56 protein-coding genes, 1 tRNA gene and 1 pseudogene (2 of these 58 cut by a window edge) are annotated in these 55,426 nt (G+C 63.9%); 35 read left to right on the forward strand and 23 right to left on the reverse strand.

What is annotated here, in order from left to right:
* The 5 genes from IVB54_RS03715 to IVB54_RS03735 all read left to right on the forward strand — a co-directional run.
* On the forward strand, positions 1-1,185 hold the 3' portion of the coding sequence (locus IVB54_RS03715; protein WP_026232480.1) for an FAD-binding oxidoreductase. Its footprint begins 126 nt before the window's first position; 1,185 of the gene's 1,311 nt are visible here — the last part of the coding sequence; its start codon lies beyond the left edge, outside the window; it ends in the stop codon at positions 1,183-1,185.
* Between the two features lie 87 nt (positions 1,186-1,272).
* Positions 1,273-2,700, forward strand: coding sequence for a threonine synthase (gene thrC, locus IVB54_RS03720; protein WP_247360895.1), 1,428 nt, complete (start codon positions 1,273-1,275; stop codon positions 2,698-2,700).
* A 408-nt stretch (positions 2,701-3,108) separates the two neighbouring features.
* On the forward strand, positions 3,109-3,936 hold the full coding sequence (locus IVB54_RS03725; RefSeq protein WP_247452354.1) for a GNAT family N-acetyltransferase: 828 nt from the start codon (positions 3,109-3,111) through the stop codon (positions 3,934-3,936).
* A gap of 11 nt (positions 3,937-3,947) precedes the next feature.
* Complete coding sequence (locus IVB54_RS03730; protein ID WP_198293338.1) at positions 3,948-5,141, forward strand: alanine racemase; 1,194 nt, start codon at positions 3,948-3,950, stop codon at positions 5,139-5,141.
* A gap of 83 nt (positions 5,142-5,224) precedes the next feature.
* A complete protein-coding gene (locus IVB54_RS03735; RefSeq protein ID WP_018453200.1) occupies positions 5,225-6,682 on the forward strand; it encodes an aldehyde dehydrogenase family protein in 1,458 nt (485 codons plus the stop codon).
* Between the two features lie 146 nt (positions 6,683-6,828).
* Here IVB54_RS03735 and IVB54_RS03740 read toward each other — a convergent pair whose 3' ends face one another.
* On the reverse strand, positions 6,829-7,701 hold the full coding sequence (locus tag IVB54_RS03740; RefSeq protein WP_026232483.1) for a LysR family transcriptional regulator: 873 nt from the start codon (positions 7,699-7,701) through the stop codon (positions 6,829-6,831).
* 74 nt (positions 7,702-7,775) lie between these two features.
* Between IVB54_RS03740 and IVB54_RS03745 the strand changes: the two genes are divergently transcribed.
* The 5 genes and pseudogenes from IVB54_RS03745 to IVB54_RS03770 all read left to right on the forward strand — a co-directional run bounded on the left by IVB54_RS03745 (position 7,776) and on the right by IVB54_RS03770 (position 12,859).
* Positions 7,776-8,843: a four-carbon acid sugar kinase family protein gene (locus IVB54_RS03745; protein ID WP_026232484.1), complete on the forward strand. Its 1,068-nt coding sequence runs from the start codon at positions 7,776-7,778 to the stop codon at positions 8,841-8,843.
* Entirely contained in the window at positions 8,840-9,844 is a 1,005-nt protein-coding gene (pdxA, locus tag IVB54_RS03750; RefSeq protein WP_247777074.1) for a 4-hydroxythreonine-4-phosphate dehydrogenase PdxA, read from the forward strand. Before IVB54_RS03745 ends, pdxA begins: the two co-directional genes overlap by 4 nt.
* Complete coding sequence (locus IVB54_RS41585) at positions 9,844-10,878, forward strand: cupin domain-containing protein (RefSeq protein WP_345946341.1); 1,035 nt, start codon at positions 9,844-9,846, stop codon at positions 10,876-10,878. The genes pdxA and IVB54_RS41585 overlap by 1 nt, the downstream gene beginning before the upstream one ends.
* Positions 10,879-10,951: 73 nt before the next feature.
* A pseudogene (locus IVB54_RS03765) lies at positions 10,952-11,191 on the forward strand (cupin domain-containing protein); the annotation flags it as partial.
* 345 nt (positions 11,192-11,536) lie between these two features.
* On the forward strand, positions 11,537-12,859 hold the full coding sequence (locus tag IVB54_RS03770) for an FAD-binding oxidoreductase (protein ID WP_018453207.1): 1,323 nt from the start codon (positions 11,537-11,539) through the stop codon (positions 12,857-12,859).
* A 101-nt stretch (positions 12,860-12,960) separates the two neighbouring features.
* Here the strand turns inward: IVB54_RS03770 and IVB54_RS03775 are convergent.
* A tRNA-Leu gene (locus IVB54_RS03775) sits at positions 12,961-13,045 on the reverse strand.
* A gap of 154 nt (positions 13,046-13,199) precedes the next feature.
* On the opposite strand from IVB54_RS03775, the gene IVB54_RS03780 reads away from it, so the two are divergent.
* Positions 13,200-13,739, forward strand: coding sequence for a disulfide bond formation protein B (locus IVB54_RS03780; protein ID WP_247777075.1), 540 nt, complete (start codon positions 13,200-13,202; stop codon positions 13,737-13,739).
* Positions 13,740-13,742: 3 nt separating this feature from the next.
* Here IVB54_RS03780 and IVB54_RS03785 read toward each other — a convergent pair whose 3' ends face one another.
* Both IVB54_RS03785 and IVB54_RS03790 read right to left on the reverse strand, forming a co-directional pair.
* Positions 13,743-14,828, reverse strand: a complete 1,086-nt coding sequence (locus tag IVB54_RS03785) for an AbrB family transcriptional regulator (RefSeq protein ID WP_085350767.1) — start codon at positions 14,826-14,828, stop codon at positions 13,743-13,745.
* A 98-nt stretch (positions 14,829-14,926) separates the two neighbouring features.
* Positions 14,927-15,211: a PsiF family protein gene (locus IVB54_RS03790; RefSeq protein ID WP_018453210.1), complete on the reverse strand. Its 285-nt coding sequence runs from the start codon at positions 15,209-15,211 to the stop codon at positions 14,927-14,929.
* Positions 15,212-15,413: 202 nt separating this feature from the next.
* Here IVB54_RS03790 and IVB54_RS03795 point away from each other — a divergent pair, with 202 nt between their 5' ends.
* Positions 15,414-15,905, forward strand: a complete 492-nt coding sequence (locus tag IVB54_RS03795; protein ID WP_085361101.1) for a hypothetical protein — start codon at positions 15,414-15,416, stop codon at positions 15,903-15,905.
* 47 nt (positions 15,906-15,952) lie between these two features.
* Here IVB54_RS03795 and IVB54_RS03800 read toward each other — a convergent pair whose 3' ends face one another.
* Entirely contained in the window at positions 15,953-16,501 is a 549-nt protein-coding gene (locus IVB54_RS03800) for a TetR/AcrR family transcriptional regulator (protein ID WP_018453212.1), read from the reverse strand.
* A gap of 109 nt (positions 16,502-16,610) precedes the next feature.
* Here IVB54_RS03800 and IVB54_RS03805 point away from each other — a divergent pair, with 109 nt between their 5' ends.
* The 3 genes from IVB54_RS03805 (at position 16,611) to IVB54_RS03815 (ending at position 18,277) form a co-directional block, all read left to right on the forward strand.
* Positions 16,611-17,039: an acyl-CoA thioesterase gene (locus tag IVB54_RS03805; RefSeq protein WP_018453213.1), complete on the forward strand. Its 429-nt coding sequence runs from the start codon at positions 16,611-16,613 to the stop codon at positions 17,037-17,039.
* A 3-nt stretch (positions 17,040-17,042) separates the two neighbouring features.
* The gene (locus IVB54_RS03810) at positions 17,043-17,519 is read left to right on the forward strand and encodes a PaaI family thioesterase (RefSeq protein ID WP_018453214.1); all 477 of its coding nucleotides are present in this window, start codon (positions 17,043-17,045) and stop codon (positions 17,517-17,519) included.
* Positions 17,520-17,617: 98 nt separating this feature from the next.
* Complete coding sequence (locus IVB54_RS03815) at positions 17,618-18,277, forward strand: DsbA family protein (protein WP_026232486.1); 660 nt, start codon at positions 17,618-17,620, stop codon at positions 18,275-18,277.
* A gap of 77 nt (positions 18,278-18,354) precedes the next feature.
* Here IVB54_RS03815 and IVB54_RS03820 read toward each other — a convergent pair whose 3' ends face one another.
* From IVB54_RS03820 to IVB54_RS03830, 3 genes are all read right to left on the reverse strand, one after another.
* The gene (locus IVB54_RS03820; protein WP_018453216.1) at positions 18,355-18,561 is read right to left on the reverse strand and encodes a hypothetical protein; all 207 of its coding nucleotides are present in this window, start codon (positions 18,559-18,561) and stop codon (positions 18,355-18,357) included.
* Positions 18,562-18,643: 82 nt separating this feature from the next.
* The gene (locus IVB54_RS03825) at positions 18,644-19,714 is read right to left on the reverse strand and encodes a phospholipase (protein WP_018453217.1); all 1,071 of its coding nucleotides are present in this window, start codon (positions 19,712-19,714) and stop codon (positions 18,644-18,646) included.
* A gap of 28 nt (positions 19,715-19,742) precedes the next feature.
* Positions 19,743-20,714: a S1C family serine protease gene (locus IVB54_RS03830; protein WP_018453218.1), complete on the reverse strand. Its 972-nt coding sequence runs from the start codon at positions 20,712-20,714 to the stop codon at positions 19,743-19,745.
* Between the two features lie 283 nt (positions 20,715-20,997).
* On the opposite strand from IVB54_RS03830, the gene IVB54_RS03835 reads away from it, so the two are divergent.
* The 6 genes from IVB54_RS03835 (at position 20,998) to IVB54_RS03860 (ending at position 28,299) form a co-directional block, all read left to right on the forward strand.
* Positions 20,998-22,416, forward strand: coding sequence for a M20 family metallopeptidase (locus IVB54_RS03835; RefSeq protein ID WP_018453219.1), 1,419 nt, complete (start codon positions 20,998-21,000; stop codon positions 22,414-22,416).
* A gap of 261 nt (positions 22,417-22,677) precedes the next feature.
* Complete coding sequence (locus IVB54_RS03840; protein WP_026232487.1) at positions 22,678-24,468, forward strand: peptide ABC transporter substrate-binding protein; 1,791 nt, start codon at positions 22,678-22,680, stop codon at positions 24,466-24,468.
* A 28-nt stretch (positions 24,469-24,496) separates the two neighbouring features.
* Complete coding sequence (locus IVB54_RS03845; RefSeq protein WP_007597394.1) at positions 24,497-25,456, forward strand: ABC transporter permease; 960 nt, start codon at positions 24,497-24,499, stop codon at positions 25,454-25,456.
* Complete coding sequence (locus IVB54_RS03850) at positions 25,422-26,339, forward strand: ABC transporter permease subunit (protein WP_007597392.1); 918 nt, start codon at positions 25,422-25,424, stop codon at positions 26,337-26,339. Before IVB54_RS03845 ends, IVB54_RS03850 begins: the two co-directional genes overlap by 35 nt.
* Positions 26,339-27,334, forward strand: a complete 996-nt coding sequence (locus IVB54_RS03855; protein WP_085350758.1) for an ABC transporter ATP-binding protein — start codon at positions 26,339-26,341, stop codon at positions 27,332-27,334. Before IVB54_RS03850 ends, IVB54_RS03855 begins: the two co-directional genes overlap by 1 nt.
* Positions 27,331-28,299 (forward strand): dipeptide ABC transporter ATP-binding protein, encoded by a 969-nt coding sequence (locus IVB54_RS03860; protein ID WP_007597389.1) that lies wholly within the window; start codon positions 27,331-27,333, stop codon positions 28,297-28,299. The genes IVB54_RS03855 and IVB54_RS03860 overlap by 4 nt, the downstream gene beginning before the upstream one ends.
* 24 nt (positions 28,300-28,323) lie before the next feature.
* Here IVB54_RS03860 and IVB54_RS03865 read toward each other — a convergent pair whose 3' ends face one another.
* From IVB54_RS03865 to IVB54_RS03875, 3 genes are all read right to left on the reverse strand, one after another.
* On the reverse strand, positions 28,324-28,971 hold the full coding sequence (locus IVB54_RS03865; protein WP_026232488.1) for an HAD family phosphatase: 648 nt from the start codon (positions 28,969-28,971) through the stop codon (positions 28,324-28,326).
* Between the two features lie 65 nt (positions 28,972-29,036).
* Positions 29,037-30,941 carry a diguanylate cyclase gene (locus IVB54_RS03870; RefSeq protein ID WP_018453223.1) on the reverse strand — a complete coding sequence of 635 codons (1,905 nt, stop codon included), beginning with the start codon at positions 30,939-30,941 and terminating at the stop codon, positions 29,037-29,039.
* Between the two features lie 158 nt (positions 30,942-31,099).
* Complete coding sequence (locus tag IVB54_RS03875) at positions 31,100-31,321, reverse strand: dodecin (RefSeq protein WP_018453224.1); 222 nt, start codon at positions 31,319-31,321, stop codon at positions 31,100-31,102.
* Positions 31,322-31,623: 302 nt separating this feature from the next.
* Here IVB54_RS03875 and IVB54_RS03880 point away from each other — a divergent pair, with 302 nt between their 5' ends.
* Positions 31,624-32,625 carry a glycoside hydrolase family 16 protein gene (locus IVB54_RS03880; protein ID WP_018453225.1) on the forward strand — a complete coding sequence of 334 codons (1,002 nt, stop codon included), beginning with the start codon at positions 31,624-31,626 and terminating at the stop codon, positions 32,623-32,625.
* Positions 32,626-32,697: 72 nt separating this feature from the next.
* Here IVB54_RS03880 and IVB54_RS03885 read toward each other — a convergent pair whose 3' ends face one another.
* The 8 genes from IVB54_RS03885 to IVB54_RS03920 all read right to left on the reverse strand — a co-directional run bounded on the left by IVB54_RS03885 (position 32,698) and on the right by IVB54_RS03920 (position 41,406).
* The gene (locus IVB54_RS03885; RefSeq protein WP_007597381.1) at positions 32,698-33,255 is read right to left on the reverse strand and encodes an HNH endonuclease; all 558 of its coding nucleotides are present in this window, start codon (positions 33,253-33,255) and stop codon (positions 32,698-32,700) included.
* Between the two features lie 214 nt (positions 33,256-33,469).
* Entirely contained in the window at positions 33,470-34,447 is a 978-nt protein-coding gene (locus tag IVB54_RS03890; protein WP_018453226.1) for a peptidyl-alpha-hydroxyglycine alpha-amidating lyase family protein, read from the reverse strand.
* Between the two features lie 52 nt (positions 34,448-34,499).
* Positions 34,500-36,287, reverse strand: a complete 1,788-nt coding sequence (locus IVB54_RS03895) for an NAD(P)/FAD-dependent oxidoreductase (protein WP_247777076.1) — start codon at positions 36,285-36,287, stop codon at positions 34,500-34,502.
* Positions 36,288-36,540: 253 nt separating this feature from the next.
* Positions 36,541-37,170, reverse strand: a complete 630-nt coding sequence (locus IVB54_RS03900) for a general stress protein (protein ID WP_018453227.1) — start codon at positions 37,168-37,170, stop codon at positions 36,541-36,543.
* A gap of 12 nt (positions 37,171-37,182) precedes the next feature.
* The gene (locus IVB54_RS03905) at positions 37,183-37,503 is read right to left on the reverse strand and encodes a hypothetical protein (RefSeq protein ID WP_026232489.1); all 321 of its coding nucleotides are present in this window, start codon (positions 37,501-37,503) and stop codon (positions 37,183-37,185) included.
* A gap of 179 nt (positions 37,504-37,682) precedes the next feature.
* On the reverse strand, positions 37,683-39,191 hold the full coding sequence (locus IVB54_RS03910; protein ID WP_018453229.1) for an acyl-CoA synthetase: 1,509 nt from the start codon (positions 39,189-39,191) through the stop codon (positions 37,683-37,685).
* Between the two features lie 22 nt (positions 39,192-39,213).
* Complete coding sequence (locus tag IVB54_RS03915; RefSeq protein WP_018453230.1) at positions 39,214-40,398, reverse strand: ABC transporter substrate-binding protein; 1,185 nt, start codon at positions 40,396-40,398, stop codon at positions 39,214-39,216.
* Positions 40,399-40,431: 33 nt separating this feature from the next.
* Positions 40,432-41,406, reverse strand: coding sequence for a nitronate monooxygenase family protein (locus IVB54_RS03920; protein ID WP_018453231.1), 975 nt, complete (start codon positions 41,404-41,406; stop codon positions 40,432-40,434).
* A 177-nt stretch (positions 41,407-41,583) separates the two neighbouring features.
* Here IVB54_RS03920 and IVB54_RS03925 point away from each other — a divergent pair, with 177 nt between their 5' ends.
* Entirely contained in the window at positions 41,584-42,471 is an 888-nt protein-coding gene (locus tag IVB54_RS03925; protein ID WP_018453232.1) for a LysR family transcriptional regulator, read from the forward strand.
* 98 nt (positions 42,472-42,569) lie between these two features.
* On the opposite strand, the gene IVB54_RS03930 is transcribed toward IVB54_RS03925, so the two are convergent.
* Complete coding sequence (locus tag IVB54_RS03930) at positions 42,570-43,223, reverse strand: DNA-3-methyladenine glycosylase (protein ID WP_085361089.1); 654 nt, start codon at positions 43,221-43,223, stop codon at positions 42,570-42,572.
* A 223-nt stretch (positions 43,224-43,446) separates the two neighbouring features.
* Between IVB54_RS03930 and gluQRS the strand changes: the two genes are divergently transcribed.
* On the forward strand, positions 43,447-44,319 hold the full coding sequence (gene gluQRS / locus IVB54_RS03935; RefSeq protein WP_026232490.1) for a tRNA glutamyl-Q(34) synthetase GluQRS: 873 nt from the start codon (positions 43,447-43,449) through the stop codon (positions 44,317-44,319).
* 104 nt (positions 44,320-44,423) lie between these two features.
* Positions 44,424-45,725: an ATP-binding protein gene (locus tag IVB54_RS03940; RefSeq protein ID WP_026232491.1), complete on the forward strand. Its 1,302-nt coding sequence runs from the start codon at positions 44,424-44,426 to the stop codon at positions 45,723-45,725.
* Here IVB54_RS03940 and IVB54_RS03945 read toward each other — a convergent pair.
* Entirely contained in the window at positions 45,652-46,545 is an 894-nt protein-coding gene (locus IVB54_RS03945; RefSeq protein ID WP_026232492.1) for a YihY/virulence factor BrkB family protein, read from the reverse strand. The genes IVB54_RS03940 and IVB54_RS03945 overlap by 74 nt on opposite strands.
* A 204-nt stretch (positions 46,546-46,749) precedes the next feature.
* On the opposite strand from IVB54_RS03945, the gene IVB54_RS03950 reads away from it, so the two are divergent.
* From IVB54_RS03950 to IVB54_RS03975, 6 genes are all read left to right on the forward strand, one after another.
* Positions 46,750-46,944 (forward strand): twin transmembrane helix small protein, encoded by a 195-nt coding sequence (locus tag IVB54_RS03950; RefSeq protein ID WP_018453237.1) that lies wholly within the window; start codon positions 46,750-46,752, stop codon positions 46,942-46,944.
* Position 46,945: 1 nt separating this feature from the next.
* Positions 46,946-47,518: a cob(I)yrinic acid a,c-diamide adenosyltransferase gene (locus IVB54_RS03955; protein ID WP_018453238.1), complete on the forward strand. Its 573-nt coding sequence runs from the start codon at positions 46,946-46,948 to the stop codon at positions 47,516-47,518.
* 124 nt (positions 47,519-47,642) lie between these two features.
* Positions 47,643-48,392, forward strand: coding sequence for an electron transfer flavoprotein subunit beta/FixA family protein (locus IVB54_RS03960; protein ID WP_018453239.1), 750 nt, complete (start codon positions 47,643-47,645; stop codon positions 48,390-48,392).
* Positions 48,392-49,336 (forward strand): FAD-binding protein, encoded by a 945-nt coding sequence (locus tag IVB54_RS03965; protein ID WP_018453240.1) that lies wholly within the window; start codon positions 48,392-48,394, stop codon positions 49,334-49,336. The genes IVB54_RS03960 and IVB54_RS03965 overlap by 1 nt, the downstream gene beginning before the upstream one ends.
* A 192-nt stretch (positions 49,337-49,528) precedes the next feature.
* Positions 49,529-50,410 (forward strand): 3-hydroxybutyryl-CoA dehydrogenase, encoded by an 882-nt coding sequence (locus IVB54_RS03970; protein WP_018453241.1) that lies wholly within the window; start codon positions 49,529-49,531, stop codon positions 50,408-50,410.
* Positions 50,411-50,558: 148 nt separating this feature from the next.
* Positions 50,559-50,753, forward strand: a complete 195-nt coding sequence (locus IVB54_RS03975) for a hypothetical protein (protein WP_007615312.1) — start codon at positions 50,559-50,561, stop codon at positions 50,751-50,753.
* A gap of 11 nt (positions 50,754-50,764) precedes the next feature.
* Here the strand turns inward: IVB54_RS03975 and IVB54_RS03980 are convergent, their stop codons facing one another.
* Positions 50,765-51,454 carry a TlpA disulfide reductase family protein gene (locus IVB54_RS03980; RefSeq protein ID WP_026232493.1) on the reverse strand — a complete coding sequence of 230 codons (690 nt, stop codon included), beginning with the start codon at positions 51,452-51,454 and terminating at the stop codon, positions 50,765-50,767.
* Between the two features lie 106 nt (positions 51,455-51,560).
* Between IVB54_RS03980 and argH the strand changes: the two genes are divergently transcribed.
* From argH to lysA, 3 genes are all read left to right on the forward strand, one after another.
* Positions 51,561-52,958 (forward strand): argininosuccinate lyase, encoded by a 1,398-nt coding sequence (gene argH, locus IVB54_RS03985; protein ID WP_018453243.1) that lies wholly within the window; start codon positions 51,561-51,563, stop codon positions 52,956-52,958.
* Between the two features lie 94 nt (positions 52,959-53,052).
* Positions 53,053-53,343 carry a lipoprotein gene (locus IVB54_RS03990; RefSeq protein WP_007615309.1) on the forward strand — a complete coding sequence of 97 codons (291 nt, stop codon included), beginning with the start codon at positions 53,053-53,055 and terminating at the stop codon, positions 53,341-53,343.
* 23 nt (positions 53,344-53,366) lie between these two features.
* Entirely contained in the window at positions 53,367-54,632 is a 1,266-nt protein-coding gene (gene lysA, locus IVB54_RS03995) for a diaminopimelate decarboxylase (RefSeq protein ID WP_247777077.1), read from the forward strand.
* 56 nt (positions 54,633-54,688) lie between these two features.
* Here lysA and IVB54_RS04000 read toward each other — a convergent pair whose 3' ends face one another.
* On the reverse strand, positions 54,689-55,207 hold the full coding sequence (locus tag IVB54_RS04000) for an SRPBCC family protein (protein ID WP_026232494.1): 519 nt from the start codon (positions 55,205-55,207) through the stop codon (positions 54,689-54,691).
* Positions 55,208-55,389: 182 nt separating this feature from the next.
* Here IVB54_RS04000 and IVB54_RS04005 point away from each other — a divergent pair, with 182 nt between their 5' ends.
* Positions 55,390-55,426, forward strand: the 5' portion of a protein-coding gene (locus tag IVB54_RS04005) for a helix-turn-helix domain-containing protein (RefSeq protein WP_018453247.1). Its footprint extends 662 nt past the window's final position; only the first 37 of its 699 coding nucleotides appear in the window; it begins with the start codon at positions 55,390-55,392; the stop codon falls past the right edge of the window.

The raw sequence follows: 55,426 nt of genomic DNA on the forward strand, positions 1-55,426 counted from the left end.
TCTCTTTCGGCCGGGCTGGTGCTGGCGCGCGAGGGACGCTCGGTTGCGGCCTTTGACGCGATGAGTCCGGGCGAGGGAGCCTCGACGCGCAACGGTGGAATAACCAGCGCGAGCATACGGCCGGATTACGCCGCGATCTCCCGACGCTTCGGCGCAGACAAGGCGCTGGCAATCGAGGCGGAAGGCAAGATCGCCCGCGAGTTCCTTTACGATTTCATCAAGACCGAGGGGCTTGCCTGCGATTTCCAGCTGGTCGGGCAGTTCAAGGGCGCGTTCGGATATGAGCAGTACGACACGATGGCGCGTAGCGCGGAAGTATTAGCGAAGAGGCTGCGGATCGAGTCTCACGCCGTACCTTATGCCGAGCAGCACAGCTACATCGGCACCGATGTCTACCGGGGTGGAACAGTCCGGATGGATATCGGAGGGCTACAACCGGCGAAGTTTCACGCTGAACTGCTTCGCGTGGCGCTCGCTTCGGGCGTCGCGGTTCATGCGGATACGCCCGTCATCTCCATCGAGAGAGATGGTTCCGGATTCCGTATCGTGACCTCGGCCGGTTCGGTGCAGGCGCGTCAGGTGCTGGTTTGCACGAATGGCTATACTGATAGCGCCGTTCCCTTCCTGCGCCGCAGGCTGGTCCCGGTTCGCAGCCGGATCATTGCAACCGAGGAGCTCGCACCTGACGTCATGGCGCGGCTGATGCCCAAACGCATGATGATGACCGAGAACCGCCAGGTCGGGTTCTATTACCGCCCATCGCCCGACGGCAAACGTATCCTGTTAGGGGGGCGCGACAGCTCTCGTGTCGGTAACCCGGTGGCTCCAAAGCTCCTGCTGCGCAAGGGGTTGGTGAACCTTTTCCCCGAACTCGAGAATGTTCACCTTTCGCACAGCTGGTTCGGCAATGTGGCGATGAATCGCGACATGCTCCCGCGCATCTTCGAAGAGGACGGTGTGGTTTATGCCACTGGCTTCTGCGGTTCAGGCGTCGTCTGGGCGCCTTGGATCGGGATGCACGCGGCCCACAAGCTGATCGGAAACCACGAACGGGCGCGCACCGCCTTTGACTTCCGTCCGCCGGACTCCATCCCGCTCTATCGTGGCGATCCCTGGTTCATGCCCGCCATGATCTGGGGATATCGGATGCAGGATCGTTTTGCGCTGTGGCGCGACCGCCGCTGACGGCTGGAAACTCCATCGGGCATTCCCAAAGGTACAACTCAGGTCATGGAGCTGGCGGCACTGCCGCCTCTCGAAAGAAGAGCATCGATGCACTACGTATCCACGCGCGGACATTCAGGTCGCAGACAGTTCTGCGAAACATTGCTTGAAGGCCTCGCCGAGGATGGCGGGCTGTACGTACCTGAGACCTACCCGCGTGTGGACGCCGCTACATTGGATGCGTGGCGTGCCTTGTCCTATCCCAGCCTGGCCTTCGAGGTCCTGTCGCTCTACGTCAGCGATATTCCGCCCGCTGACCTGAAGGCAATCTGCGAAAAGACCTACACGCCCGAGATCTTTGGAACCTCGAGCATCGTTCCGCTTCGAAAGCTCGAGACGCGGCTTTACCTCCAGGAATTGTCGAACGGTCCTACGCTGGCGTTCAAGGACGTGGCCATGCAGTTGCTCGGCAATCTGCTCGAGTACGAACTGGCACGGCGGCACGACGAATTGAACATTCTTGGGGCGACCAGTGGCGACACCGGGAGCGCTGCGGAATACGCAATGCGCGGCAAGAAAGGGGTGCGGGTCTTCATGATGTCGCCCCTCGGACGGATGAGCTCCTTTCAGCAAGCTCAGATGTTCAGCCTGCAGGACGACAACATCCACAACATCGCCATAGATGGCGTGTTCGACGACTGCCAAGACATCGTCAAATGTGTGTCCAGCGATCTGGAATTCAAACGACGATATAAGATAGGTGCGGTGAATTCGATCAACTGGGCCCGACTGGTCGCGCAGGTCGTCTATTACTTCTCCGGCTATTTTCAAGTCTCCGAAGGGAGGTCAGCAGGCGTTGACTTTTCCGTGCCTTCAGGAAACTTCGGAAACATCTGCGCTGGTCATGTTGCGCGCATGATGGGACTTCCAATATCCCGTCTCGTCCTTGCGACCAACGAAAACGACGTGCTCGACGAGTTTTTCCGCAGCGGCATTTATCGCGTCAGAAGCCGAGCTGACACGCTTGAAACATCGAGTCCTTCCATGGACATCTCCAAGGCGTCAAATCTCGAGCGTTTCGTGTTCGACTTGCTCGGTCGCGACGCCCGTCGGACGAAATCGCTGTTTGAGAACCAACTTTGGGAATGCGGTTCGTTTGACCTCAGCGGTGATCCCAGCTTCGTAACGGCGGCGGCGCGTTTCGGATTCCGCAGCGGCAGGAGCACTCATGCCGATCGACTGGCGACGATCCGTGACACGTGGGAGCGCTACAACACAATGATCGATCCTCACACTGCGGATGGTGTGACGGTCGGGCGCATGCATGCGAGCCCCGAGACGCCGATGCTTGTGCTCGAAACTGCACAGCCAATCAAATTCGCTACGACGATCAAGGAAGCGTTAGGCCGGCAACCAGATCGTCCGCAACGGTTCGATGGACTAGAAGGGCTGCCGAGGCGAGTCAAAGTCCTTCCCCCGAATGCACAAGCTATAAAGAACTACATTGCGGACATCACGCAGGGTGCAACCTGTTGAAGGGTCGATTCCGGATCGAAGAGTGTTTCAGCCGTGGCTGTATTTACGGTGCTGTCACCCGACGAGGTCGCAGCGTTCGTTCAAGCGCGCTATCGGAGCGATCCGCGGTTGATGCCCGGTATCGTTCCGGGCCATCGGATGCCGGAACGGGATCGCGCTGCGGCGTGGCGAGACGCTGACAGCACATCGTCCCTTCTATCGGATCATCAATGCAATTCCCTGCCGAACTCTGCGTCAGCCTGATCGCGTAATGCTGTCGCAGCCAAGATACGCTGCAATTCGCGGGAACATCGTCAGATGGACCTCGCCGTGTCAGGCACTGACGATTAGTCCGCTAACCCAAGCATGAGACGTCGACGCATCATGGCAACCGAAGCTACCCAAGCCGGAGAACGCGAGATTGAAGACGTGGCCCTAGTCCCTTTCGCGAGAGCGCATCTGAAAGGTGCCTTGAAGCTCTCGCAGGAGATGTCTTGGCCGTATCTGCTCAAGGATTGGGAATTTGCGCTGCAGCTTGGCCGCGGTTTCGTGGTGACGAGTGCGGGTGCTGTGGTGGGGACCGCGCTGTGGTGGCCTTACGGCGACACCCATGCTTCCGCCGGAATGGTCATCGTCTCGAAAGCCGTTCAGGGACGGGGGTACGGGGCCCGGCTGATGGACGCGCTGCTCGCGGCGGCACGACCACGAATCGTCACGCTGAATTCGACCGCCGAAGGCCTTGCGCTTTACGCACGCCGCGGCTTCGCCAGCATCGGCATGCTGCACCAGCATCATGGCGTTCCTGGCCAGGGCCGCGACATGCCGCCGGTCGGAAACGTCAGAGCGATGGTTCCGTCGGACTTCGAGGCCATAGTCGGTCTCGATCACGAGGCCACCGGCTGGATGAGGCGCGAGATGCTGAACCGGCTGATCGAGGTCGGTTGCGGCTATGTCCTGCTGCGTGACGGCATACCCCGCGGCTACGCCATTTCCCGTCTCTTCGGCCGCGGGCATGTCATCGGCCCTGTGATCGCCGAAAGCCCGACCGATGCGCGCGCATTGATCGAGGCCGCGCTCGCGCCCCTCGGGAGTGTTTTCGTCCGGATCGACACCTCCGCCTCCTCGCAACTCGGTGACTGGCTTGGAAACATCGGCCTGCAGAAGGTCAGCGACGCCACCACCATGGTCTTGGGGACGCAGATGCCATGGACCGGGCCGGCGCGCACGTTCGCGGTCGCCAACCAGTCGTTCGGCTAGGAGACCTTGAGATGCAACGCCCCGATATGCGCCGGACGGATAGCCAGAACGCCGCGCCACGCGAGATAACCGCGACGGTCGGCGCACTGGCGACGCCGGCCCTCCTGCTCGACAAAGACCGGCTGGATCGCAATCTCGCCCGTCTGTCCTCTCGTATGGCCGCGGCTGGCGTCGTGCTGCGCCCCCATATGAAAACCGCGAAATCCATCGAGGTTGCCCAGCGCGCCTATCCCTCCGGGCCGGGGCCGATCACGGTCTCCACCTTGGCGGAGGCTGAGTACTTCGCGCAGTACGGTTTCCGTGACGTGACATATGCCGTCGGCGTGGCACCGCACACCGCTGAAAGGGCGATGCGTCTCCGCAAAGCCGGCGTTGACCTTAAGGTGCTGCTCGATTCGCCTGAACAGGCGGCGATGTTGGGCACGGCAGCGCGTGCCGCCGGCGTGACGCCCTCCGCCTTCATCGAGATCGACTGCGACGGCCATCGCGGCGGGCTGACCGCCACCGATCCCAAGCTCATCGCCGTCGCGGCGGCCCTGGCCGAGGCCGGCGTCACGCTCGCCGGCATTCTCACCCATGCCGGCGAATCCTACAGCCTTTGCTCGTCCGATGCCCTCGTCGCGGCCGCAGAGAACGAAAGGGCCGTGGCCGTGGCGGCCGCGGAGACATTGCGGGCGGCGGGGCATGAATGCCCGGTCGTAAGTGTCGGTTCGACGCCGACCGCCCATTTCGCCGAAGGCCTGACCGGCGTCACGGAGATGCGGGCCGGCGTCTACATGTTCTTCGATCTGGTGATGCACGGCGTCGGTGTCTGCACGACCGACGACATCGCGATCTCGGTTCTCGCCACCGTCATCGGCACGAAGCCGGAGAAGGGATGGATTTTGGTCGATGCGGGCTGGATGGCACTGTCACGTGATCGCGGCACCGCGGCGCAGCGGGTCGACCAAGGTTACGGTCTCGTCTGCGATCTGTCCGGCCAACTCTATCCGAATCTGATCGTCGCGCAGGCGAGCCAGGAGCACGGCATCCTCGCCATAAGGTCCAGATCGGCTGCAGCCCTCCCGCATATCCCGATCGGCGCGAAGGTCAGGATTCTGCCCAATCATGCCTGCGCGACGGCGTCACAGCACGAACTTTACAATGTCATCTCGGCGGGAAGTGACGCAATCGAAGCTCAGTGGCCGCGGATGCGCGGCTGGTAGATCTGAAACAGAATCGGGCGGCGATTTGCGCATGCCCAGCTTCCGCTGGTCGGCGTCTATTACCGGATCAAGGATCGCTTCCAATGACCTCGGCCGTTCGACACCTGACGGAAGCCGGCTTCCTCGGCAAATTTTACATCGACGGAGAATGGCGGAAGCCGACAGGGTTGGCGACGGCGATCGTCGTCAATCCGGCGATCGAGCAGCCGGTCGCAGAAATCGCGCTCGGCGATGACGAGGATGTAGACTGCGCGGTCGTAGCCGCGAGAAAAGCCTTTACCGGCTGGTCCCGTAAGCCGGCTGCCGAGCGGGCGGCGCTGCTCGACCGGGTTCACGGTTTGCTTCTCGATAGACTGGAGCTGTTTGCGCAGGCCATCACGTGCGAGATGGGGGCCGCCATCACTTACGCGCGCCGCGCCCAGGTGCCGCTCGCTGCCGAACATATCCGCGTCGCGCGTGACAATCTCGCGACCTATCCGTTCATCGCCACGCGCGGCAGCACCGCGATTATGCGCGAGGCAATCGGCGTCTGTGGTCTTATCACCCCCTGGAATTGGCCCCTCTACCAGATTACGGCCAAGGTCGCTCCGGCGCTGGCAGCTGGCTGCACGGTGGTGTTGAAGCCGAGCGAACTTTCGCCGCTGAGTGCCCTGTTGTTCGCCAAGGTGATGGACGATGCCGGCTGTCCGCCCGGCGTCTTCAACCTCGTCAACGGGACAGGTCCAGTCGTGGGGACCGGTCTGGCGTCGCATCCGCAAGTCGACATGATCTCGATCACCGGCTCGACGCGGGCAGGCGTTCTCGTCGCGCAAGCAGCGGCGCCCACCGTCAAGCGCGTCGCACAGGAGCTCGGCGGCAAGTCACCGAACATCATCTTGCCGGATGCGGATTTGAGCCGGGCTGTTCCGCTCGGTGTCGCCGCCGCCTTCCGCAATCTCGGCCAATCCTGCAGCGCACCGACGCGTATGCTTGTGTCCCGCTCACAGATGGCAAAGGTCGAGATCCTGGCGGCGGCGGCCGCTTCTGAATTGGTGGTCGGCGATCCGCTTGCGGAAAGCACGACCCATGGTCCGATCGCCAACCCGCCGCAGTTCGAGCGTATCCAGGCCATGATCGGCATCGGCCTGGAGGAAGGCGCCAAGCTTGTCATTGGCGGGCCGGGGCGGCCCAACGACCTTCAGGTCGGCCTCTATGCGCGGCCGACCATCTTCTCGAACGTCAATCGCGACATGAGAATTGCGCAGGAGGAGATCTTCGGCCCGGTGCTGTCGATCATTCCCTACGATAGGGTCGACGAGGCGGTCGAGATTGCCAACGATACCGTCTACGGCCTCGGCGCGCATGTGCAGGGCACGGATATTGAAACGATGCAGGCGGTCGCCGGGCAGATCCGGTCTGGTCAAGTTCATCTCAACTATCCCGACTGGGACCCGAACGCACCTTTTGGCGGATACAAGCGTTCCGGAAACGGCAGGGAATACGGCCGCGAGGGCATGGAAGAATATCTCGAGACCAAGGCCGTTCTCGGATTCTATCGATGAAATTCATCTCGGAAAGCGAATCGGCTTCCGCTGACGCGGAAGTGTTTCCGGCGGTGATCGCACACGCGTCGAATCGACGAACACCTTCTCAAGTCGGGTTCAACGCCTGATAGCGCCGAGCCCTTGAGGAGCGCGAAGTTGAATCATTAGATCAGATTGCACTGTTCCTGCAGCCATGAAGCAAGATAGTTCGCTTTCCCAGACAGTTCAGTTTCTCCCGCCCAGATGAGGCCATAGTGGCTTTCGTCCGGATCGAAACCGGCAGGTGCGATGAGCCGCCCTCTATCTACGTCGTCCGTTGCAAGGACCCGCGGGCTGAGGGCAACGCCCAATCCCGCCAATGCTGCTTCGACGATGAGGAAGTGGTGATCGTAGAAGCGTATCTCCGCGGGGCGCCGCACCGACGGGTGGGTGGAAAGCCATCGCGACCAAGCGTCCGCCCGAGTCTTCGAACCTAGGGCGATGTAGTTTCCTGAGGCAAACACCGCTGCGAGCTGAGGGCTCATGACCGGTCCTACCCTTTCAGGAAAAAGGCGCCGGACGTGCCACGCCTCTGGGAGCGCAAAGTCGAGCCGACGTATAGCCAGATCGATCCGATCGCGGCGAAACTCGACGGGGCCGCCGGCGACTGACAGATGTAGAGCGATGTCGGGATGGACGGCCTGAAAGCTTGCAAGCCGTGGAATAAGCCAGCGCATAGCGACTGAAGGCTCGCATGAGAGAACGAGGGAGTTCTGCTGTGCGTTGGCAGCACGCAAGCTCTCAACGGTTGTCGCCAGCTCGGTGAAGAAACGGCCGAGTGTGAGGTTGAGCACTTCTCCAGAGGCAGTGAGACTCAAGCCACGTCCGCTTTTTTCGAAGAGTTTGAAGCCAAGGTCTTCCGACAGTTTGGTGATACGGCGACTCACAGCCCCATGGGTCAAGGCAAGGCTGTTCGCGGCAAGCCGAACCGACCCCAGCCGCGCAGCGGTCTCGAACGCACGCAAGTCGTCCAATGAAGGTATTTCTGATCGCCTCATTGGTGATCTCATATCACCAATGTAGCGCAAAAAATATCGCTTTTTATGTTGAATTTGCTTAGCATAATTGATCCATGCGAACCAATGGCGAATACACAATCGGTATCCTAGCCGACGACCTGACCAGCGCCGCCGATGGGGCCGGTCCGTTTGTCGAGCGCGGTTTGCGAGCCGTTGTCGGCCGACGCCGGCTGCCGCACCAGGAGGCCACGATTGTCGCCGTTGATAGCGGATCTAGATCAGTGCCGGTTTCGCAAGCGGCGCGGCGGCAGTCAGAACTTGCCGAGCAGCTCGCTTCGCGGGTTGTCCTCTACAAGACCGTCGACTCGACTCTTCGCGGGCACGTGACGGCCGAGATGGAAGCGGCCTTCACCGTAAGCGGCCGCAAGATGCTGGTCTTTGCACCTGCGTTCCCTGGCGCTGGGCGTACAACCGTCGACGGCGTTCAGCTTGTGGACGGCATTCCTGTAACGGAGACCGAATACGGTCGCGACCCCGTCCATCCGGCGCGACATTCTCGGCTGGCTGAGCTCGTTCCGGCCTCCATCGGAAGCGTCGTCATCCTTGATGCTGCAACACAGGCCGATCTCGACAAACAAGTTGCCGCCCTGCCGGATCCGGAGTCGATCCTATGGGTGGGCTCTCCGGGCATGGCCCTTGCCCTGGCGAAGCGTCTTGCGCCGCTTGCGGTTGCGTCGGACGTGACCGCCGCGGTTAGTGGCGACATTCTTGTTGCGATCGGCAGCGCCAATCCGCGCAGCCATCGTCAGGCCGACTGCATCGCAATGGAGCCTGGAATCGCTCTGCTGCAGGCTCCGATCGAACGGATGAATGATCCCGGATCCGTCCTGCGCGACATTGCTCAAAATGCGGCTCGACGGCTGGCCGACGAGCGTTTCGATATGGTGATCGCCACAGGCGGGGACACCATGGAGGCGATTCTGGACGGCCTGGACATTTATGAGTTCGAGATCCTGCAAGAGCTCGAGCCAGGCTTTCCGCTTGGCCGCACGTCCCTCGGAGATGGACGAGAGCTGCTGATCGCCATGAAGGCAGGCGGCTTTGGCGACGACGATACGCTGCGTCGTGCGATCACGCGGCTCCGCCTTGGCACCTCGGTATCAGAACTGGTTGTATCATGACCCAATCCGCTCCCCTCGCCGTCACAATGGGCGATGCCTCCGGCATCGGCCCGGAGATCGTGGCGAAGACATTGGCCAAAGCCGGCGAAGGCACGGTCGTATTCGGCAGCTACGTCGTGATGGAGAATATCGTCCATCGTCTGGGTCTCGAGCTGACGGTCAGGCGTATCGCCCGACCTGAAGAGGCGCGCTCTGAGCCGCGGTCCATCGAAGTCGTCGAGGCGACGCAAATCATCGCGCCGCCTCCGCTCGGGAGCGTCAACGCCATGTCCGGCCAAGCTTCCTTCGATGCCATCGTCGCCGCCGTCGCGGCAGCCAAGGCCGGCAAGGTCAGCGGCATCGTCACCGCACCGATCAACAAGGAAGCGATGGCAAGCGCGGGCATTCGCTATCCCGGGCACACCGAAATCCTCGCCGACTATGGTGGTGCGGAGCGCGTTGCGATGATGCTGGCCAACGATGATATCCGGACGGTTCTCGTCACCATCCACATGTCGCTGCGCAAAGCCATCGACCAAGCGGATTTCGATGCCCAGATGTCGGCGATCCGGCTCGCAAATGAGGGCGGCAAGGCCCTCGGGATCGCGGCGCCGCGCATTGCAGTGGCAGGACTCAACCCCCATGCCGGCGAAGGTGGTCTCTTCGGCGACGAAGAAATCCAGATCATCCGGCCTGCGATCGAAGCGGCCCGCGCCGAGGGCATCGACGCCAGTGGCCCCTGGCCCGGGGACACTGTCTACATGCAGGCCCGCAAGGGCCGCTTCGATGTGGTCGTGGCCCAATATCACGATCAGGGCCTAATTCCGGTGAAATATCTCGGCCTCGAAAAGGGTGTGAACATCACGCTCGGCCTGCCGTTCGTCCGTACAAGCCCTGATCACGGCACGGCATTCGACATTGCGGGTCGAGGCATCGCCGACACCGGCAGTCTCGAGACCGCGCTGGCTTACGCGCGAAGGCTCGTCGCCGCGCAAATTAAGACCAAAGAAGGGGTAGTCTAATGGGCCTTCGCTTTATCTTCATGCTCACGCGCAACGATCGCACCGTCGGGGACGCCTCTGAACAACTCAAGACCGCCCTGAGGCTTGGCGTTCGCCACATCGGTTTCAAGGACATCGGCCTGCCGATTGATCGACTCAAAGTTCTCAACCGGGTCATCAAGGCAGACGGCGCCACCTCCTATCTCGAAGTCGTCTCACTCGACCGGCAAAGTGAGATCGTTTCGGCGAAAGCGGCGGTTGAAATCGGCGTCAACGTCTTGCTCGGCGGCACACATGTTGACGACGTGTTGCCGATCCTTGCTGGCACCGGCATTCAATACTGCCCCTTCCCGGGTCGCATCACCGGTCATCCGAGCGTGCTCGAAGGGAGCATCGAGGAGATCGTTGAGAGCGCCCAGGCGCTCGCCGTGCGGGAGGGCGTGTATGGCCTCGACCTGCTCGCCTATCGCTCCAAGGAAGACGTCCCGGCCCTCATCAAGGCGGTGTGCGCGGCGGTGCCCAAGCCCGTCTATGTGGCCGGCTCGATTGATACGCCTGAGCGGATCGCCATCCTGAAGGACGCAGGAGCCGCCGGCTTCACTATCGGCACGGCCGCGTTGGACGGCAAGTATCCGGCCGACGACAAGGACGTCGCTCGCCAGCTTGGGGCCATCATCCGTGACGTGGCCGCTCTGAACCGGCATCTCTCGCCGCTCCACAAGAAGAACCTGGCCAGCTCGTTCGGGCAGCTCAAGGAGACTTGGTCTCCGAAGATCGCGGGTCAGATTAACGACATGCAGATCAAGCTCGCCAAGTTCGCGGGCGAGTTCGCCTGGCGCTTTCACAGGAGCGGTGACGAACTCTTCCTGGTGCACAAAGGCCGCCTGCTGATGAAGTTTCGTGATCGGGACGAGATCATCGAGCAAGGCGAGTTCATCGTGGTCCCGCATGGGGTAGAGCATTGCCCTGTCGCGCTGGACGACGTCTGCGAGGTCGTGCTGCTCGAACCCGGCACATCCATGGATGCCGGCACCGCTCACGACCTCGAAGGCTAGACCGTCTGCCTGCGATCGGAGCAAACGCTTGACGCCGTCGACCGGCCTTCGCCGGTCCGGCCTCGATGACCTCAGGACCTGGGAGCAGGACTCCTCCCGCGCCGACTCGGTGAAGACCGGAGTCTGGGAAGCCACGCCTGGCGAGAACCGCTCGATCAAGGGCGAGACCTTTGAGTACTGCCACATCCTTTCCGGCGTGGTGGAGCTGACCGAGGAAGGCAAGGAGCCTCGCATTTTCCGCGCCGGCGACAGCTTTGTGATGAAACCCGGCTATGTCGGCGTATGGAAGACGATCGAGACAGTGCGGAAGATGACTTCGGGCGCCGAAATGGGCTTTGCCGCCGCGCTGGTGCCTTCTCGACGCTCGTGGTTCAGGACATCACTCGTCCCGGTGTCGCCGAGCCAATCGCGACGGTCTGGGTCCATTTTTCTGGGGCATCGAAAAGCGGTCCAGTCTCCGTGGACAAGCAGGTCGCGCCGCCGTTGCGCCGAACTGGGACGATCGCGCTTGAGCAGCTCGTATCGCTCAAGCGCTCAAAAACCCGAACATCTTGCGAAGTCCTAGATGATTTCAGCACATTCTATCGGGCGCCTGATGCGATGAAGGGTTGATCGGAATTTTGCTTCCGCGTTCTTGGCAGCCGAGGTTCGTTGGAACATGTCGCCCCATGTCGAGCGCATTCACAGCGATGAGCGTCTCCCGGCCGAGGCCGATGTCGTCATAGTCGGCGGCGGTATCCTCGGCGCTACGGCCGCCTATTACCTGGCGAAGCGCGGCCTCTCTGTGGCGCTCCTCGAGAAGGGTCACGTCGCCTGTGAACAATCGAGCCGAAACTGGGGTTGGTGCCGGCAGCAGAACCGCGATCGCCGCGAACTGCCACTCTCGGTGATCTCTATGCGGCTGTGGGACGAGCTCACGCGCGATATCAATCGGGACCTCGGATTTCGGCGCTGCGGACTCGTCTATGCGACCCACGACGAGGCTGTGCTCGCCGGCTGGGAAAGGTGGCGCGAGGTCGCCAGGGAGTACGACGTCGACACCCGCGTGCTGAGCCGGGCGGAGGTGGCCGAGCGCGTCCCCGAAGCGCGCGACAAATGGGTCGGCGGGACCTATTCGGCTCGGGACGGCAAGGCCGAACCTGCGCTCGCCGCGCCGGCTATCGCCGAAGGGGCCAGAATTCTGGGCGCCACGATCCACCAGGGATGCGCCGCGCGGGCGCTCGACTTGGCCAATGGCAAGATTGCAGGCGTGCACACGGAGAAGGGCTATATCAGAACCAGCGCGGTGCTTTGCGCCGCCGGCGCCTGGTCCTCGCGCTTCCTTCGGCCGCTCGGGATCAGTTTTCCCCAAGCGAGCATCCGTCAGACCGCGCTGCGTTCCACCCCGACAATCAACATAGGCGAGGCGGTCTCCACACCCTACTGCACGATCACGCGTCGACTGGACGGCAGCTATACGCTTGCGATCAGCGGCAAGGCGAACCTCGAAATCACGCCCCAGGCTATCCGGTACAGCCGGGAATTCATGCCGCAGTTCTTGCGTCGCCTGAAGAACGTCAGGATTGGCGTCGGCCAATCGTTCGTTTCGGGGCCGGATTCAATGACGGCGCTGCTGACCAACGACGATCGGATCTTCGAACAGAATCGCGTGCTGGATCCTCCGCCCTTGAAATGGCTGGTGAGCCAAGTGGTGGCGAGTGTCCGGAAAACCTTCCCCCAACTCGGCGAAATAAAGCTCGGTAGCGCTTGGGGCGGCTTCGTCGATTGCACGCCGGATGCAGTGCCTGTCGTGTCGAAGGTGGACCGGGTGGAAGGCCTCGTCCTCGCAGCGGGCTGCTCGGGTCACGGCTTCGGTTTGGGCCCGGGCCTTGGCTATCTGGCCGCACAGCTTCTCGTCAACGACACTCCTTGCGTCGATCCCGCACCGTTCCGGCTGTCGCGTCTGACCGATGGCTCGAAGCTGGACATCTCGGCCATCTGAAGATCGAGCCGGAAGTCGGGCCTGACGCGTACCGAGCAACGCCAGGTTTGGAGTACTGCGGATGGTTGCGGACGATTTAGAACGGGCTTGAACAGCCTAGTTGGTGCCCCTGGCCGGAATCGAACCAGCACTCCTTGCGGAACTCGATTTTGAGTCGAGCGCGTCTACCAGTTCCGCCACAGGGGCCCTCGGTCGGCCCTAGGCGGGCGTCGCGAAGCCGGCGGACTATAGCCATGGACCAAGCGGGGTCAACCCGCGCCAAAGTGATCCGGGCCGTTCTCGACAGCCGCATGAGCCGGGGTTACAGCCTTGGAAAGCGACCCATCGAAAGGAGGCTGCCGTGACAACCCAGAGTGCCGCAATACCTGCGTTCAAACCGGCGGCCACGACCCCTGCGCTGGCCGCTTCGCTCGCGGTCGCGCTGACGGCAGCCGCGACCATCGCGGGCGCCTGGTTCTTCCAGCTGGTGCTCGGGATTGTGCCCTGTCCGCTCTGCCTGGAGCAGCGCTACGCCTATTACCTCGTGATCCCGCTCGGCCTGCTCATCGCACTCGCGGCGCGGGGCGGTGCGCCGAGACCGCTGCTGCTCGCGGGCCTGGCGATCCTTGCGCTCGCGAGCATCGCCAATGCCGGGCTCGGCACCTATCATTCCGGCGTCGAATGGGGCTTTTGGAAGGGACCGACCGACTGCTCCGGTCCCGTCGTCAATCTCGGCAGCTCCACCGACCTGCTGTCGCGGCTCGACACCGTGAAGGTGGTCCGCTGCGACGAGGTGCAGTGGCGCTTCCTCGGCCTCTCGCTTGCCGGCTACAACGTGCTGATCTCGCTCTTGATGGCTGCGATCGCCGCGTGGGGATTCGTTGCGACGGTGAAGCGCTGAGGCTCAATCATCCACATCGTCCTGCGTCCGGCCGAACAGGTGCACAATGCCCGGCGTCGCGATCGTCACGAAGACGAAGCGCGAGAGGTGATGTGCGCCGACGAAGATCGGATCGATGTGCAGCGTCAGGGCCAGCGCCAGCATGGCGTCCATCGCGCCCGGTGCGTAGGCGACCACGACGTCGGAGAATTTCACCTGCGTGGTGAGCGCCACGATGCCGACGAAGATCGCGGAAACGGCGATGGCGATGGCAAACGAGCCCAGTGCCGCGTTGATGTGGCCGGCGAGCGTCTTGATCCTCATCCGCGCGAAGCGGCTGCCGATCAGGGCGCCGATGCCGACCAGCGCCACGCCGCGTACCCAGTCCGGCAGGCCGCCCTCGACCCAACCGGCGCCATGCAGCACGCTTGAGCCGATCATCGCACCGAACATCCAGCTCGCCGGAAACCTGATCAGCCGCAGGAGGAGTGCCGCGGCCAGCGAGGCCGCGACCAGCTCGACGAGGTCGAGCGGCGAGGCGATCGTCGTCGTCAGCGATGGCGCGACGGAGGGCGCGACGCCGGCGAACGCCAGCACCATCGGCAGGGCCGCGGTGAGGATGATGACGCGCATGGTCTGCACCACCGCGATGCCCGGCAGGTCGGCGCCGCGCTCGACCGCCAAAATCGTGATCTGCGACAGCGCGCCGGGGCTGCCGGCGAGGAAGGCCGAGGTGCGGTCCCAGCCGTGAATGCGCTGGAGATAATAACTGGAGCCGAAGGTCGAGCAGAAGGTCGCGAGCGCGAGCAGCCCGATGGTGAGCGGATAGGCACTGACCTGTTGAAGCAGGTGGCGAGAGACGACTGATCCTAACGAAATGCCGAGCAGCACCAGCACCGTCTGGGTCAGGATCGGCGGCAGCGTCAGCTGGCGACCGGCGATCGCGGCGATCCCTACCGCGATCATGGAGCCCGAGATCAATCCCCCCGGAAGGCCCGCGAGCAGAAACACGAGGCCCCCGGCGGTGCCAATGACGAGCGTTTCCACCGTGCTCAACATCTTGGCACGGCTCGGCCATTCGAACGGCAGGGAGGCGGTGATTTGCTTCACACCACCTTATCGCAAATCAACAAGAGGCGCACAATTGCGGCCACGTCATACCGCAATGCGCGCGCCTCTCGCCGAAGCCGCGAGCAGGGGGGAAGGATTTACTTCTTCTCCGCAGCCGGCGCGGCCATGCCGGCCTTGGCGGTCTTGATGCATTCGGAGCGGAATTTCTTGCGCTCCTTGCCGTGCAGGCCCTTGGCGTCGGCCTGCTTGGAGCATTCGAGCGACTCGGCCGAGTGCTCCTTCGGTGCCTTCTTGTCCATGGGGGCGGCGGTTGTGGTTTTGGTGTCGGTCTTTGCTGCCGGCGCGGCGGTCTGCGCGAAGGCGGTGCCGGTGGCGAGCAGGGAGGCGAGAGCGACGACGGCGAGGCGAGATGTGAGGGTCATGGTGCTGCACTCTTCTTGCGGGAATTGCGAAGGGCGCGAAAGTCGGCTGGCGTTGCTGAACGCGACATGAATAATTGGAACGTGGAGGATCACTATATTTTGGCGGCAGCAGCCATCGCTTCCTTGTCGCGGGCGGGCGGCACGCTAGGATAGCAATCCTCGGTTCACTTCCCTCGGGGGAAGATCAAGGAGGAGACCAAGGATGACCATTCAATCAAAGTTGCTATGTGCAGTTGCGCTGTCGGGCTTTGCCGCGCTGGTGGCAAGTGCGCCGGCGCAGGCGCTGACCTCGCAGGAGTGCAGCGCGAAATACCAGGCCGCCAAGAAGGACGGGTCGCTCGGCACCACGAAGTGGAATGACTTCCGCAAGGCCCAGTGCGGCGCGGACGCGACGCCAGCGGCTGCGCCGACCGCGGCCGCTCCTGCTGCGCCCGCCGCTCCCGCCGAGCCGAAGCAGGCGAAGAAGGAGGCCGCCCCGGCTGCTGCCCCGACCCTGCCGGCCGGCCCCGCGATCTATCCGAACGCGGTCGATCCGAAATACGCCAAGGAGACCCCCGGCAAGGGGCGCCTGCACACCTGCGTCGACCAGTACAACGCCAACAAGGCCACCAACGGCAATGGCGGCATGAAGTGGATCGAGAAGGGCGGCGGCTATTACAGCGAATGCAACAAGAAGCTGAAGGGCGCCGCCTGACGCTTCAAGACGACGCAGAGGCCGGAGCCAAGCTCCGGCCTCTTGCTTTAATCCAGGAGCTTCTCGGCCGATTTTGCCACGAGCTGCGATCGCTTGCGCGGGCCGCGCTCGACGAACAGCAGGCTCTGGCCGAAGATGAAGCAGTAGAACAGGAAGGCCTGCGCTTCGGCTGCCTCGGTATCGAGGCCGGTCGCGCGATAGAGTTCGGCGACGTGCTTCAGCCGCGCGGCGTCCACGTTCGCCACCGCTGCCGCGGCGCCCTCGTCCGAGCGAGCCCATTGCCGGATCGCAAGCTCGATTGCCATCCCGTCCGGATTGAGCCGCTCCGAATAGAGCTGGATCACCGCCCGCAGCCGTTCACGGGGCTCTTGGCCATCGAGACTCGTTTGCTGCGCGATCGCCGTTGAGCGCCCCTCGCGCCAGCGTTCCAGCATGGCACCGAGCAGTGCGGCACGGTCGGCGAAGCGGCGGTAGAAGCCGCCCTTGGTGACGCCCAGATTCTTGGCGAGCACCTCGACCCGAACCCCCTCGACTCCCGATCGGGCGAGCTCGGTGAGCCCTGCCTCGACCCAGACATCGCCTTTGCCGTCACTCATGCAGGCAGCCTCGCCGATTCTTGATACGGTGCCGTATTGCTAACGCGGGAGGAGGTTGATACGCTACCGTATCGACAATCAAAGGCAGAAAAGGCCAGGGAGAATTGCGATGGAGCAGGAGGCGACCTATCGCGGCACGGTCTATCCATGGCAGTGCGATCACGTCGGCCATATGAACATCATGTGGTATGTCGGCAAATTCGACGAGGCCAACTGGAATCTGTTCGCTCGCCTCGGGCTGACGCCGAGCTATCTGCGCGGCTCCGGCCGCGGCATGGCCGCCGTGCAGCAGAACATCACCTATAAGCGCGAGCTGCGCGCCGGCGACATCGTCGAGATCCGCAGCCATCTGCTTGAGATCCGCGACAAATCGATCCGCTTCCGGCACGACATGACCAATGCCGAGACCGGCGAGATCGCCGCGTTCTGCGAGATCACGGGCGTGCACATGGACCGGAGCCAGCGCAAATCGGTGCCGTTCACGGATGCCATCCGCGAGGTGGCCTTGAGGCACCTCGCCGAGAAGGCGGAGGCCTGAGCCATGGCTGCATATGAGCCGAAGAACCCGGGCTATCGCGCGGCTGGCATCGCCATGTTCGACGGCCAGCCGGCGATGCACACGCTCGGTATCGTGATCGTCCGCCTTGCGCCGGGCGAGGCTGAATTAGCCATGCTGCATTCGCCGGCCCTCACACAGCAGAACGGCTTTGTCCACGCCGGCATCATTACCGCAGGCCTCGACAATGCCTGTGGTGTCGCCGCCTTCACCCTGATGCCGCGCGAGGCCGATATCCTCACCGTCGAGTTCAAGACTACGCTGCTCGCGCCGGCACGGGGCGAGCGTTTCGTCTTCAAGGCAGAGGTGGTCAAGCCCGGCCGCACGCTGACCTTTTGCGAGGCCAGGGCGTTTGCCGAGCACGAGGGCAAGGTCACGTTGATCGCCACGATGACCGGCACGCTGATGGCAATGCTGCCCCGCGTTGCCGCTTCCCAAGCGCCGGCCCCGATACCGGCATAGCGTGGCGATGACATCGGCGCCGCGACACTCTATATGACCTGTAACAATTCCCAGTCTCGGACCGTATCCACGGAAATGGGACCGAAATGGAACGAGATATGGCTGGATTCAGGAATAAGAGCCTTGTGCCGACGCGGCGCGCGGCGCTGACGCTGATTGGAGCGGGCGCCCTTGTCGCCGGTGGGATCACCGCGGCGCGGGCGGCAACCGACGAAGACGAGGTGCTGACCGAAGCCAAGGTGCTGCGCGATCCCGACGTTCCCGTGGCCGGCAATCCCGACGGGAATATCAGCATCATCGAATGGTCCGACTATAACTGCCCCTATTGCCGCAAGCTCGAGCCCGAGTTGCGTCAGGTCATCCAGGACGACGGCAAGGTCCGGCTGGTGATGAAGGACTGGCCGATTCTCGGTCCGGTTTCGGTCACGGCCGCGCGGACCGCGCTGGCGGCGAAATTCCAGGACAAATACCACCAGGCCCATGACGCCATGATGGGCGTCAGCTCGCGCCTGACGGAGCCGCGCATCAACGAACTGCTCGCGGCGGCCGGCGTCGACATGGATCGGTTGAAGCGCGATCTCGCCGATCACGCCAAGGACATCGACGCCGTGCTCAAGCGCAACAACGAGCAGGCCGAAGCCTTCGGTTTCCGCGGCACGCCGTCCTTCATCGTCGGCAAATACCGCGTGCCCGGCGTGCTCAGCATGAACGAGTTCGAGCAGGTCATCGCCGACGCCCGCAAGGCCAAGATGAACTGAGCCGAGCGATATTCACCGCGCAATACGAAGGCGCCGCCGCGGACCCGCGACGGCGCCTCATTCATGATACCACATCGTTACTTGGAGGAGATGCGGACCCAGTCCTTGTGCGCGCGATCGCGCAGCGCGTCCCAATCGGCTTTGGCGACATCCCAGTTTACGATGGTGCGATTGGTCGTCGCGACCTCGCCATGAGCAACCGACGACGTCTGCATGGAGTCATAGACATACACGCCGCAGGCAAGCAGCAGCGCGCCCAAAATCATTCCAAGAAACATCCGCATGGCGAAACCTCCGATGACGGGCGATAACGTCGGCCCGGATCGATTGTTCCGCGGCAGTAGGGCGCAGGGAAGGAGAGGTTGTTCATTCTCCATTCAGCCACTGCACCAGCTCCGCGTTGATCTCGCGAGGATAGGTGTGGCTGAGGTCGTCGATCTCGCGATAGGTGACGTCGGCGCCGGCGGCGGCGAGGGCCGCCTGCGTCTGCCGCGCGGTCTGCACCGGAAACATCCAGTCGAGCTTGCCGTGCGCGATGAAGATCGGCAGGCGCTGCAGACGCGCAGCGTCAGCCATTTCGACCCTCAGCGGATGGAAGGTCGCCGACACCGGCGCGAGATGCGTGAAGGGCGAGGCGCCGTCGAGGCCGGTGACATAGCAGAAGGTGCCGCCGTCGCTCATGCCGGTGAGCAGCATGCGCGAGGCGTCGATGGTCCAGCGGCTGCGCACGGTTTCGAGAATGCGCATGAGGTTGGGCGTGTCGGAATCGTCACCCATCAGCGCCCAGGTTGGGCCGGTCGCGGTCGGCGCCACCAGGATCGCACCAAGACTGCGGGCATCGCGCAGCCAGCTCCACAGGAAACCGCGGCCGTTGCCGCTGCCGCCGTGCAACGCCATCACCAGCGGCATGGCGCGATCGGGCGTATAATATTCGGGCACGTAGACCGAAAAGCCACCGCGGCTGCCGGGCTCGTTGTGATCGTGGATGATGCCGGTGTGCGCGTCCGCGCCGGCTTCGAGCCGCGACAACAGGTCGGCATTCTCGCGATTCGCGGCGTTGAGGAAGAAACTGCTGACCGGCGGAAACCGCACGGCCAGCGGATAGAGTGCCTCCTGCGCGCGCGGCACATGACGTAGTGCGCGGAAGACCGCGACGAGGTCGCCATTGCCACGTTCGACCTCGCGCAGGCCGGCAAAGGCGGCGAGCGTCTCGTCGCAGGCACGATCGAGCCGCTCGCGCAGTCCGGTGAACTCCTCCGGCCATTCTCGGATTGCCGCGCGCGCCGTTTGCAACGCCTCGTCGGGAGCGCCAATCGCATTCATCACGGAGCCGAAGGCCGGCGGGTGCAGGTTGCGCTGAAAAAAGGCGAGCGCCTCCAGCGCATTGAGCAGCGGCGGCAGCACGGCCACGATATCGTCAACGACGGCCTCGCTCATCGTCGCTTCCTTGCGTCAGTTCTGATCGTCAGTGCAGCTTCGGCGCCTTCAAGAGCTTGTAGCGATCGGTCGAGGTCACCGTGACGTCGAAGGTGACGCCTTCATGATGTACCGTCAGCGGCACGTCGACGCCGGCAGCGCCGAGGCCCCACAGCTTCTTGTAGAAGCCGGTTTGGCTCGTGACCTTCTCGCCGTCGACCGCGAGGATGACGTCGCCGGTCTTGAGCTCGGCACGGGCGGCGGGACCATTGGCGGAGATCCCGATCACAACCACGCGGTTGTCGATCTCGGTCGAAAACAGTCCGAGCCACGGCCGTGCCGGCTTGTTGACGCGGCCGAATTTGCGCAGATCGTCCAGGATCGGTTTCAACAGGTCGATCGGCACGATCATGTTGACGTGCTCGGCCTTGGCCTCGCGCTCGCGTTCGAGCTGCAGCGAGCCGATGCCGATCAGCTCGCCGCGCTCGTTGAGGAGCGCCGTGCCGCCCCAATTCGGGTGCGCGGGATGGGTGAAGATGGCCTCGTCCAGCAGATATTCCCAGTAGCCGGCGAATTCCTGCTTGGCCACGATCTGGCTCGCGACCGAACGCGTGCGTCCGCCGGCGCCGCCGACCACGACGCGGTCGCCGAGCCGGGTCTCGGCCGAGATCCCGAGCGGCAAGGGGGCGACATCGAGCTGGCCGAGCGCCTGCACCAGGCCAAAGCCGGTGACGGCATCGAAGCCGAGCACATGTCCCTCCACTACGCGCCCGTCTCCGACATGCAGCCACACCGACTCTGCTTCGGTGATGAGGTAGCCGATGGTGAGCACCAGCCCGTCGTCGATCACGACGCCGTTGCCGGCGCGTTCAGTCCCCAGTGTCTCGGCGCTGAAGGCGTCCGGCGGGATGATGGCATGCAGGCCGACGACGGAGGCGAGCGCGCGGTCGAGATCGAAACCGTAATCGCTCGCACGCGGCTGATTGGCCGGTGGCACTCTCCATTCGGTCAGGGCGGGCATGGAGTTCTCCTGGCTGAGAGCATCGCTCCGCCGATTAGCGGAACGACGCGCGAAGCACGGATAATTTAGGCCGGAGGAGGCCGTCTTGAAAGCCTCGTTCCCCAACTATTCCCGAGGCACCGGATGAAATCTTTGAAAGGCGCGGGAAGGCTTGATGCACGGTCGGTCGAGCGGGCCTCCGGCATTGGCCGCATGGCTGCTGTCCGGCGAGGTGCTAGGCGCGGTACAATGAAGCTGCTAACCATTGCCGCTTCGTTTGACCGAGGGATCACGGGGCCGAAGCATGGACAACCGCAGCGACATCTGGCGTGGCATCGACACGATCAAGGCACGTTTCATCGACCTCAGCGACAAGGTCTGGGGCATGCCCGAAGTCTGCTACACCGAGGCGCGATCCGCCGCCGAGCATCTCGCCGAGTTGCGTCATCAGGGTTTCCGCATCACCGAGCAGGTCGCGGGCATTCCGACCGCGGTGATGGGCGAATGGGGCGAGGGCGGACCGGTCATTGCCTTCATGGGGGAATATGACGCGCTCCCGGGCCTGAGCCAGGAGGCCGGCGTCGCGGAGCATCGTCCGGTCGAGACTGGCGGCCACGGCCATGGCTGCGGTCACAATCTGCTGGGTTCCGCAGCTCTCCTCGCCGCGACGGCGGTGAAGGACTGGCTTGCCGAGAACAAGGTGCCGGGCCGCGTGCGCTATTACGGCTGCCCCGCGGAGGAGGGCGGCGCGGCAAAAGCCTTCATGGTGCGCTCCGGTGCATTCGAAGACGCCGACATCGCCATCACCTGGCATCCGCACAGCTTCTGGGAAGTCGCGGTGACGCCGTCACTCGCCAACACCCGCGCCGATTTCATCTTCACCGGCCGTACCTCGCATGCGGCGGCCTCGCCGCATCTCGGCCGCTCCGCGCTCGACGCCGTGGAGCTGATGAATGTCGGCGTGAACTATATGCGCGAGCACATGCCGAGCGACGCGCGCGTGCACTACGCGCTGCTCGACACCGGCGGCATCGCCCCGAACGTGGTGCAGGCGCATGCGCGCGTGCGCTATTCGATCCGCGCCCGTGATCTGCCCGGCATGAACGAGCTGGTCGGACGCGTGAGCAAGATCGCGGACGGCGCGGCGCTGATGACCGAGACCAAGGTCGAGATGAAGATCATCTCCGCGGTCTCCAACATCCTGCCGAACACGCCGCTGGAGCAGGCGCTGCATCGGGTCATGGAAGAGCTCGGACCGCCGCATTTCGACGACGTAGACAAGGGCTTTGCCACGGAGATCCGCGCAACGCTGAGCGACAAGGACATCGAGTCGGTCTATTACGCGATCGGCATGGAGCCGACCGACCGGCCGCTGGCTGACTTCCTGGTGCCACTGGATGCCAAGCGCAATCCGCTGGTCGGCTCGACCGACGTCGGCGACGTGAGCTGGGTGGTGCCGACCGTGCAGGTCCACGCACCCACGGTTGCAATCGGTACGCCCTTCCACACCTGGCAGGTGGTCGCGCAGGGCAAGAGCGCGCATGCGCACAAGGCCATGGTGCAGGCCGCCAAGGCGATGGCCGGCATCGGTATCAAGGCGCTGACGGACCCGGAGCTGATCAAGGCTGCCACGGCTGACCTCCAGAAGCGGACAGCCAAGACGCCTTACGTCTGTCCGCTGCCAGACCACGTCGCGCCGCCGCTCGACATGTCCGTGGCGTAGAATTTCGCCTCGATACTTCGTCTGATGCGGCGATCAAATTTTCTGCAGTGCAGCGCGGAATTCAGCGTGTTTTGATGCTGGATTGCCGATCGGATGGGCTGCGGAATATGGTTTTGCCCAACAGACAGTCAGAAGACCGTTTGCATACACACGGTCGCAGTTGACGCGCACCCCATTCGGTGTGCCATCTACCGCCAGCCAAGCCCGGTGGTCGCCTCGCGCGACCGCCTGCATCCATACGGGAACCAGACGGGGACAACCATGCTGGATAAACAACTGCGTTCGATGATCGGTGACGTGAAGGACGGGCGGATGGATCGCCGCGGCTTCATTCAGCGTCTTGCCGCCGTGGGTCTCACCGCGCCTTTGGCCAACCAGATTCTCGCCCTTGGCGGCGTCGCCATGGCCGAGGGCGCCTCGACCTACAAGCCGACCAAGCGCGGCGGCGGTGGCGCGCTCAAGCTGCTGTGGTGGCAGGGGCCGACCCTGCTCAATCCGCATTTCGCCACCGGCACCAAGGACCAGGACGGCGCGCGTCTGTTCTACGAGCCGCTCGCCTGTTGGGATCCCGACGGCAACATGAAGCTGGTCCTGGCCGCCGAAATTCCCTCGATCCAGAACGGTGGCCTCGCCGCCGACGGCAAGTCGGTGACCTGGAAACTCAAGCCCGGCGTCAAATGGCATGACGGCACGCCGTTCACGGCCGACGACGTCGTCTTCAACTGGGAATATGCCAAGGATCCGGCGACCTCCGCACTGACCATCGCGACGCTCCGCGACATCACCGTCGAGAAGGTGGACGACCTCACGGTCCGCATCCTGTTCAACAAGCCGACGCCGTTCTGGGCCGACGCTTTTGTCGGGGCTCCCAATACCATCATCCCGAAACATCTGTTCAAGGACTATATGGGGTCCAAGTCGCGGGAGGCGCCGACCAACCTCTCGCCGGTCGGTACCGGCCCCTACAAGTTCGTCGAGTTCAAGCCGGGCGATCTTGTCCGCGGCGTGATCAATCCCGATTATCACATGGCCAACCGCCCCTATTTCGATTCGATCGAGATGAAGGGCGGCGGCGACGCCGTCTCTGCCGCGCGCGCGGTGATCCAGACTGGCGAATATGATTTCGGCTGGAACATTCAGGTCGAGGACGACGTGCTGCTGCGCCTGGAGAAGGGCGGCAAGGGAAAAACCGTCTACGCCGTCGGCGGCGACACCGAATTCATCGCGCTGAACTTCACCGATCCCAACACCGAGGTCGATGGCGAACGCTCCTCGATAAAGACCAAGCACCCGCTGTTTTCTGATCCAGCGGTGCGCAAGGCGCTCTCGCTGCTGATCGATCGCGAATCGGTCAAGAAGGCCATCTACGGCCGCGCCGGCCGCACCACCGCCAACTTCCTCAACGGGCCCGAAAAATTCGTGTCCAAGAACACCTCGTGGGAGTTCAGCGTCGAGAAGGCCTCGAAGATCCTCGACGACGCCGGCTGGAAGCCGGGCGCCGACGGCATCCGCGAGAAGGACGGCAAGAAGCTGAAGCTCCTCTACCAGACCGCGATCAACGGGCCGCGCCAGAAGACGCAGGCCATCGTCAAGCAGGCCTGCCAGAAGGCGGGTATCGACGTCGAGCTGAAATCGGTCGTCGCCTCCGTGTTCTTCTCCTCCGACGTCGGCAATCCCGACACCTATTCCAAGTTCTACGCCGACATGGAGATGTTCCAGATCCCGCTGAGCCAGCCCGATCCGTCGCAGCACATGCGTCGTTACCTTTCGAACCTCGTCGCCACCAAGGAGAACAAGTGGCAGGGCACCAACTTCCCGCGCTGGGTCAACAAGGAGTACGACGCGACCATCCTGGCCGCCGACGGCGAAATGGATCCGGTCAAGCGCGCGGCGCTCTACATCAAGGCCAATGATCTCATGTACCACGACATCGTTTTCATCCCGGTGCAGCACCGTCTGAAGGTCGAGGCGGCCGCCAACAATCTGCGCCCGGTCGTTTCCGGCTGGGCCAACGAGACCGACAATTTGTTCGACTGGTACCGCGAAGAATGATCACGCACGCCTAGAGCGGTCCTTCTTCATGAGCCAGTATGTCCTGCGTCGCCTCCTGATCGCGATTCCGAGCCTGCTCGGAATTTCGCTCGTGCTGTTCGTCGTGCTCGCACTCGCCCCGGGCGATCCCTTCTCCGAGCTAGCGACCAATCCGAACGTGCCGCCCGAAGTCGCTCTCGCGCTTCGGGCGAAGTTCGGCCTCGACGATCCGATCTACCTTCGTTACCTGCACTGGCTCAACGCCATGCTGCACGGCGACTGGGGTTTCTCCTTCGTCAGCCGGATGAACGTGGACACGCTCATTCTCCAGCGACTGCCAACGACGCTGTACGTGATCGGCTCGGCGCAGATCCTTGCGCTCCTGATCGCGATCCCGGTCGGGGTCTACGCCGCGACGAAACCTTATTCGCTGTTCGACCAGGTCGCCAACACGCTCGCCTTTGTCGGCTTCTCGCTGCCGACCTTCTTCACCGGCATCCTGTTCATCCTGATCTTCTCGGTCACGCTGGACTGGCTGCCTTTCGTCTACACGACCGACATCAAGGGCACGGGGATTCACTGGGTGCTGGAGATGATCCGTCAGGCGATCATGCCGGTGGCGGTGCTCGGCCTGTTCCAGGCTGCGTCGATGACGCGTTTCGTGCGCTCGGCGATGCTCGACGTGATCCGGCTCGACTACGTCACCACCGCGCGCGCCAAGGGCATCGGCCAGAGGCGGGTGATCATCAAGCATGTGATGCGCAACGCGATGATCCCGGTCGTCACGTTGATTGCGTTGCAAATCCCGGCGGTGTTCGGCGGCGCCATCGTCACCGAGCAGATCTTCCGCATCCCCGGCATCGGCTCGCTGCTGATCTCCTCCATCCTTTCCAACGACACGCCGGTGGTGATGGCCGTCACCTTCGTCTTTGCGTGCCTGGTCGTGCTGTTCAATCTCATCGCGGACGTTCTTTATGGCTGGCTTGACCCTCGCATCTCCCTCCGCTGAGCGGCGCGTCTACTCGCCCTGGCGCGAGACGTGGCGGCGCTATAGCCGCCACAAGCTTGCCGTGGTCAGCGCGTTCCTGCTCCTCGTTCTGATCCTGGCGGTGGTGGTCGGCCCCTTTATCTGGCGGGTCAAGATCGACGACATCGACATCGTGGCGGGCATGCAGGGGCCGTCGCTGGCCCATCCCTTTGGCACCGACGATCTCGGGCAGGATATCCTCGCCCGCATGATCTATGGCGGGCGCATCTCGCTCGCGGTCGGTCTCGCCGCGATGCTGGTCTCGGTCTTTGTCGGTGTGCTGATCGGCGCGCTCGCCGGCATGTCGCGCGGCGCGCTCGGCCATGGGCTGATGTGGCTCACCGATCTCTTTTTGTCGCTGCCGCAATTGCCCCTGCTGCTGCTGCTGATCTATCTCTTCCGCGACGGGCTGAAGGCAGCGTTCGGCCCCGAGGGCGGCATTTTCATCCTGATCGTGCTCGTGATCGGTGGCTTGCGCTGGATGCCGGTCGCCCGCCTCGTTCGCGCCCAGTTCCTGTCGATCCGCGAGAAGGAATTCGTCGAAGCCGCGCGCGCTCTCGGAGCCAGCCCGGTACGGCAGGTGGTGCGCCATATCCTGCCCAATGCGCTCGGTCCGGTGATCATCGCCGGCACCATCGACGTGGCCGCAGCCATCATCGCGGAATCGACGCTGTCCTTCCTCGGCCTCGGCTTCCCGCCGGATACGCCGACCTGGGGCCGGCTGCTTTATGACGCGAAAGACTTTCTCGACATCGGCCCGCACTGGGCGCTGTTCCCGGGCGGCGCGATCTTCATCGCAGTGGTCGCCATCAATTTTATCGGCGACGGCCTGCGTGACGCGCTCGATGCGCGGCGGGTGATCTGATGGCGCCGCTGCTCGAGATCAAGGGACTGAAAACCCACTTCTCCACCGACGACGGCATCCTCCAGGCGGTCGACGGTGTCGACATCTCCATCAACCGCGGCGAGACGCTCTGCGTCGTCGGCGAATCCGGTTGCGGCAAGACCGTCACCGCGATGTCGATCCTGAAGCTGATCGCGATGCCGCCGGGCCGCATCGCGGCAGGCGAGATCATCTTCGAGGGCCGCGATCTCGTGCCGCTGACGAGCAGTCAGCTCGACGAGATCCGCGCCAAGGAGATCGGCTTCATCTTCCAGGAGCCGATGACCTCGCTCAATCCGGTGCTGACCATCGGCGAGCAGATCGCCGAAAGCCTGCGCCGCCATGAGAATGTCACCAGGAAACAGGCGCTCGATCGCACCATCGAGATGCTCAAGCTGGTGCAGATTCCCAACGCCGAAGGCCGCGTGCACAACTATCCGCATCAGTTCTCCGGCGGCATGCGCCAGCGTGTGATGATCGCGATGGCTCTCGCCTGCAAGCCGAAACTGATCATCGCCGACGAGCCCACCACGGCCCTCGACGTCACTATTCAGGCGCAGATCCTCGACCTGCTCCAGGACATGAAGGAACGCTTCGGCATGGCGGTGATGCTGATCACCCATGCCATGGGCGTCGTCGCCGAGACCGCGCAACGCGTCGTCGTGATGTATGCCGGCAAGGTGGTGGAGGAGGCGCCCGTCGACGACCTCTTTGGCAATCCCGGCCATCCCTATACCCAGGGACTGATCCGCTCGATCCCGCGCATCGATCTCGCCAGCGAGCACAAGGTGCGGCTGGAGGCGATCGGCGGCTCGGTGCCGATCCTGATCAATCCGCCGGTCGGCTGCCGCTTCGCTCCGCGCTGCCGCCACGCCATGAGCGTCTGCACCGAGAGGGAGCCGCTGCTGCGCGAGATCGCGCCCGGCCACCGTATGGCCTGTCATCTGGGAGATACGCAGTTGGGAGGCGCAGCATGACCGAGCCCCTGCTCCGCGTCAGCGGCCTGAAGAAATATTTTCCCGTGCATGGCGGCCTGTTGTCGCGCCAGGTCGGCAGCGTTTATGCCGTCGATGGGGTCTCGTTCTCGGTCAACCGCGGCGAGACGCTCGGCCTCGTCGGCGAATCCGGCTGCGGAAAGTCGACGACGGGACGCTGCGTGCTGCGCCTGATCGAACCGACCGACGGCGAGGTCGTGTTCGACGGTCAGGATGTCCGCCAGCTCGGCGGCAACGATTTGCGCGCGATGCGGCGGAACATGCAGCTTGTGTTCCAGGACCCGTTCGCCTCCCTCAATCCGCGCATGACGGTCGGCGCCATCCTCGGCGAAGCCCTCGTCATCCATAAGCTCGGCTCATCCGCCAAGGAGCGTGAGGATCGCGTCGCGAGCCTGCTGGTGAAGGTCGGGCTCAAGGCCGAGCACATGCGCCGCTATCCGCATGAATTCTCCGGCGGTCAGCGCCAGCGCATCGTGATCGCGCGTGCGCTCGCGGTCGAGCCGAAACTGATCGTCTGCGACGAACCGGTGTCTGCGCTCGACGTCTCGATCCAGGCGCAGGTCATCAACTTGCTGGAAGATCTCCAGGCGGAGCTGAACCTCACCTATCTCTTCGTTGCGCACGATTTGTCGGTGGTCGAGCACATCTCCGACCGGGTCGCGGTGATGTATCTTGGCCGTATCGTCGAGCTCGCCAAGGCCAGCGACCTCTACCGCAATCCGCAGCATCCCTACACGAGGGCGCTGTTATCGGCGGTGCCGGTGCCCGATCCCAAGCTCAAGCGCGAGCGCATCCGCCTCAAGGGCGACGTTCCGAGCCCGATGAAGCCGCCGTCGGGCTGCCACTTCCACACCCGCTGTCCTATCGCCCAGCCGCGTTGCGCGGAAAGCGCACCGGAGCTGAAGGAGGGAGCAGGCGGGCACTTTGTGGCGTGCCATCTCGCCTGACGCCGGGAAAAGCGGATCGCGCATTCATGCGTGAAGCAGGCCGTGCTCCGACAGGGCCCGCCTGAAAGCCTCAACCGAGGTGTGGTGATGCGCGAACAGGCCCGCCTCTCGCGCACCGGCGACATTGGCCATGAGATCGTCGACGAACAGGACGTTCTCCGGTTTGACGTCGAGCTCCGACAGACAGAGGCGGAAGCAGCGCGGGTCCGGCTTCGCCGTCTTGAACCGGGCCGAGGCGTAGATTCGCGAGCCGAACAGCGGTGGCAATTCCGGCAGCAGCGCTGCGATATGGTCGGCGACCAGCGTCGTGTTGTTGGTCAGGACGGCAATGTCGACGGTTTGACGCAAGCTGCCGACAATCTCCAGCATGGCACGATCGGCCTGCATTGAACGGCGTCGCGCCTCGATCCACTCGTCCAGTGACAGCGGATAGCCGATGCGGTCGCCGAAACCCCGCAAATAGTCCGCGGCATCGAGTGTGCAGGAATCGCCGAGCAGCTCGAAGCCGCTGTCCCAGATCGCCTTGTGGACGGATTCGCTCGTGGTCCCCGCAACCTTCGCCAGCCATGCGACACGCTTTGCCGTGTCGTAGTCGCAGAGGACATTGTCCATGTCGAAGAGGACGAGTTTGATTTGACCGGTCACCGCAGCACTCTCGGATTGGCCGAACATCCGGCCGTGATCCAAGCCATACCGCGCTGGAGCGCAGGCAACAAATCGGGCCAGCGGTCGATCCGTCACGCGCTCCTGGCGGGCCAGGGAACGACCTGTCCCGACATCACCAGCCGGTCACGGCCGTTGTCCTTGGCGGCGTAGAGCGCGCGGTCGGCGGCGCCGACCAGCGTGCTGCAGTCCGCCGTGGTTTGGGACGGCAGACTCGTCGCGCCGCCAACGCTTGCGGTCACCAGGCGCGAGGGGGGACTTTGCGCATGCGGCATGGCGAGATCGTGCAGAGCCTTGCGAATCCCTTCGCCGACCTCGGCGCAGCCCTCGGGACCGGTGTTCGGCAACAGCACGGCGAATTCTTCGCCACCGTAGCGCGCCGCGACGTCGGCCTGGCGCTTGGTGTGGGTTGATAGGATCCGGCCCAGCGCGCGCAGGCATCCGTCGCCCGCCAGATGCCCGTATTGGTCGTTGAACTTCTTGAAATGATCGACATCGATCAGCAGGAGCGAGAGCTGCGTGCCATCGCGCCGGGCCCGGGCCCATTCCTCGGCGAGGCGCTCGTCGAACGCGCGCCGGTTGACGAGTCCGGTGAGGCCGTCGGTCGTTGCAAGCGAGGCGAGCTTGTCCTGAAGATCCTTCTGCTCGGTGATGTCGCGCACCACCGCGACGACGCCGTCGATCTCACCGCTGTCCGACGCCAGGGTCACGTGCAACGCCGCCTCCGCCCAAATCTCGCCCTTGTCGCGATGACGGTGGCGATAGACGAACCGCGTCTCCTCGGCCTCGCCATTCTTAAGCGCGGCGATAGCCTGCTCGACCCGCTCCATGTCGTCGGCGTGAATGCCGGCCAGGGCCGAGGTGGATAGCAGCTCGTCGGAGGACCAGCCCGTGATGCGTACGCACGAGGGGGAAACGTAGAGCAGCCGGTTGTCCAGCCCGATCCGGGTCACCATGTCGCTGGATTGCTCGGCCAACAGGCGGAAGTTTGCTTCGTTGACGACGAGGGCCTGGGCCGTGCGCTGCCGCTGTACGAGCTGACGGACCAGGTAGAAGCCGATCACCGCGATCAGCAGCACAAGGCCGAGGACGAAGGTGGTGCGCGCAGCCGCGGCTTGCCGCCACGGCGCCAGCACGTCGTCCCGCGACTTGCTCGCCAGCACCATTAGGGGATAGCGGCTGCTGCGTTGGTAATAGCTCAGCCGCTGGACGCCATCGAGCGGCGACTTGAAATAGTAGACTGCTGCGGCGGGGCGACTTTCCCATCCCTTGAACAAGGGCGCATTGGACAGGTCGCGTCCGACAAAGGCGCCACTGTCGTCGCGGCTGCGCGCCAGCATGATGCCGCTATCGTTGAGCAGCGATGCCGAGCCGTTCGTACCGATGTCGAACCGCTCGTAGAACTTGACGAAATAGCCGACGTCGATCGTGAGCAGGGCAACGCCGGCGAAGCCGCCGTCGGCATCGTTGATCCGGCGGGACGCGGTGACGACCCATTGGCCCCCGGCTCGACTCTTCACGGGCGGTCCGATCAGCGTGCCCATCTCCGGCGAGTGCCGATGACGCTGGAAATATTCGCGGTCGCTGTTGTTGAGCTTGGAGAAGTCGAGCCGCTCGGTCGTGGCAAGCCACTGCCCGCTCGCGTCATAAACGAAGATGCCGCGGATCCGGTCCGATGATTTTCGTGTCGGCAGATAGGCCTGAAGCTTGGTGATCGTGTCCGGACCCGTCCCGTCGATTTCGAGCCGGTGGACCAGGCCTACGAGGATTGTATCAACGAGTTCGAAGGTGTCGTCCGCGTGCTGGATCAGCGAATGCGCCAGATTGGCGACGTCGATCTCGGCGTTCTTGAGATCGGCATTGCGTGTTTCCCATTCACGCCAGGCGCTCAAGCCGAGGATGGCGAAGCAGGTCAGGATGACGAAACCCGCTGCCCAGAGCGGAAGGCGCGTCTTTCCGAGTTCGCGGCCCGTGGTCATCAGGCTTGCTCCATTTCGGCGCAAACCTCTCACTTTGGCCTTAACGGGCTGTTGCAACTTCCGTGCGGATTGTGCGCTTCCGGTCGGAACAATCCTCGACAATTGACGGGCTATCGTCGAGCTAACCAGGCTGACCCCGCGCGCCGGGCCTTTCTGCCTCACTCATCCAGCGTGAAGCCGACCCGCAGCGTCACCTGGTAGTGGCGCACGGCACCGTTCTCGATATGGCCGCGCGTTTGCACCACCTCGAACCATTTCATCTCGCGAACGGTCTTTGCGGCCCGGCTGACCGCGTTCTTGATCGCATCCTCGATCGACGTCTCGGACGATCCGACCAGTTCCAGGATCTTGTAGACGTGATCCGTCTCGCTTGTGGCCATGACTATTCTCCCCTCGTGCTGTGGCGGGACCGGATATGTCTGTCGCGGACAACTGGCGCCCGCGCGACATCCGGCCTCGACTCTGAACGGATGCCGGCGCCCCGAGTTCCGTCCCGGCAGGAGCCTGCCGCTCGCCTTCCGAGCGCTGCCTAGGCGTCCCAATTTTTCTAAGTGCACGAAAATCTGGATCGCGTGTGCAAGCGGCGCTCCTGAATTGGCGCGCGGTCGCCGGCCCGCTCTTGCCGGTTCCGATATGAGTAAGCTAACCTTGGCCTTTCCTCTGGCGTCTTCGAAGTGCGGTGATGATCGAGCGTTGGACGAGGGGCGCTCTGGCTGCGATCGGTCTCTGCGTTGTGCCCGCGCCGGCCATCGCGCAGGACGATCTCGACGGTGCCCCGATGAGCATGTCGCTGCAGGTCACGACCGATCCCTCCACCATCGAGTGCCGTCGGCTGGAGAAGGTCAATCCGGCCTCGCTGGTCTTCTTGCCGCTACGCCGGACCTTCAACGAGGATTTTGACGAGCATCCGCTGGCAAACGGACGCTGGGTGCCGCATTACGCCGGCGGCGCGGCCTGGCCGGAGGCGCGTTACTGGGGCGGCGACGGCTCCGACTTCAAGCGCAAGACCAGCGCCAATGGCGAGCAACAGATCTATGTCGATCCGCGCTATGCGGGGCGCAACGCGGCGCCGCTCGGGCTCGATCCGTTCAAGGTCAAGGACGGCGTGCTGTCGATCGTCGCCAGCCGTACCCCGCCGGGGTTGAAGCCGGTGCTGTTCGACAACGAGTACATCTCCGGGATACTGACGACCCAGGGCACGTTCGCGCAGAAGCACGGCTATTTCGAGATCCGCGCCAAGGTGCCGGTCGGGCACGCAGTGTGGCCGGCGTTCTGGATGCTGGCGGATGACGGTGGCTGGCCGCCGGAGGTGGACGTGCTGGAAGGCCGCGGCGAAAAGCCGGGCGATCTCGTGATGACGACGCATTGGCGGATTCCCTCGACCCAGAAGATTCAGTCCTGCGGCTTCGACTTCGCGGTCGGCGACGCGTCGAGCGCATTCCACACTTACGGTGTGCTGTGGGAGGAGGATCGCCTGGTCTATTTCATCGACCGCAGACCGGTGTCCGACATCAAGGTGCCGATCGGTTTCGACGATCCCATGTACATGATCGTCAATCTCGCGATCGGATCCAAATTCTTTCTCGGCGTCGGTCCGGTCGACGCGGAGTCGCCGCCTACCGTCGCATTCGAGATCGACCGGATTTCCGTCTATCAGATCGATCTGGAGCAGGCGCGCAGATAGAAGCTCGCTGATCTCTCCCGGCGTTGGGCGGCGCGAGTCAACGATGGATTGCCGAGGGCCTGCACGCCGACGTTACGGATCCAGCTCCGTATCCCAGTAGAGATAATCCAGCCAACTGTCGTGCAGATAGTTCGGCGGGAACAGGCGGCCGTTACGGTGGAGCTGGTGCACGGTCGGCGCGAAGGCGTGCTGGCGTGGAAACATCTTGGCCTGCACCGGCGTCAGATTGCCCTTGCGCAAATTGCAGGGGGAGCACGCCGCGACCACGTTCTCCCAGGTGGTCTGGCCGCCTTTGCTGCGCGGGATGATGTGGTCGAAGGTGAGGTCTTCGGGCGAGCCGCAATATTGGCAGGCGAAACGATCGCGCAGGAAGACGTTAAATCGGGTGAAGGCAGGGTGGGTGGTCGGCTTGACGAAGGATTTGAGCGAGACGACGCTCGGCAGCTGCATTTGCAGCGTGGGGCTATGGACCGCCTGATCGTAATGCGCGACGATGTTGACGCGGTCGAGGAATACCGCCTTGATCGCGTCCTGCCACGACCACAAAGACAGTGGGTAGTAACTCAGCGGCCGGAAGTCCGCATTCAGCACCAACACCGGCCAATGGCCTTGCGAGACATGTGCGTTCAAGTAACGCTCCTGGCCTCCAATGTACGCTGCGAAGCAGCACGTAACTGACATACTACATGCAGCGTGACGGGATTGTGAAGCCCGTTGAGCGACTTATTCCGGCACAAGCAATGCGGCCGGGGGGTGGCAAAGCGCGCAAAACGCTGTGATTTCCAAGTCCGAGGCCGTTGAGGCAGCGTCATCCTGACAGCGCGACGTGGATGTGCCGAGGCAGCTACTCCCGCACGCGCTCCAGCTTCTGCAAACATCGCGTCGCGCGCACCACGGCCGGCATCTCCTCGTCCGGAAAGCTGGTCTTCCAGTCGGTGACGCCGACCTCGCCGACATAGATGTCGCCCCTGGAATCCAGTGCGATGCCGTGCGGCGCCAGGAACTTGCCGCTCGCAACGCCCGGGCCTTCCTCGCCACCGAGCCGCGCGATGCGGTTGCCCTTGGCGTCCACGATCGAGAGCCGCGGGCCGAGATTGGGCACCTTGCGGTTGACGGCCAGGCCAGGGCCGAGTTCCCCGATGACGAAGGTCGGGCTCTTAGCCCCACCGCAACAGCATAGCGCACAAGGGCGGTGCAGATTGTTCCACTGCGTCTCGTACTTGCCGTTGCCGTCGAACACCTGCACGCGGTGGTTCTCGCGGTCGGCGACATAGACAAAGCCGTCGGCGTCGGTGGCGATGTTGTGCACGATGTTGAACTGGCCGGGATCGGTGCCGGGTTCGCCCCAGCTTGTCATCAGCTTGCCGCCGGGCGTGAATTTGTGCACGCGCGCATTGCCATAGCCGTCGGAGACGTAGATTTCACCCTTCGGCGACAGCGCGGTGTGGGTGCAGCGGTGGAAGGGATCGCCGCTCATGAACGGCGACGGTTTCTCGGGGATGCCGATCGTCAGCAGCACCTTGCCGTCGGTGGTGCACTTGCGCACGGTGTGGTCGCCGTCATCGGTGCAATAGAGATTGTCGTCGGCATCGATGTGCAGGCCGTGGGCGCGCGAGAACAGGCCTTCGCCCCAACTTCGCAAGAAATTGCCCTCGCGGTCCAGCACGACCATCGGATGGGCCCCGCGGTTGAAGACGTAGACGCGGTCCTTGCTGTCGACCGCGACCGAGGCGACGTCGGTGAGCTGCCATCCGTCCGGCAGCTTTGCGAAGTTTTCAACGACGCGGTAGCGGTGCTCGCCGGTGCCGAGAATGGCTGGCATGAATTCTCCTCTTGTTCGTTATCGTGGTGCGACACTGCTTCTACGGTGTTGTTCAAGCGGTGCTCGCCGCTGCCGCTCCAGCCTGCCCCAAAATCCCTTCCTCGATCGCCTTGATCTGCAGCGCCAGATATTTCGAGTTGATCCGGCATTGCGCGAGGCTGCCGGCGATGAACCAGAGGCCGGGCTGCCTGGTGCGCGTATACATGTTACGCAGCTCGAGGCCGTCGCCAAAGCCCCAGATCGGGCCGACCCGGTCGGCGACGGCGTCGCCGAACAGTTTCTGCACCAGATATTCCTGTGTCTTGTAACCGGTCGAGAGCACGATCAGGTCGGCCGAAAGGGTTGTGCCGTCCTTCATGCGAACGCCCTCGGTGACGAAGCTCTCGATGTCGGAAAACTGCCTGAGCTTGATCGCGCCCTCGATGATGAGGTTGGAGCAGCCGACATTGAAATAATAGCCGCCGCCACGGGTGAGATATTTGAACTGCCAGCCGGTGCCGGCCTCGCCGAAATCGAGCTTGAAGCCGACGCGCCGCAACCCGTCGAGCAGTTCCTTGTCGAGCTCCTTCGACTGCTCCGTCAGCATCACATGGGTCTTTTTCGCGAGCGGTGTCGGCATCGAGGTCGCGATCAGATCGTTGTCCTCGAGCGTGCCCTCATTGTAGGTCGCATAAGCGAGTTGGGCCGACGGCTCGATATTGGTGACGAGCGTAGGTGAACGCTGCACCAGCGTCACTTCGGCACCACTGGAGTGAAGATCCTGCGCGATGTCGTGGCCGCTATTGCCGGTGCCGATGACGATGGCGCGTTTTCCTGTCCAGGTCTCGCCGTCCTCGTAGCGGCTCGAATGCAGCAGCGTGCCCTTGAAGTTATCCAGGGTCGGAATGACAGGCACATTGGCGATGCCGCTGACGCCGGTCGCCATCACCACATGGCGCGGGTGCATGATACGCTCACTGCCGTCGGTGTGCCGCAGTGTGATGGTCCAGTGGTCTTTCGCATCGTCGTAGGCGCCGCCCTCGAATTCGGTTCCGGTCCAGAAGTTCAGCTCCATCGCCTCGACGTAAGCTTCGAACCAGTTGGCGAGCTTGTCCTTGGGGATATAGGTCGGCCAGCTCGGCGGAAACGGCATGTAGGGCAAATGATTGACCTGCACCTGGTTATGCAGGGTCAGCGCGTGGTAGCGCTTGCGCCAATTGTCCCCGATCCGTGCCTCGCGATCGACGATCAGGGTGTCGATGTTCAACTGTTTCAGCCGCGCCGCGATCGCGAGCCCGGCCTGGCCGCCGCCGACCACCAGCACGGCGGGATCGCGATCGGCGTAGTCGCGCGAGCCGTTGCGCAAGTCCAGCCAGTTCGGTCCACGGAAGTCGCGCGAATAGGCCTGGCCGCGCGGCCGCGAGGTGCCGAGCTGCTCCTCGAAGCCCTTGAGCTCGTCGAGCGCGGTGAGGAGCGTCCACGCTTTCAGGCGGTCGCCGTCGGTGGCGTCGGGCACAAGCCTGACGATGCCGCTGCCGCGCCCCAGTGCGGTTTCGAAATTGAAGATCACCTCGATAGTGTTGGTCCCGGCACGCGTCACCCAGCGCGGTGGCGCTCGGTTCGGCGCAATCTTGAAGCTGCCCGGCGCAGCCTTTGCCGCGAGCGTTGTCAGCTCCCGCTTGATCGAGTCGCCGCCGCCGATCGTTTGCAGGTTCCAGCTTAGTGCCAGCACATCGCGCCAATAGCTGTCGGCGAGGAAAAGACGATCCAGCGCAGCGCTATCGGCTGCGCCCAGCGTTAGCTCGACCTCATCGAGCCAGGCTTGCGCGGATGCGACAATGTCCTTGGTCCTGTCCAGCATGCGCGACCTCGTGCCGTCTCCGCGGCGTTTCCTCTACGGTCGAAAGCTATACTGTTTCGCAGACGGCCAATAGCCGATTACCCGAGCAGTGAGAACATGTGGCCCTGCTTCAGCGGAATGCGCTCGTTGAGAGAGACCTGCGGCACCCTCGTGGTGTTCGAGGAGGGGCACGCGAAAAAGGCTCCACCTTGGTGGAGCCTCCCTCGCGCTCTTGGGATTCACTGCCGCTGGCGTGGCGGCGAGCGGAACATCCCTACCTCACCCGCGTGCCGGCGCCGTACAGCTCACGCTCACGGCCGACATCGTCGGGTGACAACGGCGGGCTTGCGGCATCGAAGCCGTTCCAGCCGGATTTTTGCCAGGCGGCGCTCCGTTCCTGCAGGTTCACGGCCTTCTCGTGCAGAAGGGCATCGAGACGTGTGCTGTCCTGGTCGGGTACCCGCGCCGATACCAGCGTTCCGCCGCGACGGACGCCCTCCGCGTAGCGCGACGCATCATCCTTGGAGACGCCGGCTTCGGTCAGCGCGCCAACGATGCCGCCCGTCGCGGCGCCGGCCGCGGCACCAACTGCGGTCGAAGCCAGCCATCCGGCGGCAACCACCGGTCCGAGTCCCGGAATGGCCAGCAGGCCGAGTCCGGCAAGCAGGCCGGCCGCGCTTCCGAGGCCTGCGCCGATGCCGGCACCCGTGCCGGCACCTTCGGCGCGATCGTCGACGCCGTCGCGATCACGGTCAACCTTGCCGGTGGAGGAGCCGTACCAGTTATCGGAATTGTTCGCGACGATGCTGATGTCGGAGTGCGGCACGCCCGCGGCCTCCAGACGCCTGACCGCACGTTCCGCATCCGAATAGGTGTCATAGAGTCGAGAAATAGTGGTCGTCATGTTTCATCCTCCTTACTTGGCGGGGTTCACGTTGCCTTGGAAATCGACGCTCACGTCCGCCTTGGTCCCGGCCTTGTCGGCCTTGCCGCGCCAGACGCCGTTGTCGTCCTTTTGCAGTCCGGAAACATTGGAATAACCCGCGCCCTCGATCTTCGACTTCGCCTGGCCCTCGGTGAAGCTGTTGCGGCCCGCGACCGGTGCGTTGGAGTTGTTGTGATCAGAGCTGTTGACGGCGTTGTTGCCCGGCCCGCTCTGCGCAGGCTGTGACTGTGCACTGACAGGCGCTGATCCGAGCAGCAGCAGAGCTGCGGCGAGCATGGTGAGACGAGACATTTTTTATTCTCCGGCTGTTGATTGTGCCGGTCGACAACAGGCGAGATTCGAATTGGTTGCTCTTCCATTTGCGACGGAAGCGCGCGTCTTCAATCTGCCGAATATTGGAGAGGCGCAGGAACGATTGCCACTCGTTCCCGTTTATGCGGTCCCGCACTCTCGGACGGCGTTGCCTGTCCTCACATCGTCCAATAGGGCTCCCGCAGCTTGCGCTTGAGAATCTTTCCCGTGGCCTCGCGCGGCAGCGCGTCACGGAATTCGACGTCCTTTGGCACCTTGAAATTGGCAAGCCGCCCGCGCAGGAACGATCGGACGGCGTCGGCCGAGAGCTCGGCATCCGATTCAGGCTCGACAAAGGCGCACAGCCGTTCGCCGAATTCCGCGTCGGGGATGCCGAACACGGCACAGTCGCGCACGCCGGGCATTCCGATCAGCACGTTCTCGATCTCGGCGGGATAGATGTTGACGCCGCCGGAGATCACCATGTCGCGCTTGCGATCGCACAGGAACAGATAGCCGTCCGCGTCGAGATAACCGACGTCGCCGACGCTGACCAGGCCGTCACGGCCGGCTTCGGCCCTTGCCTGCGACCTGCCGTGATAGTCGAAATCGGGCACTGACGTCTGGCGCATGTAGATTTCGCCGACTTCGTTTGCACCGCACGGGCTGCCGTCATCGCGGAAGATCCTGACGATGCCGCCTTCGATGGGGCGGCCGACCGTGCCAGGCTTCTTCAGTGCTTCCTCGGCCGAGTGCCACACCGGGATCCCGGTCTCGGTGGAGCCGAAATATTCGTTGATGACCGGTCCCCACCAGTCGATCATGGCGCGCTTGACGTCCGGCGGGCAGGGGGCGGCGCCGTGCACGACGAAACGCAGCGACGACAGGTCGTAGCGCTGCCTGACCGCTTCGGGCAACCGCAGCAGCCGGACGAACATGGTCGGTACCATGTGAATGTGCGTGACGCGGTGGCGCTCGATCAGCGCCAGCAGCTCCTCGGCATCGAACCGCGCCTGGAGGATGATGGTGCAAGCGCTGCGGAACGCCAGCATGCCGTAGGAATGCGGCGCCGAGTGATACATCGGGCCGTTGATCAGCACGATTTGGTCTTCCCGCGGCTTGATGCCATAGGCGATCCCGCCCACGCGTTCGGAGGCGGCCGCCTGTTCGGGCTGCATCGGCATGCGCCGCACGCCCTTCGGCATGCCCGTGGTGCCGGATGTATAAATCATCGCTGCGGCCCGCCGCGGCGGCTCCTGCGCTTGCGGATGGTCGTCGCGCCAGCGGTCCCAATCGGTCAGTCCCACCGGGATCTCGGTCAGTTCCCCAGGGATCGAAAAGGTCGCTGCGAGTTCGGGCGGCGTCGCGACGACCAGGAGAAGGACATCCGCCGGTACGCCGTCGCGGATCTGCGGCAGCAAATCCGCGTGGCAGACCAGGATCTTCGCCCCGCTGTCGGCCAGGATGTAACGGACCTCCTCGGCCTTCAAATGCCAGTTGATCGGCACCACCGGACTGCCCAGCGCGGCCGAGGCCGCAACCACCTCGAACAGAGCGAAATCGTTGCGCAGCATCATCGCGACCGGCGCGGCCTCGGCAAGCCCCAGGGCGCGGAAGCCGCTCATCGCCCGCCTGATCCGAGCCCGGATGTCGTCATAGCTGATCTGGCGTTCGCCGCTGATGATCATGGCGTCTCCTCATCCCGCTCGTCTAGCGATCATCCAGCACGTCGCCGAAGCCGACCCAGCTCTTGCCATTGAAGCGCCGGAGCTGAAGCTGCTGGAACGGCAGATAGTCGTCGGGGCCGGTCGTAACCGCCATTCCCGGCAGCAGCAGCGGCAGCTTCACATCCTTCAACGAGGCCGCCTGGCGCATGATGTTGTCGCGGCTGATATCATCCTTGCACCCCTTCAGCACCGTCATCAGCAGCGTGGCATAGTGATAGCCCGCGGCGTAGTTGGAGTTGGAGAGGTCCGCGGCCGGCATGTAGCGCTTCATGAAGGCGAAGTATTCCTTCACGCCGGGATCGTCGACCCATTGCGGGTCCATCGTGTCCTTCTGATTGCTCGACGAGATCAGGCCGACCGCGTTGTCGAGCCCTGCCGGTTCCAGGAAAGAGATCGACGACGCCGAGGTCGGCACGAAGAACAGCTCCGGCTTCCAGCCGATCTCGGCCACGCCCTTGACCATTTGCGAGGTGAACTTGCCGAGCACGACGCCGAACAGCACGTTGGCGCCCGAGGCCTTCAAGGTCGAGAGTTGCGAGCTGATCGTCGGCGCGCTGGTCTCGTAGCTCGCTTCCGCGATGATCATGCTTGCGGCCTTAGGCCCGAGCGCTCGCTTGAAGCCGGCGACATAGTCGCGGCCGAAATCGTCGTTCTGCGAGAGGATCGCGATCCTGGCGTTGGGCTTGGCCTGCAAAATGTATTTGGCATAGACCACGCCCTCGGATTCGTAGGCCGCCATGCCCGGCATGGTCCACGGGTTCTTCTGCGGATCGGCCCATTTGGTGGCGCCGGAGAGCACGAACAGCTGCGGCACTTTCTTGGCGTTGAGATAGCGCTGCACGGCGCTGTTGGTGGCGGTGCCGAGCGAGCCGAACATCATCAGCACCTCTTCTTGCTCCACCAGCTTGCGGGTCTGCTCGACGGTCTTCGGCGGCGAATAGGCGTCGTCCAGCGTGATGAACTTGACCTTGCGGCCGTTGATGCCGCCTTCGGCATTGACCTTCTCGAAGAACGCTTCCTGCGTCCGTCCGATCGCGCCGAAGCCGGAGGCCGGGCCGCTGTAGGGCAGGGTCTGCCCGATGCGGATCTCGTCGCTGCCTTCGGCATGGGCGCTGCCGCCGGCGAGCATCAGCAACGACATCCCGATCAGTGCGGCTGCCAGCTTCATGGTGTCCTCCCGTTTTATTGTCGGTCCGAGACGTCAGGCGCTGACGCGCATCAGGAAATCCTGTCGGGCCTGGTCGAATTCCCGTTTCATCCGGTCGACGAGCTCGGCGACCGGCGGCGCGTCGGCGATCTGGCCGATACCCTGGCCCGAGCCCCAGATGTCGCGCCACGCCTTGGACTTCATGTTGCCGCCGGAGCCGAAATTCATCTTCGTCTTGTCGGCCGCCGGCAGATTGTCCGGATCGAGCCCGGCCGCGGCGATCGAAGGCCCGAGATAGTTGCCGTGCACGCCGGTGAAGAGGTTGGTGTAGACGATGTCATGCGCGGTGTGCTGCGTCAGCGCCGACTTGTAGGCTTCGTCAGCGTTGGCTTCCTTCGTCGCGATGAAGCGCGTGCCCATATAGGCGAGGTCGGCGCCCAGCGTCAGCGCGGAGGCGATCGCGAAGCCGTCGCTGATTGCGCCCGACAGCAGGATCGCACCGTCGAACCATTGTTTGACCTCGCGTACCAGTGCGAAAGGCGAGAGCGTTCCTGCATGTCCTCCAGCGCCGGCGCAGACCAGGATCAGACCGTCGACGCCCTGCTCGGCGGCCTTGCGCGCGTGCTTGACGTTGATGACGTCGTGGAACACGAGGCCGCCGTACGAGTGTGCGGCCTCGACGAGCTCGGCGGGCGGTCGCAGCGAGGTGATGATGATGGGCGCCCTGTGCTTCACACAGGTCTCCATGTCCTTCATCAGCCGGTCGTTGGAGGCGTGGCAGATCTGGTTGACGGCGTAGGGTGCGACCTTCTTGCCGGGATTGCGCGACTTGTATTCGCCGAGTTCGTCCTCGATGCGGCTCAGCCATTCGTCGAGCTTTTCCACCGGACGGGCATTGAGTGCCGGAAACGAGCCGACCACGCCGGCCTTGCACTGGGCGATCACCAGCTCAGGGCCGGAGACGAGGAAGAGCGGCGAGCCGACCACGGGCAGCTCGAGCGAATCCTTCAAGAGAGCGGGCAGCGCCATGATGTCCTCCCGGAAACGCAGCCCGCCGGCAGGCGGATGACGAGGCGTTTCCTTCTTTGATTGTCGCGGGCGAGTTGCCGCCCATGTTTCATTTGACGTCATTATAGGGGTTGGAGTGGGGCCTCTTATCGTTCAATATTGAACGGACGACTTTTCAGATTTGAACAGAGGCCGCTCATGGACTGGGACCTTTGCAAGACCTTCCTCGCGGTCGCCGATACCGGCAGCTTCACCGGCGCGGCGCGCCGGCTGCACAGCAGCCATCCCACCGTCAGCCGCAAGATTGCGGCGCTGGAAGCCCAGCTCGGCACCAGGCTGGTGGCGCGTGCCGCCGACGGCCTTGCGCTGACGGCGGATGGACGGACGCTGCGCGAGCACGCCGAGGTAATGGCGGCGGCCGCGCTGCGGGCGGAGACGGCAGTCTCGGCCGGAGGGCATAAGGCGCGCGGGACCGTCAAGCTATCGATCGGCGCAACGCTGGCCTCGCATTGGCTGATGCCGCGCCTGCCTGCGTTCCTGCGCGCGCACGATCACGTCCAGCTCGAGATCATCACCCATCCGTTTCCGGCGAGCGTGCGCCGGCGCGAGGCGGACGTGGTGTTGCGGCCCTTCGACAGCGGCGAGGAAAATCTGGTCGGCCGCAAGATCGGCCGTCTCGGCACGGGATTCTACGCCTCGCGCGGCTACGCCGGCGGGCGGTCCTTGCCGGAACGGCGCGGCGAGTGGAAGGGGCACAGCGTCATCGGTTTCGCCGATCAGACCTCCAATCTCCAGCTTGCGCGCTGGAGCGACGTCGTCACGCGTCAGGCCTGGGTGGTGATGCGCTGCTCGTCCCAGGGCGACATGCTGGCGGCGGTCCGCGCCGGACTCGGAATCTCCGCCCTGTCGTGCTTTGTCGCCGAAAGCTATCCCGATCTTGTGCGTGTCGCGCCGCAGAAGCTCGCCAGCGTGGCGGACCTGTGGCTGCTCGCCCATCCCGACCTCGTCGAACTGCCGGCGGTGCGGGCCGTCATCGACTTCGTCGCCGATTGCGCCCGGACCGATCGCGTCGGGCTGCGGGGCTAGAGCGTGTTCGAGCGAAGTGGACACCGGTTCGCGTCAAGAAAACGCGTCAAAACAAAACACTAGAGCCCCGTTCCGATTCCATCGGAACGGAACTAGCTCTAGGTTGATCCCGCGATGACGCCTTCGCGTTTTTTCACCGCGCGATAATAGCTCCACCACAGATGTGCCGCCGCTCCGCGCAGGGGGCGCCAGGGTTCGGCGAGCGGCGCCATCTGCTTCTCCGTTGGCCGCGCCTGCAAGCCGAGCCCGATGCGGATGCCTTCCTGCACGGCGAGGTCGCCGGCCGGCCAGGCGTCGCCATGGCCGAGGCAGAACAGCAGATAGACGTCCGCGGTCCAGGGTCCGATGCCGGGCAGTGCGATCAACGTGTGATGCGCGGCATCAGCGTCTTCTTCCGCGAGCACGTCGAGGTTCAGCCGTTCTGCGGTGATCTCGCGCGCGAGATGTTTCAGCGTCTTGATCTTGGCGGCGGACAGGCCGAGCCGCCCCAGCCGGTCGGTGCGGGCGCGGCGGACAGCCTCGTGGTCGAACGGATCGAACGCGGCGGACAACCGTCCCCAGATCGCCGCGGCGCTCGCAGTCGAGAGCTGTTGCCCGCAGACGATGTGGGCAAGCCCCGCAAAACCCGGCTCGCGCCGCCGCAACGCCGGCATGCCGGCAGTCGCCAGCACTGGCTTCAGGCGCGGATCGCGCTTGACCAGCGCGTGGACGGCCTCTTCGAGATCGGATTGGGTTTCGAGGTGGATGGTCATGGCAATCGTCAACTCTCTCCGGCGTCATGGCCGGGCTTCCACCCGGCCATCCACGTCTTTCCAACGTGCATCATTGTTAGCACGGCTGGTGATCATCGCATTCTCGGGGACCTTGACACGATCGGTGCGCCGCTCCGAAGAACGTGGATGGCCGGGACACAGGCGAGCGGAAGCGACGCCATCCGTCTAGACGGCTATGCCCGGCCATGATGAGTTCCGAAGCATGTCGCCACCCGTTTTCCGATTTGCCCCCAGCCCGAATGGCTACCTGCATCTCGGCCACGCTTATTCCGCGCTGCTCAATTCCGACCGCGCGCGCGAGACCGGTGGGCGGCTGTTGCTGCGGATCGAGGACATCGACGCGACGCGTTGCCGGCCGGAATATGAGACAGCGATCTACGAAGACCTCGCCTGGCTCGGCATCGCCTGGGAGACGCCGGTGCGGCGGCAGTCGGAGCATCTCGATGCGTATCGGACGGCGCTGGACAGGCTCTTGGCGCTCGGCCTGGTCTATCCAGCCTTCGAAAGCCGCGCCGAGATCGCAAGGCTGGTTAAGGCGCGTGAAGCGGATGGGCCGTGGCCGCGCGATCCCGACGGCGTGCCGCTCTATCCCGGCGCCGCCAGATCGCTGTCCGCGGACGAGCGCGACCGCCTCATCGACACCGGTGCGCCTTACGCGCTTCGGCTCGACATGGCAGCCGCCTGCCGCCGCGCTGTGGGCCTGAGCTGGAACGAACTGGGCGAGGGGCCGGATGGTGAGCGTGGCGTCGTCCCGGCGCGGCCAGAAGCCTGGGGCGACGTCATTGTGGCCCGCAAGAAGACGCCGACGAGCTACCATCTGTCCGTTGTTGTCGACGATGCGCTCCAGGACATCAGCGAGATCGTGCGGGGCCAGGACCTGTTCCACGCCACTTCGGTCCACCGTCTGCTTCAGGTTCTGCTCCACCTGCCCGAACCCGTCTACCGCCACCACGGGCTACTTCGCGACGAGCGCGGCCGGAAGCTGTCGAAATCAACCAGCTCGACCGGCCTTCGTGAACTGCGCGCCGGCGGCGCCACGCCGGCCGGTATCCGCCGGTTGGTGGGATTAGGTTAAGTTTCTCTGGGGGTTAGCCAAACGGCGCCGTGACTCCGGGTGTTCCGCCGTGCCATGCTCGCCTGACAGCGCGGGGTTCGAAGGGGATACTTCGAAGGGGAGTTATGGCGGCGAAAACGCGCGCAGCGCGCACTACGGGGACGTCCAAGCGAGTGGCTCGGAAGCGCTCCGGGCCGACTGCCCGGTTGCGCAAGCGCAGCACCAAGCGGGTCGAGCTGGACGTCGTCCAAGCCGCGCTTGCCGCCTTTGCCCATGAGGTCCGCACCCCCCTGACCGGCATTCTCGCGATCAGCGACCTGCTCGCGACTTCGGATCTCGGGGAACGGGAAAGACGCTGGGCCGACACGATCAAGGCCGGGGCCGAGCATCTGGCGAACCTTGCCACCCTGTTCGTCGATGCCGCCCGAAGTGGCAAGGGGACCGGGAAGGGGGTCGGGGGTGGAAGCTCGCTGCGGCAGGATTTGTTCGACCTGCGGACGCTCGCCCGCAACGCCGGCGATTCGCTGGCCGGTCGCGCCGCGGCCAAGGGTCTCCAGGCTGAGGTCGATATCTCGGAGAAGCTGCCGGGGCTGGTGGTCGGTGATCCCGTCCGCCTGCGCGCCGCGCTCGAGAACCTGATCGACAATGCCGTGAAATTCACCGAGCACGGCGGCGTGGCGCTCACGGTCGCGCCTTGGCGTTCCGTCAAGAGCAAGGACAAGACCAAGAGCAAAGGCAAAGCAAAGGGCAAAGGCAGCGTCGGTGTCGCCTTCGCGGTGTCCGACAGCGGCATCGGCCTCACCATGGCCGAGATCAAACGGCTGTTCCGGCCGTTTACCCAAGCCAATGTCACCATTGCCTCGCGCTTCGGCGGCGCCGGACTGGGCCTGTCGTCGGTGAAGCAACTGGCGCGCGCGATGGGCGGCGACATCACGGTCGCGCCTCGGCCCGGCGGTGGCGCCACCTTCACATTGACGGTGTCGGTGTGTGCCACGGGATCGGGCAAGTCCCGCAAGTCGAAGGGCGAAGCCGAGATGGATGCGGTTCCGGCGCTGCGCTTGCTCAGCGTCGAGGACAATCCGTTCGGCCGCGTTGTGCTCAACACCATCCTGACCGAACTCGGTCATCATGCCGAGTTCATCGGGCGCGGCGAGGACGCGGTGAACCGGCTCGCGCAGGGCGCCTTCGACGCGGTGCTGATGGATATGGTGCTGCCGGGCATCAATGGCGTCGAGGCGATCAGGCGGATCCGCACCATGGCGACGCCGCTGGCTCAGATCCCCATCATCGGGGTGTCAGGTCGGGGCGAAGATGAAGTCGCCTCACGCGAGGCCGGCGCCGACGCCTTTCTGGTCAAGCCTGTGTCTCCGCGGGCGCTAGCGACTGCGCTGCTTGCAGCGACACGCCGTGAGGAAGCCGCGACTTGATGATCGCGGCGTTGAGCTCGCCGCCGTAAACGAAGATCGCGGCGATGAAATACAGGAACACCAGCGCGATGATCACCGAGGCGAGCCCCGCATACATCGTCACGTAATTATTGGCGAAGCGCGCCAGATATTGCCCGAACACGATGCCCGAGATCAGCGACGCCACGATGGTGAAGACGATGCCGGGCAGGATCTGGAGGAACCGGCGCCGTCCCGCCGGCAGCCAGGTATGCAGGATCATCAGCGCCACCACCAACGCGCCAACGGTGATGCCGTAGCGCAGCCAGGTGAGGATCCTCTCGTTGGATTCAACGAACAGCGGGATGTGCGCACGCGCGGCCTCGATGAGCAGCGGCCCGAGCACGATCAGGAATGCCATGGCGAGCGCGGTGAAGGCCGCAATCAGCGTGTAGGCGATCGATTCCAGCCGTAGCCAGTACCAGGGCCGCATCTCCACGACCGCATAGGCGCGGTTCAGTGCGACCCGCAGCGCCTCGACGCCGTTGGAGGCGAAGTAGACCGACAGCACCGCGCCGATGGTGAATAGGCCGGTGCGGGTCGTGGTCAGCACGTCGTGGACTTCCCCCGAGATCGAATCCGCGACCTGCTTGGGCCAGACCTGGAGCATGAGGCTCGCAGCCTGATCGGCGAGTTCCTTGGAGCCGAAGAAGCCGGCGAGCGATGTCAGGACGATCAGGAACGGGAATAGCGCCATCAGCGTCGACAGCGCGATGTGGCTCGCGATCGCCCAGCCGTCATCGGCGAGGAACGTGTAGAACGCGTCCATTACGACAAGGTAGATGGTGCGGATTGCCTTCACGCACCACCTGCACTGCTGTTGCTGCTTCCGCTTCCCGCGCGCGGGAAACGCATTCCGACCTCTCCCCGCAGGCGGGGATAGGTCAAGAGGATAGGCAATTGGCGCAAATCCAGATTCATCCAGCTAGCTTCTGATATTATTGGCTTAAAAGCCAGATCGGGAACGCCATGGCGGACCGGCGCGGAGGGTGTTATTTACCCTCGAATGGCATCTCTCCTGAGTACTTTCATCCTGCCGATTGCGGTCGGCGCCGTGGCGTTGGTGCTGCTGCTCGGTCTCATCAACATGATGCGCGGCGGCTCGCCCAACACCTCGCAGAAGCTGATGCGCTGGCGCGTGCTGCTTCAGTTCGTGGCGATCGTCATCGCGATGGCCGCCGTGTGGGCGATGGGGCGTTAACATGGTCGTGCTCAACCGCATCTATACGAAAACCGGTGACGACGGCACGACAGCGCTCGGCTCGGGCGAGCGCCGGCCGAAATACGATCTGCGCATCGAGGCCTATGGGACTGTCGACGAGACCAATGCTGCGATCGGCGTGGTCCGGCTTCACACCGGGGATGCGCCCGAGCTCGACGCGATGCTTGGCCGCATCCAGAACGATCTGTTCGACCTCGGCGCGGACCTCGCGGTGCCCGAACGTGAGGGCAAGGCGGAGCGGCTGCGGGTGGTGGCAAGCCAGGTCGAGCGGCTCGAGCGCGACATCGACGCGCTCAACGACAAGCTGGCACCTCTGACCTCCTTCGTGCTGCCGGGCGGCACGCCAGCCGCCGCCTACCTCCATGTCGCCCGTACGATTTGCCGCAGGGCGGAACGCGTGATGGTGGAACTGGCGGCCCGGCCGGAAGAACCTGTTGGTGCCGCTGGCATCCAGTATATGAACCGCCTGTCGGACTTCCTGTTCGTGGCCAGCCGCGCGGTCAACGAAGACGGCGCCGGCGACGTGCTCTGGGTTCCGGGCCAGAATCGCTGACCCATTGGGCCGCGCATTTCTGGGCGCCAAAATTAGACCCCTTCGCGCGTTGACCGGGCCGGATCAGGCCTTTAGGTTCCGCGCCAGTTGATAACCCCCTCCCAGATTGAGTGAAAGAGGATCGATGAAGGTCTTGGTGCCGGTAAAGCGGGTGGTCGATTACAACGTCAAGGTCCGCGTCAAGAGCGATGGATCGGGTGTTGAACTCGCCAACGTCAAAATGTCGATGAACCCGTTCGACGAAATTGCGGTCGAAGAAGCGCTGCGCCTGAAGGAAGCCGGCAAGGCGACCGAAGTCGTGGTGGTCTCGATCGGACCGGCGCAGGCGTCGGAAACGATCCGCACCGGTCTCGCCATGGGCGCCGATCGCGGCATCCTGGTGAAGGCCGAGGGTGCGGTCGAGCCGCTCGCGGTCGCCAAGATCCTGAAGAAGATTGCGGACGAAGAGCAGCCGGGCCTCATCATTCTCGGCAAGCAGGCGATCGACGACGACAGCAATCAGACCGGCCAGATGCTGGCCGCGCTGCTCGGCTGGTCGCAGGCGACCTTCGCCTCGAAGCTCGAGGTCGAAGGCAGCGACTTCAAGGTCACCCGCGAAGTCGACGGCGGCTTGCAGACCGTGAAGCTGAAGGGACCGGCGATCGTCACCACCGATCTCCGTCTCAACGAGCCGCGCTACGCCTCGCTGCCGAACATCATGAAGGCCAAAAAGAAGCCGATTGCGGACAAGACTGCCGCCGATTATGGCGTCGATCTCACCGCGCGCCTCGAGGTTCTCAAGACGACCGAGCCGGCGGGCCGCAAGGCGGGCGTCAAGGTCAAGGACGTCGCCGAGCTGGTGTCGAAACTCAAGAACGAAGCCGGGGTGCTCTGATGACGACGCTTCTGATTGCCGAACACGACAATGCGTCGCTCAAGGATGCGACCAACAAGGCCCTGACCGCGGCGGCCGCGCTCGGCGCGGACGTCGAGGTTCTGGTGGCCGGCGAGAACGCCAAGGCCGCGGCGGACGCCGCCGCAAAGCTCGCCGGTGTGAAGAAGGTGCTGCTCGCCGACGGCGCGCTTTACGCGCACGATCTGGCCGAGCCACTGGCCGCGCTGATCGTCTCGCTGGCGCCGTCCTATGACGCCATCGTCGCGCCCGCGACCTCGCGCTTCAAGAACGTGATGCCGCGCGTCGCGGCCCTGCTCGACGTCATGCAGGTCTCGGAGATCACCAAGGTGATCGCCCCCGACACCTATGAGCGCCCGATCTACGCCGGCAACGCCGTCCAGACGGTGAAGTCGAAGGACGCCAAGAAGGTCATCACGGTGCGCACCTCCACCTTCGCCGCAGCGGGTGAAGGCGGCAGCGCGTCGGTCGAGAGCGTCGCGGCGGCGGCCGATCCGGGCCTGTCGTCCTTTGTCGGCGAGGAGGTCGCGAAGAGTGACCGTCCCGAGCTGACCTCGGCCAAGATCATCGTCTCCGGTGGCCGCGCCATGCAGAGCCGCGAGAACTTCGCAAAGTACATCGAGCCGCTCGCCGATAAACTTGGCGCCGGTGTCGGCGCTTCGCGTGCGGCGGTGGATGCGGGCTATGCGCCGAACGACTGGCAGGTCGGCCAGACCGGCAAGGTCGTGGCCCCCGAGCTCTATGTCGCGGTCGGCATTTCCGGCGCGATCCAGCATCTGGCCGGCATGAAGGACTCCAAAGTGATCGTCGCGATCAACAAGGACGAGGACGCGCCGATCTTCCAGGTCGCTGATTACGGCCTGGTCGCCGACCTCTACCAAGCGGTTCCGGAGCTGACGGCCGAACTCGGCAAGCTCGGCAAGTAAAACGCGCTAAACACCGGCCGGAGCTATAAACTCCGGCCGGTGTTGCTTTTTGAGGCGTTTTCTTTGGCGCGGGACACGCCTTCGAAGCGATCCAATCTAGGTTTCGAGGCCGGGTTCTGATTAAATCAGACCTCCCGGCTCAGGGGGATAGGCAGGCGCGGTTGATAGCGCGCCGTTCCGGTGGATGACATTATGGCGGCAGTAATCAAGAAGGTCGGCGTGATCGGCGCGGGGCAGATGGGCAATGGCATCGCGCATGTCGCTGCGTTGGCCGGCTTCGACGTGGTGCTCAACGATATTTCGACCGACCGCCTCAAGTCAGGCATGGCCACGATCAACGGCAATTTGACGCGCCAGGTCTCCAAGAAGGCCGTCAGCGAGGACGACAAAGCCAAGGCGATGGCGCGTATCGTAGCCGGCGAGAAGCTGGACGATCTCGCGGACTGCGATCTCGTGATCGAGACCGCCGTCGAGAAGGAAGAGGTCAAGCGCAAGATTTTTCACGATCTCTGCGCTGTGTTGAAGCCCGAGGCGATCGTCGCTTCCGATACTTCCTCGATCTCGATCACGCGGCTGGCCGCCGCCACTGACCGGCCCGAACGCTTCATCGGCATTCACTTTATGAATCCGGTGCCGTTGATGGAACTGGTGGAGTTGATCCGCGGCATCGCCACCGACGACCAGACCTTCGAGGCGTCAAAGGAATTCGTAGGCAAGCTCGGCAAACAGGTCGCGGTCTCCGAGGATTTCCCGGCCTTCATCGTCAACCGCATCCTGCTGCCGATGATCAACGAGGCGATTTACACGCTGTACGAAGGCGTGGGCAACGTCGAGGCGATCGACGCGGCGATGAAGCTCGGCGCGCACCATCCGATGGGCCCGCTGGAGCTCGCTGATTTCATCGGCCTCGATACCTGCCTGTCGATCATGCAGGTGCTGCATGAGGGCCTCGCCGACTCCAAGTACCGCCCGTGCCCGCTGCTGGTGAAATACGTCGAGGCGGGCTGGCTCGGTCGCAAGACCCAGCGCGGTTTTTACGACTACCGCGGCGCCAAGCCGATTCCGACGAGATAAGGGGTTTCGTGCCGGGACATTGCGCAGCGCGTTAGCGATACGCAGCAGAGCCGGGAGACGGAGAAAGCCTACCTTACGGCGACTCGCGACAATTCATGTCCCGTTAACCGCCCGCCTCTAGGTTACCGCCGGTACGAGGGTTTGCGTAATGGACATGATGGCGATGGTCAGCAGCATGCTGGCCTCTCAGCAAGGCGCGCTGCAGTCGAATATCTCGGCGACGCTGATGAAGCAGAACGCGGATGCGGAGAAATCCACCGTCCTGACGCTGCTCGGCGCCGGACAGCCCTCGCTTGCCAATGTCGGCGCTGGCGTCGGCAGCAACCTCAACGTCACCGCCTAAAACATCATCGCTTAGAACGACGCTGCGGCTTTGCCCGTCGCAGCCCGGATCAGCTTGAGCGCATCCTCGCTCGCCCATTCCGCCGGCCCCGCGATCGTCGCGATCTCGCAGCCTTGAGGATCGACCAGCACCGAGGTGGGCATGCCCAAGGCCCGGCCTATCGCCTTAAGATCCTGAAAAACCTTGGCTTTCTGATCGCTGAAATAGCCGAGCCTGATGAGATTGGCCTCTTTCAGAAACGTCTTGGGCTTCTCGGGGTCGCGGGTGTCGATATTGATCGCCACCACCTCGAAATTCGGGCCCGAAAGTTTGCCCTGGAGCTCGTCCAACGCCGGCATTTCCTTGCGGCAGGGCACGCACCAGGTGGCCCAGAGGTTCACCAGCAGCGTCTTGCCGCGGAAATCCGACAGCTTCTTCGGCCTGCCGTCGGCGTCCTCGAAGGCCAGGTCCGGCAGCTTTAGCGGTGCGGTCGCCATGGTCAGCGCCGCCACCTCGCCATGGGCAAGCGGCGCGATCTTCTGTGCGGTGTTCACCGCGGCCCGGCAGGCGGGATCGCCGGAGGGGGCCCGGCCCAGGCCCAGCCCGTACAGCGCGGCAAAGCCAGCCAGGCCCCCGACCACCACGGTGGCGATGACCACGGGGATACGGCGCGTGGCCGACCGTGCTGTCCTTTGGTCGAGCCTGTCGTTGGGGTCGAGCATATCGTTTGTCATCCGGTCGCAGATATGGCTATCAGAGGCCTCTTAATACGGCTGGCAGCCGTCAGCAAACGTGCGGCGGCCACAGGCAAGGCGTGAGCAGGGGATCATGAGCAACAAGATGTGGGGCGGCCGGTTCTCGGAACGTCCCGACGAGATCATGGAAGAGATCAACGTCTCCATCGACGTCGATCGTCACCTCTTTGCCCAGGACATTGCCGCGTCCAAGGCCCACGCCGCGATGCTGGCCGCGCAGGGCATCATCACGGACTCTGATGCGAAAAATATCGGCAAGGGTCTAGACACGATTTTGTCAGAGATCGGCAAGGGCGCCTTCGAATTCAAGCGCGCGCTCGAGGACATTCACATGAATGTCGAGAGCCGCCTGTCCGAGCTGATCGGCCCTGCCGCCGGCCGCTTGCACACCGCGCGCTCGCGTAACGACCAGGTCGCGACCGATTTCCGTCTCTATGTCCGCGATGTCCTCGATGAGACCGACGCCTCGCTCGCCGCGTTCCAGCAGGCGCTGGTCGAGCGCGCGCTGGAGCACGCCGGAACGGTCATGCCGGGCTTCACGCATCTGCAGACCGCGCAGCCGGTGACCTTCGGCCACCATCTGCTCGCCTATGTCGAGATGGCCGCGCGCGATCGCGGCCGTTTCCAGGACGCGCGCAAGCGGCTGAATGAGTCCCCGCTCGGAGCTGCAGCGCTCGCCGGTACCTCGTTCCCGATCGACCGTCACGCCACGGCGAAGGCGCTCGGTTTTGACCGTCCGATGGCGAACTCGCTCGATGCGGTCTCCGATCGCGACTTCGTGCTGGAGACGCTGTCGGCGGCCTCGATCTGCGCCGTGCACATGTCGCGCTTTGCCGAGGAGATCGTGATCTGGACCTCGCCGCTGGTCGGCATGATCCGCCTCAGCGACAAGTTCACCACGGGATCCTCGATCATGCCGCAGAAGCGCAATCCTGACGCCGCCGAGCTGGTGCGCGCCAAGACCGGCCGCGTCATCGGCGCGCTCAATGGGCTGCTGATCGTCATGAAGGGCCTGCCGCTCGCCTATCAAAAGGACATGCAAGAGGACAAGCAGGGCGCCATGGAAGGCTTCGCCGCGCTGTCGCTCGCGATCCGCGCCATGACCGGCATGGTCCGAGATCTCGTGCCTGATGAAGCGAAGATGAAGCTTGCTGCAGGCGAGGGCTACGCCACCGCGACCGATCTTGCCGACTGGCTGGTGCGGACGCTGAAGATGCCGTTCCGCGAGGCCCATCACGTCACCGGCCGCATCGTCGCGAAAGCCGCCGAGGGCGGCGTGGCGCTGCACGAGCTGCCGCTGAGGGAGATGCAGGCAATCGAAGCGAAGATCACGAAAGACGTGCTTGGCGTGCTCTCGGTCGAATCGTCGGTGAAGAGCCGGACCAGTTTCGGCGGTACCGCGCCGAAGAACGTGGCATCGCAGGCCAAGGCCTGGCTGAAGCGGCTGGAAAAAGAGCGAAAATTGGGCTGAGGAGCAAAATTTCGCTTATGTTTCATGGTCATCCGGGTCTCGCCAGAGCGCGCCAATCTCTGTATGGTGCGCCGCGCGTAGTGGGGATTTCGTCGTGACGTCAAAGTTTCGCCCGGCCGGCTCGGGGTGGGCCATCATTGTCTTGAGCCTGACGGCGCTCGCGCTTGCCGGCTGTGGCCGCAAGGGCCCGCTGGATCTGCCGCCGACCGCCTCCAGCGCGTCAACGGCCAACGTCGCGCCGCCGACCGATACCGAGACCGAAGCCCAGAAGACGCCGAGCGTGTTCAACCCCACCTATGGCGCGGACGCCGCACCGGCGGCGACCAAGGGCAGGAAGAAACCGTTTATCCTCGACCCGCTCCTGGACGAAAGACCCAGCCGATAGGCTGGGGCAACTGAGCCAACGCCATGAATCATTTTGACTATCGCAACGGCGTGCTGCACGCCGAGGCGGTGAACCTGTCCGAGCTGGCTGCAACCGTCGGCACGCCGTTCTATTGCTATTCGACCGCGACGCTCGAGCGGCACTATCGCGTTTTCACCGACGCCTTCGCGGGCGAGAAGGTGCTGGTCTGCTACGCCATGAAGGCAAATTCCAACCAGTCGGTGCTGCGCACGCTGGCCAGGCTCGGCGCCGGCGCGGACGTGGTGTCCGGCGGCGAATTGAAGCGCGCGCTGGCCGCCGGCATTCCAGCAAGCAAGATCCTGTTCTCCGGCGTCGGCAAGACGGAAGCCGAGCTGCGCGCTGCGCTGGCGGCCGACATCCTCTGCCTCAATGTCGAATCCGAGCCCGAGCTCGAGCTGCTGTCGCGCCTTGCGACCGAGACCGGGAAGACCGCGCGGATCTCGATCCGTGTCAATCCTGACGTCGATGCCGGCACGCATGCGAAGATTTCGACCGGCAAGTCCGAGAACAAGTTCGGCATCCCGATCGCGCATGCCCGCGAGGTCTATGCCCGCGCCGCGAAGCTGGCGGGCATCGAGGTCACAGGCACCGACGTGCATATCGGCAGCCAGATCACCGACCTCTCCAAGATGGAGATCGCGTTCCGCATCCTCTCCGAATTCGTGCAGACGCTGCGTGCCGACGGCCACAACATCTCGCATGTCGATTTCGGCGGCGGTCTCGGCATTCCCTATTACATGGACCGCGAGGCGCCGCCGGCGCCCGACGCCTATGCCGCGATGGTCAAGCGCGTCAGCCACAATCTCGGCTGCACGCTGATGTTCGAACCGGGCCGCATGATCGTCGGCAATGCCGGCATCCTGGTCGCCAAGGTGATCTATGTGAAGCACGGTGACGGCAAGAATTTCGTCATCATCGACGCCGCCATGAACGATCTGATCCGCCCGACGCTGTACGAGGCCCATCACGACATTCTGCCGGTGACGCAGCCTGCGACGGGGGCCGCGACCATCATGGCCGACGTCGTCGGCCCGGTCTGCGAGACCGGCGACTATCTCGCACTCGATCGCACGCTACCGACGCCAAAGCCCGGCGACCTCATCGCCATCATGACCGCCGGCGCCTACGGCGCAGTGCAGGCCGGCACCTACAATACGCGGCCGCTGGTGCCCGAAGTGCTGGTGAAGGGCGACCAGTACGCGGTCGTGCGTCCGCGCATCGAGGTCGAGCAATTGATCGCGATGGATACGCCGGCGCCGTGGCTATGAGGCTGTGATTGTCCACGATGAGCGCAGCTAGCGCTGCGCCCATCGCTGCATTGACCCTACTTCTTGAACCGGTCCCTGATTGCGGCGAGGCCGGAATCATAGACGCCGCCGAGGGCATCGACCGCTTCCTTCTCCCGCCCCGGGTCGGGCGTGTAGATGCCGGTCCATGTCACCACCGATGCGCCTTCACCCTTTGCCGTGACCTTGATGGTCGACTTGTACTGGCTCACCGGCAGTGGGCTCGACAGGAACGCGTAGGAATAGCTGTAGTCTTTGTCGTTCCGCGCAGTCTGCGTCTCCACGAACGAGGCCTTGCCGTCCCTGGTGACGAGCGTCCGGGTTGGCGGCGACTTGCCGTCCGCAATGCACTGCCCCACCGGCGGCAGCCAATCCTTGATCGCGCAGAACGGCCCGATGACGGACCACACCTCGGCCGCAGCACTGCTGACCTCGATGCTCCTCGTCAGATTGGCTGCGGACGCCGGCATGACGCCGACGCCCAGGCCGAGGGTGCAAATCGCGGCGCTGCGAACCGAAACGAGCAATCTGGAAGCCGTTGAATCGTATTTCTTCATGGTAATCTCCTGTGTCCGGCGGGCCGCGATTGCGGCGGCCGGCTTGCCAATGCCGGTCGAATAGACGCTCACCACGGTCCGCGGCCAGTTCAGAGAATGAATCGCTGCTGATACAGAAACTGAACTAGGAAGCCGCGCGCCGCGGCCCTAAGGTTGCGCCTTCGCTTGTCACGGAGGCCCGCATGACCATCGGCAGCTACAGGCAGTTCTGTCCGGTCG

The organism is Bradyrhizobium sp. CW1, from assembly GCF_023100665.1.
GTDB classification, from domain to species: Bacteria; Pseudomonadota; Alphaproteobacteria; order Rhizobiales; family Xanthobacteraceae; genus Bradyrhizobium; species Bradyrhizobium canariense_D.

Bases quoted from the DNA above. Each gene is read 5' to 3' on its own strand.
- IVB54_RS03910 (WP_018453229.1), bottom strand. From the start codon at position 39,191: ATGATCATCAGCGGCGAACGCCAGATCAGCTATGACGACATCCGGGCT.
- IVB54_RS03815 (WP_026232486.1), top strand. From the start codon at position 17,618: ATGGCTGGATTCAGGAATAAGAGCCTTGTGCCGACGCGGCGCGCGGCG.
- IVB54_RS03920 (WP_018453231.1), bottom strand. From the start codon at position 41,406: ATGGCGCTGCCCGCTCTCTTGAAGGATTCGCTCGAGCTGCCCGTGGTC.
- IVB54_RS03800 (WP_018453212.1), bottom strand. From the start codon at position 16,501: ATGAGTGACGGCAAAGGCGATGTCTGGGTCGAGGCAGGGCTCACCGAG.
- IVB54_RS03740 (WP_026232483.1), bottom strand. From the start codon at position 7,701: ATGAGGCGATCAGAAATACCTTCATTGGACGACTTGCGTGCGTTCGAG.
- IVB54_RS03965 (WP_018453240.1), top strand. From the start codon at position 48,392: ATGACGACGCTTCTGATTGCCGAACACGACAATGCGTCGCTCAAGGAT.
- IVB54_RS03830 (WP_018453218.1), bottom strand. From the start codon at position 20,714: ATGCCCGCCCTGACCGAATGGAGAGTGCCACCGGCCAATCAGCCGCGT.
- IVB54_RS03735 (WP_018453200.1), top strand. From the start codon at position 5,225: ATGACCTCGGCCGTTCGACACCTGACGGAAGCCGGCTTCCTCGGCAAA.
- IVB54_RS03805 (WP_018453213.1), top strand. From the start codon at position 16,611: ATGGAGCAGGAGGCGACCTATCGCGGCACGGTCTATCCATGGCAGTGC.
- IVB54_RS04000 (WP_026232494.1), bottom strand. From the start codon at position 55,207: ATGAAGAAATACGATTCAACGGCTTCCAGATTGCTCGTTTCGGTTCGC.
- IVB54_RS03890 (WP_018453226.1), bottom strand. From the start codon at position 34,447: ATGCCAGCCATTCTCGGCACCGGCGAGCACCGCTACCGCGTCGTTGAA.
- IVB54_RS03795 (WP_085361101.1), top strand. From the start codon at position 15,414: ATGACCATTCAATCAAAGTTGCTATGTGCAGTTGCGCTGTCGGGCTTT.
- IVB54_RS03880 (WP_018453225.1), top strand. From the start codon at position 31,624: ATGATCGAGCGTTGGACGAGGGGCGCTCTGGCTGCGATCGGTCTCTGC.
- IVB54_RS03810 (WP_018453214.1), top strand. From the start codon at position 17,043: ATGGCTGCATATGAGCCGAAGAACCCGGGCTATCGCGCGGCTGGCATC.
- IVB54_RS03955 (WP_018453238.1), top strand. From the start codon at position 46,946: ATGGTCGTGCTCAACCGCATCTATACGAAAACCGGTGACGACGGCACG.
- IVB54_RS03840 (WP_026232487.1), top strand. From the start codon at position 22,678: ATGCTGGATAAACAACTGCGTTCGATGATCGGTGACGTGAAGGACGGG.
- argH (WP_018453243.1), top strand. From the start codon at position 51,561: ATGAGCAACAAGATGTGGGGCGGCCGGTTCTCGGAACGTCCCGACGAG.
- gluQRS (WP_026232490.1), top strand. From the start codon at position 43,447: ATGTCGCCACCCGTTTTCCGATTTGCCCCCAGCCCGAATGGCTACCTG.
- IVB54_RS03860 (WP_007597389.1), top strand. From the start codon at position 27,331: ATGACCGAGCCCCTGCTCCGCGTCAGCGGCCTGAAGAAATATTTTCCC.
- IVB54_RS03730 (WP_198293338.1), top strand. From the start codon at position 3,948: ATGCAACGCCCCGATATGCGCCGGACGGATAGCCAGAACGCCGCGCCA.
- IVB54_RS03870 (WP_018453223.1), bottom strand. From the start codon at position 30,941: ATGACCACGGGCCGCGAACTCGGAAAGACGCGCCTTCCGCTCTGGGCA.
- IVB54_RS03915 (WP_018453230.1), bottom strand. From the start codon at position 40,398: ATGAAGCTGGCAGCCGCACTGATCGGGATGTCGTTGCTGATGCTCGCC.
- IVB54_RS03850 (WP_007597392.1), top strand. From the start codon at position 25,422: ATGGCTGGCTTGACCCTCGCATCTCCCTCCGCTGAGCGGCGCGTCTAC.
- IVB54_RS03970 (WP_018453241.1), top strand. From the start codon at position 49,529: ATGGCGGCAGTAATCAAGAAGGTCGGCGTGATCGGCGCGGGGCAGATG.
- thrC (WP_247360895.1), top strand. From the start codon at position 1,273: ATGCACTACGTATCCACGCGCGGACATTCAGGTCGCAGACAGTTCTGC.
- IVB54_RS03875 (WP_018453224.1), bottom strand. From the start codon at position 31,321: ATGGCCACAAGCGAGACGGATCACGTCTACAAGATCCTGGAACTGGTC.
- IVB54_RS03825 (WP_018453217.1), bottom strand. From the start codon at position 19,714: ATGAGCGAGGCCGTCGTTGACGATATCGTGGCCGTGCTGCCGCCGCTG.
- IVB54_RS03930 (WP_085361089.1), bottom strand. From the start codon at position 43,223: ATGACCATCCACCTCGAAACCCAATCCGATCTCGAAGAGGCCGTCCAC.
- IVB54_RS41585 (WP_345946341.1), top strand. From the start codon at position 9,844: ATGGGCCTTCGCTTTATCTTCATGCTCACGCGCAACGATCGCACCGTC.
- IVB54_RS03895 (WP_247777076.1), bottom strand. From the start codon at position 36,287: ATGCTGGACAGGACCAAGGACATTGTCGCATCCGCGCAAGCCTGGCTC.
- IVB54_RS03770 (WP_018453207.1), top strand. From the start codon at position 11,537: ATGTCGCCCCATGTCGAGCGCATTCACAGCGATGAGCGTCTCCCGGCC.
- IVB54_RS03865 (WP_026232488.1), bottom strand. From the start codon at position 28,971: ATGTTCGGCCAATCCGAGAGTGCTGCGGTGACCGGTCAAATCAAACTC.
- IVB54_RS03855 (WP_085350758.1), top strand. From the start codon at position 26,339: ATGGCGCCGCTGCTCGAGATCAAGGGACTGAAAACCCACTTCTCCACC.
- IVB54_RS03835 (WP_018453219.1), top strand. From the start codon at position 20,998: ATGGACAACCGCAGCGACATCTGGCGTGGCATCGACACGATCAAGGCA.
- lysA (WP_247777077.1), top strand. From the start codon at position 53,367: ATGAATCATTTTGACTATCGCAACGGCGTGCTGCACGCCGAGGCGGTG.
- IVB54_RS03950 (WP_018453237.1), top strand. From the start codon at position 46,750: ATGGCATCTCTCCTGAGTACTTTCATCCTGCCGATTGCGGTCGGCGCC.
- IVB54_RS03960 (WP_018453239.1), top strand. From the start codon at position 47,643: ATGAAGGTCTTGGTGCCGGTAAAGCGGGTGGTCGATTACAACGTCAAG.
- IVB54_RS03845 (WP_007597394.1), top strand. From the start codon at position 24,497: ATGAGCCAGTATGTCCTGCGTCGCCTCCTGATCGCGATTCCGAGCCTG.
- IVB54_RS03940 (WP_026232491.1), top strand. From the start codon at position 44,424: ATGGCGGCGAAAACGCGCGCAGCGCGCACTACGGGGACGTCCAAGCGA.
- pdxA (WP_247777074.1), top strand. From the start codon at position 8,840: ATGACCCAATCCGCTCCCCTCGCCGTCACAATGGGCGATGCCTCCGGC.
- IVB54_RS03980 (WP_026232493.1), bottom strand. From the start codon at position 51,454: ATGCTCGACCCCAACGACAGGCTCGACCAAAGGACAGCACGGTCGGCC.
- IVB54_RS03900 (WP_018453227.1), bottom strand. From the start codon at position 37,170: ATGACGACCACTATTTCTCGACTCTATGACACCTATTCGGATGCGGAA.
- IVB54_RS03745 (WP_026232484.1), top strand. From the start codon at position 7,776: ATGCGAACCAATGGCGAATACACAATCGGTATCCTAGCCGACGACCTG.
- IVB54_RS03975 (WP_007615312.1), top strand. From the start codon at position 50,559: ATGGACATGATGGCGATGGTCAGCAGCATGCTGGCCTCTCAGCAAGGC.
- IVB54_RS03820 (WP_018453216.1), bottom strand. From the start codon at position 18,561: ATGCGGATGTTTCTTGGAATGATTTTGGGCGCGCTGCTGCTTGCCTGC.
- IVB54_RS03790 (WP_018453210.1), bottom strand. From the start codon at position 15,211: ATGACCCTCACATCTCGCCTCGCCGTCGTCGCTCTCGCCTCCCTGCTC.
- IVB54_RS03905 (WP_026232489.1), bottom strand. From the start codon at position 37,503: ATGTCTCGTCTCACCATGCTCGCCGCAGCTCTGCTGCTGCTCGGATCA.
- IVB54_RS03925 (WP_018453232.1), top strand. From the start codon at position 41,584: ATGGACTGGGACCTTTGCAAGACCTTCCTCGCGGTCGCCGATACCGGC.